A 57671-nucleotide genomic window follows, 5' to 3' on the forward strand; every position below is an offset into this window, starting at 1 on the left:
GTGTTGCTGGAATGTTTCACATTTGTAAAAATCGTAACGTTTCGTAACGCAACCGGGTTTACAGCCGGTTCCATGGGGCGCACCCATGCCCCGCCTTGTGGTTCCGCAGGGTCGCACTGGTCACAGCAGGCAGACAAATCTGCCGCTCCAGATAAGGGACTGGAAATTTGAAGAACGCATCGATTGCCGCATTCTTGCGGGCCGGAGTCGCGCCCGTCATTCTCGCCACCGCGCTGTTCCAGGCGCCCCTCAATGCTCAGGATAATGCGCCCCAGGCCGATGACGGCGCGAACGACACGATCGTCGTGACCGGCTCGCTGCTGCGCCGCATCGACAAGGAAACCATTTCGCCGATCACCACCGTGTCGTCGGAAGATCTGGCGATCCGCGGCATCACCACGGTCCAGCAGGGTATCCAGAATCTGTCGGCCAATAACGGCCCGGCACTGACCAACGGCTTCTCGGCCAATGGCGCCTTTGCCGGTGGTGCCTCGGCGGTCTCGCTGCGCGGCCTGTCGACCTCCTCGACGCTGGTGCTGTTCGACGGCCTGCGCGCCGCTTATTATCCGCTGGCCGATGACGGCACGCGCAACTTCGTCGATCTCAACACCATCCCCGACGCCATCGTCGATCGGGTCGAAGTGGTGAAGGACGGCGCGTCCGCCACCTATGGCGCCGACGCGGTTGCCGGCGTGGTCAACATCATCACCAAGCGCGAAGTGAAGGGCCTGCACCTTCAGGCCGAAGCCGGTGTCGCCGAAAAGGGCTATGGCGCCAACCAGCGTCTGTCGGCCACCTATGGCTATGGCGACCTCGCCGAGCAGGGCTTCAATGCCTATGTCAGCGCCCATTATCTCAAGAGCGCTGCGGTCTATAACAAGGACCTGGGCTATCCCTATAACAGCGACGACCTGTCGGGCATCTGTCATGACGGCGTCTGCGGTCCCAACAACATGGCCAATGGCGTCGACCCCAGCATCGGCTTCACCGGCCTGTCGACCGCGACCAATGTCTTCATGGTCCGTCCGTTCGATGCCGCTACCGGCGCCGGTGCTGGCCGTTACGAGCTGCTGAACGCCGCTGCCGGCTGTGGCAGCCTCAACCCCTACACGCTGACCGACGCGGAATATGCGGCCAATGCAACTGCGCCGCATACCGTTTGCCAGCAGGACATCACCCACGACTACAGCCAGGTTCTGCCGGAACAGCAGCGCTGGGGCATTTCCGGCCGCTTCACCAAGATCGTCGGGGAGAGTGGCGAAGCCTATCTCGAACTCAACTATGAGAACAGCAAGTCCTCCTATACCGGCCTTGCCTCGATCATCCGCGCCAATGCGCCGGCCGGTATCGACTATTCGGCCTATTCGACCTCGACCGGCGCCGGCCTGCTGCGCCTGCCGGTCTATGTCTGCGCCCGCGGCACCGCCAGCTGCGACGCCAGCAACGGCACGCTGAACCCGAACAACCCCTATGCCGCCCAGGGCCAGGAAGCCGCCATCATCGGCCGCCTGCCGACCAGCACCGAATATAATGAATCGGTCAGCCAGGTCTTCCGCGCCGCTGCCGGAATCAAGGGCGATTTCGGCAACGACTGGCATTATCAGGTCGATGGCACCGCCATGGTCTCGAAGCTGAAGACCACGGCCAAGGGCTATGTCTATATCCAGCATCTGCTCGATGTGATCGCGGACGGTTCGTATAATTTCATGAACCCGTCGGCGACCTCGCAGGAGACGCTCGACTATCTGACCCCGACCCAGATCAACCACAGCAAGACCCAGCTTTATCAGGGCACGGCCAGCATTTTGAAGGACGTGTTCGACCTGCCGGGTGGTCCGCTGCAGGTCGCGGTCGGCATCGCCGCCCGCTATGAATCGCTCAACAATCCCAGCGGCAACCCCGACTATGATGGTCAGACGGAGCGCTATTTTCGCCTGAACGCCTTCGGCGCCAAGGGCCATCGCGATGTCGAATCCGCCTATTTCGAACTGGGCGCACCGATTGTCGAGCAGCTCGAACTGACGGCGGCGGGTCGCTACGACCATTATTCGACCGGCCAGGACAATTTCTCGCCCAAGTTCGGCGCGAAGTTCAAGCCGATCCGCGAACTGATGTTCCGTGGCACCTTCTCGAAGGGTTTCCGCATCCCCAGCTTCGCGGAAATGGGCGCCCTGCCGACCACCGGCTATGTCACCCAGTCGATCGGTTCGATGCCGCAGGAATTCATCGACCAGCATCTGAACGCGGCCGGCACCGGTCCCAACACCTATCTGACCAACTATTCGATCGGTCAGACGACGGTAGGAAACCCGAACCTGAAGGCGGAAAAGTCGCGTAACATCACGCTTGGTGCGACCTTCCAGCCGCTCAACAATGTGTCGTTCAGCGTCGACTATTATAATATCAAGAAGACCGGCGCGATCACCTCGGTGAACTTCTCGAACGCGATCGCCAACTATTACGCCACCGGGGAAACCTCCTATGATGGCGTGACGGTGATCCCGGACGAAGTCGATCAGGAACATACCGGTTCGCAGCGCCGTATCGCCTTCGTGCAGGGCAGCTTCATCAACGCCAACACGATCAAGACGTCGGGTATCGATTTCAACGCGATGGGCAAGTTCCGCCTGAGCGACAACATCACCTTCTCGACCTCGATCGATGCGACCTATGTCATCAAGCTGAACACCGAATATCCCGACGGGACGGTTGAACATTATGTCGACACGCTCGGCAACTTCAACCTGACGGCCGGTTCGGGCACGCAGCAGTGGCGTGGTAGCTGGCAGAATACGCTGGACTTCGGCAAGGCTTCGCTCAGCGCGACCGCCTATTACACCGATGGCTATGATTATTCGGCCGAGGATCAGGGTGGCGTTGCCGGCGACTGCAGCCTGGTGCCCACCAACTATGATGGTGAAGCCTATCAGGGTTGTCGCGTGAAGTCGTTCATCAGCGTCGACATGACGGGCACGATCAAGGTCAACGACCAGTTCGAGCTTTATGCCAACGTCATGAACGTCTTCAACAACAAGCCGCCGATCGATGCGACCACCTATGGCGCCTATCTCTACAACCCGGTGGTTGGCGAGTCGGCGATCCTGGGTCGCTCCTTCCGCATCGGCGCGAAGGCAAGCTTCTAAGCCAGATAATATAAAAGGGCGGCCCTCCCTTGCGGGGCCGCCCTCCTTTCAGGACCAACTGGCGCGCGGCGCGCCTGACTTAGCCGACACTGGGTCTCCGTGCGCCGTCGCCGTCTTCACCCCATCGCCGACCGGAACCAGCCGGTCACCGACGTCCGGGCCGCACCCGCCGAAGGCGCGACATAGCTGACGCTGTGCAATTGCGGCACGCGGAACAGATCGAGCCTGTTGAAGGCCGGAACCCGGCCGGAAAAGCCGCCATCGGCACCATGGAACATCAGCAAGCCGCCCCATTCGGTCCGCCATCCCTCGGTCAGGCCAAAGACATAGGCGGCATGCCGGTTCTTCTCCGCGACCCCATCATCATGGCCGGTCAGGAAATCGCCACTGACATAGCGGGTCGCCTGCCCGTCGGCGAAGCCGATCGCCTCGCTGCCGGTGATCGCCCGGACCAGCGCCAGCACTTCCGGCCCCGCCATGAAGCGGACGAACGCATCGAGCAGATGTGGCGACTGCCGACGCGCCTGCTCCTCGTCAGGCACGCGAATGCTGCCATAGCGGAACTGGAAGCCATGCCGGGCCGCTTCATGCACCGCCTGGTTCAGGGCGCCCCATTGCTGCGGCGTCATCGATTGCGCTGTCGGGCGATCGATCTCGAACAATTTCTCGTCCGAATTGAGGATGATCCGCCAATCCTCGCGTGCGTCCAGATGCGCGGCCAGCGCGCGGGCCGCCGCATCGGTCAGGAAGGGACCGATGCGGGCATGCCCGTCGCGCTGATAGTCGGATCGCAGCCGGTCGATGTCGATCCCATCGGCCAGCGCGAAATCCGCCTCCTTTGTCGTCATGCGACGCTGAGCTTCAGCGCGCCGTCGCCATCTTCCACCGTCACCGTCGATCCGTCCGGCACTTCGCCGCGCAGGATCAGGTCGGCCAGCGGATCCTGCAGGTAACGCTGCACCGCCCGCTTCAATGGTCGCGCGCCATAGACCGGATCATAGCCGACCCGGCCCAGCCAGGCGCGCGCACCGTCGGTCAGGTCCAGCACCACCTTGCGGTCCTTCAGCAGCTTCTGCACCCGCGCCACCTGGATATCGACGATCGGCGCCATATGGCCGGCCCCCAGACGATGGAACAGGATGATCTCGTCCAGACGGTTGAGGAATTCGGGGCGGAAATGGCTGCGCACCATCTCCATCACCTGGTCCTCGACCTTCTCGACCGGCTCGTCGTCGGGCTGGGCGGCGATATATTGGCTGCCCAGGTTCGACGTCAGCACGATGATCGTGTTGGTGAAGTCGACGGTGCGGCCCTGGCCATCGGTCAGGCGGCCATCGTCCAGCACCTGCAGCAGCACGTTGAACACGTCGCCATGCGCCTTCTCGACCTCGTCGAACAGCACGACCTGATAGGGCCGGCGCCGCACTGCTTCGGTCAGCACGCCGCCTTCCTCATAACCGACATAGCCCGGAGGCGCGCCGATCAGCCGGGCAACGCTGTGCTTCTCCATGAACTCGCTCATGTCGATGCGCACCATCGCGCTCTCGTCGTCGAACAGGAAACCGGCCAGCGCCTTGGTCAGCTCGGTCTTGCCGACGCCCGTGGGGCCAAGGAACAGGAAGCTGCCCAGCGGTCGGTTCGGATCCTGCAGACCCGCCCGGCTGCGGCGCACGGCGGTTGCGACCGCGCGCACGGCATCGGCCTGGCCGATCACCCGCTTGCCCAGCTCGGCTTCCATCGCCAGCAGCTTCTCGCGCTCGCCTTCCATCATCCGGTCGACGGGAATGCCGGTCCAGCGCGACACGACGCTGGCAATATCCTCGGCCGTCACTTCCTCGCGCAGCATCGCGCCCTTGGACGCGCCCTGGGCCTCGGCCAACTGCTTTTCCAGCTGCGGGATGGTGCCATATTGCAGCTCGCCGGCCTTGCCATAGTCGCCGCCGCGCTGCGCCTGTTCCAGCTGGAGCCGCGCCGCGTCGAGCTGCTCCTTCAGCTTGGCCTCGCTGGCGATCTTGTCCTTCTCCGCCTGCCAGCGCGTCGTCAGCTCGGCCGACTGCTGCTCCAGATTGGCGAGGTCGGTCTCCAGATTGGCCAGCCGGTCCTTCGACGCCTGGTCGCTTTCCTTCTTCAGCGCCTCGCGCTCGATCTGCAGCTGCATGATCCGGCGGTCGAGATTCTCGATTTCCTCGGGCTTGCTCTCCACCTCCATGCGGATGCGGCTCGCGGCCTCGTCCATCAGGTCGATCGCCTTGTCGGGCAGGAAACGGTCGGTGATATAGCGGTTGGACAGGGTCGCCGCCGCCACGATCGCGCCGTCGGCGATGCGCACGCCATGATGCGCCTCATATTTGTCCTTGATGCCGCGCAGGATCGAAATCGTGTCCTCGACCGTCGGCTCGCCGACGAACACCGGCTGGAACCGCCGCTGCAATGCCGGGTCCTTCTCGACATATTTGCGATACTCGTCGAGCGTTGTCGCGCCGATGCAGTGCAGCTCGCCGCGCGCCAGCGCCGGCTTCAGCAGATTGCCGGCATCCATCGCGCCCTCGGATTTGCCCGCGCCGATCAGCGTGTGCATCTCGTCGATGAACAGGATGATCTGGCCGTCCGCGCCCTTCACCTCGTCGAGCACGCCCTTGAGGCGCTCCTCGAACTCGCCGCGATATTTGGCGCCGGCGATCAGGCTGCCCATGTCGAGCGCCATCAAGGTGCGGTCCTTGAGCGTATCGGGCACGTCGCCATGGGCGATGCGCAGCGCCAGCCCTTCCGCGATCGCGGTCTTGCCGACGCCCGGCTCGCCGATCAGCACCGGGTTGTTCTTGGTGCGGCGCGCCAGGATCTGGATGGTGCGGCGAATTTCCTCGTCGCGGCCGATCACGGGGTCGAGCTTGCCCGCCTTGGCCGCATCGGTCAGGTCGCGCGCGAACTTCTTCAGCGCATCATAACGGTCTTCGGCGCCCGCCGTATCGGCGGTGCGGCCGCCGCGCAACTGGTTGATCGCGCCGTTCAGCGCCTCGGCGCGCACGCCGGCGGTCGCCAACGCCTTGCCCGCCGTCGTGGTGGTCGCCAGCGTCAGCGCCAGCAGCAGCCGTTCGACCGTGACGAAGCTGTCGCCCGCCTTCTGCGCCACCTGCTCGGCGGAATCGAGCACGCGCACGGCATCATTGTCGAGGCCCGGCGTCTGCTGCGCGCCGCTGCCCGATACCGCCGGCACCTTGGCCAGCGCGGCATCGGTCTCGCGCAGCGCGGTCGCGGCATCGCCGCCCGCCGCCTTGATCAGGCCGGACGCCATGCCCTGCTCATCTTCCAGCAGCGCCTTCAACAGATGTTCGGGGCTGATCCGCTGGTGGTTCATGCGGATCGCAACGGTCTGCGCCGACTGGAGGAAACCCTTGGCGCGGTCGGTGAATTTTTCGAGGTTCATTAGCATCCCCTTCAAGGCATTGCTGGCGATGTAATGTTGCAAAAATGACACACAAGGGGCGCGGGCAAAAAATCCGCGCCCCGTGCATATTTATCTTACTGCTTGGGCGCCTTGGCCGCCTCCGGTGCGAACAGATCGCCGAAGAAGTCCGCCTTGTACCATTGGGGCGGGGTGTCGCTATCGGTCATAACCCGTGCAATGCGATAATTTGCCTCGGCAAAGCGGGCGCCCGCGTCCCAGTCGATCTTCTGCGTCATGTCGTCACCGGGATGGTGATAGGCGCCGCTCAGAAATTCGCCCCAGGCCTTCTCGCCGCCATTGGCATAGCCGGTCGCCAGGAAGACCGCAGGCACGCCCTGCTTCACGAACATATAATGGTCCGACCGCACGAAGATGGTTTCCTGCGGCATCGGATCGGCGGCCAGTTTGATCCCCATCGGCGCAACCGCCTTGGCGACGATCGGCCCCAGCGTCGAATGGTCGGCGCCGAACGCGATCACGTCGGTGAAGGGATAGAGCAGCAGCGGCATGTCGAGGTCGACATTGCCGACGATCTGCTTGCCCGGCACGGTGGGATGGCGGGCATAATAGTCCGCGCCCAGCAGGCCCTTCTCCTCGCCGGTGGAGGCCAGGAAGACGATCGATCGGCGCGGCTTGTTGGGCGACTGGGCCATCGCGCGCGCCACTTCCAGCATGGTCGCGATACCGGCGCCATTGTCCAGCGCGCCATTGTTGATGCGGTCGGTGTCGGGCTTGTCGCCCGGCTTGGCGGGGCTGATGCCGATATGGTCGAGATGCGCCGACAGGACGACATATTCTTGCCTAAGCTTGGGGTCGCTGCCGGGCAGGATGGCGACGACATTGGGGCTGGTCACCCGCTCGCTGACGCTTTCGACCTGGATCTGGGCAGTCGACTTGAGCGCAAAGCCCTTGGGCTTGCCGCCCGCCTTGTCGGCTTGCTTGCGGATCGCCGCGATGCTGGTCGGCGCGCCGGCGAACACGGCCTGCGCCGCGGCATCGTCCAGGCTGGCGCCGACCCGGATGCCGGGGGCGGCGTCGAACGGCACGCCCTCGGGCGAGACCCAGGTGAAGTCGGGCTCATCGGCGAACTGGACCATGCGGTTCCAGGGGCGGGCCTTCATCGACTGGAGGGTGCCGATCGAGAGCATGCCGATCGCGCCATGCGCCTCGGCAATCTTGCCCTTGGTGGCGGACAGGTGCGCGCCTTCCTCGCTAGGCAATCCCTTGGGATAGCCGCGCAGGGTGACGACGATCTTCCCCTTCACGTCCAGTCCGGCATAGTCGTTGAGGCCGAGCCGCGCATTTTCCAGGCCATAGCCCACGAACACCAGCGGCGCCGACACGTCCAGCTTGGGCTCGGCCGCGTTCATGCCGATGAGGACATCGCCGGCATGGGTGAAGCGCTTGCTGCCGGCCGGGCCGGTGACGGTCAGCGTGCCCGGCGTCTTGGCGCGCTCGGTCTTCTGGAAGCCGATGCGCTGCAGCCAGCTTCCATTGTCGCCGGCGGGCTTGAGGCCGAGGCCATCGAACTGGCTGGCGACATAGCGGGCGGCAATTTCATGGCCTTCGCTGCCGGTGTCTCGGCCCTTCAGCAGATCGTCGGCCAGGAATTCGACATGGGCGCGCACCGCTGCGGCCGAAAAGGTCGGGGTGTCCGATGCCGCTGGGGCAGTGGTCTGGGCAGGCAGGGCGGCGGGCAGCACAAGGGCGGCGGTGGCGGCCAGCAGGGCCAGGCGTTTCATGGGATCGGGGACTTTCCGTCTCTATGGATGATGGCGTGCAGACTTGCCGCTGCGCCCCGTCGCTGTCCAGCCTCCGCTTGTCGATATCATGCGTATTGCGCCGCTATCACGCCCCGCTATGCTGCGCGCCATCGCGGCGGAGTTCGTTCCGGCCGCATCGACTGCCCTCCTGTCCTAGAGGCCTTCATGATCCTTACCCGCATGTCCCGCCGGCTTCCCCTGATGCTCGGCCTGTCCGCGCTTGCGCTCGCGCCGCTTGGTTCCGCCGCGCAGGCCGCGCCGGCCACCGCAGCCGCCGCGCCCGCGCCGCTCTCCAGCCTCGTTTCGGCGGTGGACATCCCCTATCAGGAATTTCGCCTGCCCAACGGTCTGCGGGTCATCGTCCATACCGATCGCAAGGCGCCGATCGTCGCCGTCTCGGTCTGGTACCATGTCGGTTCGCGCTTCGAGCCCGCCGGCAAGACCGGCTTTGCCCATCTGTTCGAACATCTGATGTTCTACGGCTCGGAAAATGCCGACGGTCCCTTCTTCGGCCGTCTGGAAGATATCGGCGCCACCGACTGGAACGGCACGACCTGGTTCGACCGCACCAATTATTTCGAAACGGTGCCGACCGGCGCGCTCGATCGCGCGCTGTTCCTGGAATCCGACCGCATGGGCCATCTGCTCGGCGCCGTGACCCAGACCAAGCTCGATGCCCAGCGCGGCGTCGTCCAGAATGAAAAGCGTATGGGCGAGAACGAGCCCTATGGCCTGGTCGAATATGCCCAGCTCGCCGGCATGCTGCCCGAAGGCCATCCCTATCGCCACTCGACCATCGGCTCGATGGCGGATCTGAACGCGGCCAGCCTGGCCGACGTCCAGAGCTGGTTCAAGACTCACTACGGCCCCAACAATGCCACGCTGGTGCTGGCCGGCGACATCGACGTGCCGACCGCCAGGGCGAAGGTCGAAAAATGGTTCGGCAACATCGCCTCCGGCCCGGCGCCGCAGGATGTTGATGCAACCGTGCCGACGCTCGACAAGGATGTGGAAAAGGTGATGCACGACAATGTCGCTGCCACCCGCCTCTACCGCAACTGGATCGTCCCCGGCGTCAATTCGCCCGACCTGCAGCAGCTCGACCTTGCCCTCTCGGTGTTCGGTGGCCTCGGCTCCTCGCGCCTCGACAATATCCTGGTCCGCGACGAGAAGGTGGCGGTCGCGGTCAAGGCCAGCATCCAGCCGTTCGAGAAGTTGTCGATGGTCGAAATCACCGTCGACGTGAAGCCGGGCCAGGATCCGGTCGCCGTGGGCAAGCGGCTCGATGCGCTGCTCGCCGACTATCTCGCCAAGGGGCCGAGCGCGGACGAGGTGCTGCGCGCCGCGACCCAGCAGCTCTCCGGCACGATCGGTGGTCTCGAAAAGGTCGGCGGCTTCTCCGGCAAGGCGGTGACCCTGGCCGAAGGCGCGGTCTATTCCAATGATCCCGGCAAATATAAGAAAGATCTCGCCATCTATGCCGCCGCGACGCCCGCCAGCGTCTCGGCCGCCGCGCGCAAATGGCTGGGCCGCCCGGTCTTCCGCCTGACCGTGTCGCCGGGCGAACGCTCGGCCGAGGATAATGCGCTCGCCGGCAATGCGCCCTCGGGCAGCGCCACCATGCATCCCGCGCATTTCCGCGATCCCAATGGCCCCGCGCCCAAGGCCGGCACGCCGCCGCCGCCGACCAAGGTGGCCGAACCGCCGATCGAGCCGGTCAAGGATCTGGTCTTCCCGCCGGTCGAGCGCGCGAAGCTGTCCAACGGCGTGTCGGTCGTCTTCTCGCGCCGCGCCACCGTGCCGGTGGTGAAGGTCTCGGTCGCCTTCGATGCGGGCAATGCCGCCGACAACCGGCAGAAGCTCGGCACCGCCGCGCTCACCACCGCCCTGCTCGACGAAGGCACCACCAGCCGCAACTCGGTGCAGATTTCGGAGGAGCAGGAACGTCTGGGCGCCGGCATCAGCGCGGCCAACAGCATGGATGCCACCAATGTCGGCCTCTATGCGCTCAAGCCCAATCTCGACGCCTCGCTCGGCCTGCTCGCCGACATCATCCGCAACCCGGCCTTCGATCCCAAGGAAGTGGAGCGGTTGCGCAGCCAGATGCTGACCCGCATCGCCGCGGAAAAGACCCAGCCCATGGCCATCGCCCAGCGCATGCTGCCGCCGATGCTCTATGGCCAGGCCCATCCCTATGGCATTCCCTTCACCGGCTCGGGCACCGAAAGCGGCGTCAAGGCGGTGACGCGCGCCGATCTGGTCGCCTTCCATGACACATGGATGCGCCCGGACAATGCGACCATCTTCGCCACCGGCGACACGACGCTGGCCGAACTGCTGCCGCTGCTCGAAAAGCGCTTCGGCGACTGGAAGGCGCCGGCCATTGCCAAGGGCGCCAAGCTGTTCCGCATGGACCGCATGATGCGTCCGTCGCGCATCGTCCTCATCGACAAGCCGCAAAGCCCGCAGTCGATGATCCTCGCCGGCCAGCTCACCAACAAGTCGGGCACCGACAATCCGGTCACCCTCATCACCGCGAACGAGGTGTTGGGCGGCAGCACGACCTCGCGCCTGACCATGGACCTGCGGGAGGCGAAGGGCTGGGCCTATGGCGCGGGGACCGGCATGCCCGGCGTCAAGGAAACCATCCCGCTGCTGGTCTATGCCCCGGTCCAGACCGACAAGACCGGCGAATCGATCATCGCCGCGCGCCAGGACATCAAGGATTTCCTGACCAGCAAGGGCACGACCCAGGCGGAGCGCGACCAGACGATCAACGGCCAGATCCTGTCGCTGCCCGGCAGCTTCGAAACCTCGTCCGACCTGCTCTCGGCGATGATGCGCAACAATCTGCTCGGCCGGCCTGACGACTATTACGCCACCCTGCCGGCAACCTATCGCGCCATCACCGCGGCGCAGATGGATCAGGCCGCGCGCGAGGCGATCAACCCCGATCGGCTGATCTGGGTCGTGGTCGGCGATGCGAAATTGGTGAAGCCCCAGCTTGACGCGGTCGGCCTGCCGGTGGAAATGGGCACATTGGCTGATTGACGCTAACGTAAAGGAGAAGTGAGATGGCTGCAGTGGATGGTGCCTATGATTGCGTGGCTAAGACCCCGCTGGGCGAACAGACCGGCGTGTTCACCGTGATCAGCACGGGCGACCGTTTCAACGGCACCTTTGCCGGCATGATGGGCTCGCTCGACGTCAAGGATGGCGTGGTTGCCGGCAACAAGCTGAGCTGGAAGATGGAAATGACCATCCCCATGCCGATGACGCTGGAATGCGAAGCCGAAATCACCGGCGAAAGCCTGACCGGCACGATGCAGCTCGGCGCCTTTGGTGCCGCGCCCTTCACCGGCACGCGTCGCGCATAATCCCGATCGGCTGCGGCCCGGTTCATGCCGGGTCGCAGCCGACATTACCAAAAATTCATGGCCGACCCGTTGCACTATAAAATTAGTTAGCTATCTAAGCGTTCGTGAATCGGACCGAACTTCAGCGCGCCCTGGCGCATAATATGCCGCAGATCGCGCGCTTGTGGCGCCAGCTTGCCGATTCCACCCTGGCCGAATTCGGCGTTTCCAATTCTGCCGGCTGGTGTCTTCTCTATCTCGACCGGCTGGGCGCCGACGTGCGCCAGATCGAACTGGCCGACGTACTGGGCATCACCCAGCCGTCGCTGGTCCGCACCCTCGACCATCTTCAGGCCGCCGCCCTGATCGAGCGCACCCCCAATCCGGAGGATCGCCGGTCCAACTGCCTGTCGCTCACCACCTCCGGCCGCGACCTTGTCGGCCGCATCGAAACGCGGCTCAGCAACATGCGCAACGACCTGCTCGATGGTGTGCCAGAGGCGGATATCGAGACGGCGGTCAATCTGTTAGAACTGCTGCGACGCCGTATCGGGGAGCGCCGGGGCCAGTCATGAAAAAGGCCGCTTTGTCAGCCTGGAGCGAGCGCGTCGGCGTTCCCGCCGCGCTATTCTCGCTCAAATGTTTCCTGGCGGCGATGCTGGCCCTTTATGTGGCGCTCAGCATTGGCCTGGAACGTCCCTATTGGGCCTTCCTCACCTCCTATATCGTCGCCCAGCCGCTCGCCGGCGCGGTGATTTCCAAGGCGATCTTCCGCGCCATCGGCACCATCGTCGGCGCCGCCTTCTCGGTCGCGATCGTCCCGCCCCTGGTCAATTCGCCCGAACTCCTGACCCTCGCCATGGCCGCCTGGCTGGCGCTCTGTGTCTTCGTCTCGCTGCTCGATCGCACGCCGCGTTCCTACATGTTCGTGCTGGCCGGCTACAGCGCCTGCCTGATCGTCTTCCCCGACGTCGACTCGCCCCAGACCATCTTCACCGTCGCCACCCTGCGCGTGCAGGAAATCTGGATCGGCATCGCCTGCGGCAGCATCGTCCATGGCGTCGTCCTGCCCGGTTCGATCACCGGCAACCTCTTCGCCCGCGTCGAAGCCATGCTGCGCGACGCCGAACGCTGGTCGCGCGACGCGATCGCGACCGATCCGGTGCCCGGCCTTGATGCCGAACGCCGCCGCCTGGCGCAGGACGTCACCGAACTGCATCAGATGTCGATCCATCTGCCCTTCGACATCAGCCGCCTCGCGCCGCGCGTCCGCACCGTGCGCGCGATGCAGGACCAGCTCTCGCTGCTGCTGCCGCTCGGCGCTGCGGTGGAGGATCGGCTGGCCATGCTGAAACAGGCCAATGGCGGCATCGTCCCGGCCCAGGTCGAAAAGCTGATCGCCGATGCGCGCGACTGGCTCGATCATCCCGGCACCGACAGTGCGACCCGCGCCGCCGGCGCCCAGGCGCTGATCGACCGCTGCGCTGCGCTGGAACCGACAGCCGACAGCCATATGGACTGGGCCGGCATGATGCGGCTCAGCCTCTATTCCCGCCTCGGCACGCTGATCGCCGTGCATCGCGACTGCCGCGACCTGTTCGACCAGATGCTGACCCACAGCCGCAGCCCGGTGACGCCGCGCGTCGCCGAACTGCTGGAGGGACGCCGCAACCGCGAACTGCATCGCGACTATGCCGGGGCCGCGCGCGGCGCCTTCGCCGCCTTCATGACGGTGACGATCGGCTGTGCCTTGTGGATCGGCAGCGGCTGGCATGATGGCGGCAGCGCGGTGATGCTGGCCGGCGTCTTCCTCGCCCTCTTCTCCGCATCGGACAATCCGCTCGCCCCGCTCAAGGGCTTCATGATCGGCACGATCATCGCCACCTTCCTTGGTGCTCTCTATGGCTATGCCATCATGCCCCGGCTCGACGGCTTCGCCATGCTCGCCCTGGCCTATGCGCCGCCGCTGCTGGTGCTGGGCGCTATGATGGCCTCGCCGCGCTGGATGGGCATTGCGCTGCCGACGTTGCTCGGCCTCGGCAGTCCGGTGCTGCTCTCCAGTGCCTATGTCAGCGCCTTCGCCTCCTATGTGAACGGTTCGGTGGCACAGCTGGTCGGCATCTGGTTCGCGATCATCATGGCCGGCCTGCTGCAATCGGCCGGGGTGGAGCGCGCCGTGCGCCGCACCGTGCGTGCCGGCTGGGCGGATATCGCGACCCGCGCCAACCTCATGACCCAGCCCGACGTGCGCGGCTGGATCAACCGCATGCTCGATCGTATCGCGCTGCTCGCCCCGCGCCTCGCCGCCATCCGCACCGACAGCGGCAAGCCGCTCTATGACGCGCTGCGCGACCTACGCACCGGTGTCGCCATCGGCGAATTGCGTCAGCTCCGCGTCGATCTTCCCTTTGACGAAGGCGCCCCGCTCGGCCGGGTGCTGGGCGGCGTGGCCGACCATTATCGCCGGCTCGACCCCGATGCGCCGGCCGCGGCCGACCCAGCCCTGCTCAATGACATCGACAGCGCCATTGGCGACCTTGCCGCCAATCCCGCCCCCTCGGTCCGCCGCGATGCGATCCTGGCGCTGGTCAGCCTGCGCCGTAATCTCTTCGCCGACAGCGCCGGCTATCGCATGTCTCCTATGACCGGAGTTCCCGCATGACCGGCGAATTGTCCATCGACGGGGTCTTCTTCCCCACGCTGCTGGCGCTGGCGCTGGCCGCGCTGATCCTCACCTATGGCCTCACCCGCCTGATCGCGGCGTTCGGCCTCTACCGCTTTCTTGCCTATCGGGCCCTCGTCGACCTCAGCCTGTTCGTGCTGACGCTCGGGGGCCTGTCCATTCTCGTTCCGATGCTGGGAATCCGCCTATGAACCGCCTGACCGGGACGCTGATCCGCAGCGCCGCCACCATCATCATCGTCATCCTCGCCGTCATCGTCGCGGTGTGGATGTGGAACCATTATGAGCGCAGCCCCTGGACCCGCGACGGCCGCGTGCGCGCCGACGTGGTGCGCGTGACCCCCGATATCGGTGGCCTCGTCACCTCGGTCGCGGTGCGCGACAATCAGCAGGTGAAGGCGGGCGACCTGCTCTTCGTCATCGACACGCCGCGCTATGCGCTGGCGCTGGAACAGGCGGAGGCGCAGATCGCCAGCGCCCAGGCCACGCTCGGCCAGGCCCGGCGAGAGGCGACCCGCGATCTGGCGCTGGGCGATCTCGTCGCCAAGGAAAGCCATGAACAGAATGTCGCCCGCGTCGCCACGGCGCAGGCCGCGCTGGCCGAGGCGCGCAGCGCGCGCGATGCCGCCGCCTTGAACCTCAAGCGCACCCAGGTCCGTGCCTCGGTCAACGGCGTCGTCACCAATCTCGATCTGCATCCCGGCGACTATCTGGGCGCCGGCACCCAGGCGATGGCACTGATCGACAGCGACAGCCTGCGGGTCGAGGGCTATTTCGAGGAAACCAAGCTGCCTCTGGTCTGCATCGGCGCGCCCGTCACCGTCCGCCTGATGGGCGAGAAGCAGGATCTGCACGGCAAGGTCGAAAGCATCGCCTATGGCATCAATGACTCGACCCGCAGTGACTCCGGCAACCTCCTGCCCACGGTGGAGCCGACCTTCTCCTGGGTCCGCCTCGCCCAGCGCATCCCGGTCCGGGTGAAGCTCACCAATGTCCCGGCCAATATCACGCTGATCTCCGGCCGCACCGCCACGGTCACGGTCGAACCGGCGAAGAAGGATGCCAAGCCGGGAAGCTGCCGCCATGCGTAAGGGCTTTGCTGCATCCTTGATGGCACTGGCGCTCAGCGCCTGCGCCACCGCCGGGCCGGACTATCATCCGCCCGAACATTCGGCCGCGACCGCGCCGGGCGCGCAGGGTAATTTCCAGTCGGCGCAGGGTGCGGGCTTCAGCAATGCCGACCTGCCCGACCATTGGTGGAAACTCTATAATGATCCCCGGCTCGACGCGCTGATTGCCGAGGCGCTGACCGCCAATACCGACCTGCGCGTCGCCGACGCCAATCTCACCGCGGCGCAGGCCGTGCTGCGCGAGACCGAGGCGGGGCGCCAGATCAGCACCACGATCAGCGGCGGCGAAACGCTGGCGCGTCCCTCGGGCGTGACCCAGCATCTGCCCGGCTCGGTCAGCTATGATTTCGGCCTCAGCGCCTCCTATCCGCTCGACCTCAACGGCCGCATCCGCCGCGCGATCGAATCGAGCGGTGCCAATGTCGAGGCGGTGACCGCCGCGCGCGACTATGTCCGCGTCAGCGTCGCCGCCGCCACGGCCAAGGCCTATGCCCAGGTCTGCGCCGCCAATTATGCGCTCGGCGTCAATCGCCGGGTCGTCTCGCTCCAGCGCGATACGCTCAATGCCACTCAGCGCCTGTTCAAGGGCGGTCGCGGCACCGCCTTCGACGTCAGCCGCGCCCAGGCGGCCGTGGACCAGAGCGAGGCGACACTGCCGGTCTATGAAGCACAGCGCCAGAGCGGCCTCTATCTGCTCGCCACCCTGCTCGGCCGTCCGCCGGCCGATTATCCCAGGGACGTGGAAAGCTGCGCCACTCTGCCGTCGCTTGGCGCGCCGCTGCCGGTGGGCGATGGCACCGCGCTGATCCGTCGCCGCCCCGACATCCGCCAGGCCGAACGCATGATCGCCTCCGACACCGCGACTTTGGGCGTCGCCATGGCCGATCTCTATCCGCAGGTCAGCATCGGCGGCTCGGTCGGCCTGTCCGGCCCGCTCAAGGATTTCGGCTCCGGCTCCGCCTTCGGCTTCAGCCTCGGCCCGCTCATCAGCTGGACCTTCCCCAATCGCCCGGTGGTCCGCGCTCGGATTGCCCAGGCCGATGCCCAGGTGCAGGCCGATCTCGCCAGCTTCGACGGCAGCGTGCTGGAAGCGCTGCGCCAGACCGAAACCGCGCTCGAAACCTATCGCCGCGATGCGGAAAAGGCCGCCGCGCTCGATCGGGCCCGCGACAGCGCCAATGTCTCGGCGGGGCAGGCGAACAAGCTGTTCCGCTTCGGCCGCAGCGATTTCCTCGACCTGCTCGATACCCAGCGCAGCCTCGCCAGCGCCGAATCCTCGGCCGCGGCCGCCCGCGTCCAGCTGGTGCAGGACCAGATCGCCATCTTCCTGGCGCTGGGCGGCGGCTGGACCTCAGACGATGTCGGCAACCAGAGCGCGGGGAACGCGCAGCAATGATCCGTGGCGCGCGCCGGCCGGCATGGTCAGGCGCGCGCTGACGTCGGTCCACGTCACCATGTCGCGCGTCATCGCCGCGCCCCAGCGCCCCTCCTTGTAGACGTCATAATAGCAGAGCAGCGCATCGCCGACCTGTGCGCTCATCGGCCCTTCGACCCAGCCGGGCGAGAAGGGCGGCGACAGGGGGCCGAACGGCCCGGTCGGGCTGTCCGCCTTCGCCACCTGCAGCCATTTGTGCGGCGGCTGCACCGTCTCGTCCTTGACGATCAGATAGAGGCCGCCGCCCGGCGCCTGCGCGAACGTTCCGTCGATCACGCTGAACCCCGGATCATAAAGCGGCGCGGGCGCGCTGAACGTCTCGAAATCGCTTGTGCTGACCGACCAGAGACGGTGGTTGTAGCCCGATTCCGATGTCCCCGCCGTCTCGGTGAAACGGCCCTCCACCGTGCTCGACCAGAACAGGATGTGGCGCCCGGTCGCCGGATCGCGCACCGCCTCGGGCGCCCAGCAATTGCGGGTGCCCGGCACGTCCTGCATCACCGGAATGGCGCGCTGCTCCGACCAGTGGACCAGATCGCGGCTGGTCGCATGGCCGATCGTCACTCCTTCCCAGGCGGTGGTCCACAGCAGATGATAGACGCCCTTGTCCGCGAACAGATAGGGGTCGCGCATCAGCTTCTTCTCGCCCACCTGCGGCACCAGCAGGCTGCGCCCGTCCGCCAGCGTGCGAAAAGCAAAGCCATCCTCGCTCACCGCCAGTTTGAGGCCGTCGGCCTCGCCCTTGCCGGTGGTGAAATAGGCGAAGACCAGCAGGTCATCGGCGCGCGCTGCCGACCGGGTGGCACACCCTGCCAGCGCCAATGCGCCCAGCCCCAATGTGAAGTCGCGCCGTCTCATCAGCGATAATCCTTGGCCATTTGCGGGTAGAGGTCGAGTAGCTCATTGGCGACATAGTCGCCGCCATGGCCCATTGGCCCGGTGGGTTCGGGTTTCGGCACGGCCGGCTGCTGCGATGCCAGCCCGCCCGGCGCCTCGGCCCCATTCAGCCCCTGGCTGATCAGGTCGGGCTTGGCGCCTTCGCCGGCATTATGCCCATCCTGGTCGAAAATCGCCTCCTGGTGCCGGATCGGCTCCCAGATGAACGTGCCCCAACCATGCTTGCCGGGCAGGGCATGGACCAGATCGTTGATATAGCGCTTGCGGCTCGAATATTCGGCGACCAGCAGCCCCTTGTCGGGATAGCGCTTTACGAACTCGCTGAAGGTCGTGGCCCAGTCGCCCTGCGCCCGCTGCTGGTAGCAGGAAAAGCCGATCACATCGAAATCCACCTGCCGCGCGATCAGCGCATCGGTCCATTCGCGCACGATCGGCCAGTGCCGGCCCAGATGATTATGCACCTGGATCGCGACGTCCGGCTCGGCCCGGCGCGCACCGGCGATCCCGGCGCGCAGCAATGCGGCAAAGCCGTCGAATCCGCCAACCTCGCCGACTTTGGCATGATTGGCGTCGGTCACCGGATTGCCGGTCGACGTCGACAGCTTCACCCGGCCATAAGGCCACAACATGCCAAAGGTCGTTTCATTGCCAATCACCGCCATGTCGACCGGCGCGCCGCCCGCGCGCATCGCCACCAGCGTGTCGTGCGTATGTGCCTCGACCGCCTTGGCCAGCGCCGGCAGGTCATAACCGGCCCAGGCCGCCGGCACCGCCTGATGCTCCGGATCGGCCCATGTATCGCTATAATGGAAACTCAGCACCAGCCCCATGCCGGCGTCGCGCACCCGCTTGCCCAGCTTCACCGTCTGGGCCAGGCCAGCCCAGGCCTTGTCCGGCTCCCGCTTCGAATAGCCCTTGGCCGGATCGACGAAGATGCGCAGCCGGATCGCGTTGAACCCGGCATCGCGCAGGATCAGGATCGGGTCTTTCTGCACGTCGCCCACGAAATAGCGCGCCCCCGCCGCCTCATCCTCGGGCACCCAGCTTATGTCAGCGCCGATCAGATAGGGGCCGGGCCGCGCGCCATTCTTGCTTACCTTGGCAAGCGCCGGCCGGGCCAGCAGGGGCAGGGTGGCAAGGCCGAATGTGCCGCGGCGCGTGAAACGGGTCATGCCTTCACCTCCATGCGATATTCCGGAACGATGCGCAGTGTCTCCAGCGTGGCGACCTGCGCGCCCGCCGGCAGCTTGGCCCGCGCGGCATCATCCAGATAGATGGTCGCGTCGGCGCGCAGCGGCATCACCGTCAGCGTCCAGGGTCGCCCCAGCCGCGCGGCAAAGCGCTTGAGCCCGATCCGCCAGACCCGCCCGTCCCAATAGGCATCGTCCAGCATGTCGGGGCCATCGAACAGCCGACCGATATCGCCGCGCCAGTCGATCTCCAGGAAAGCGTCGCCGCCTTCGGGCAACGCATCCTTGGGGATGGTGAAGCTAAAGGCCGCCGCCGCCTTGTGCGCCTCGGGCAGGGGCTGCATCGCCGCCTTGGCCGGCCCGCCAATCTCGATCGGCGGCGCCGTGCCGGCCTCGCGCGTCTGGGTGAAGGGCAGGGGCGCGATGGCTGTCGCTTTCGCCGTCATCATCGCCGCCTTGCCGGGCAATATCTGCCAGGCGAAACGCGCCTCGCCGCGCTGGCGCAGTTCCAGCCCGTCCGGCCCGAACAGCGCATCCGCCGCGCTCAGCACCACGCGCCGCTCGCCACCGATCTCGCCGACCCAGATGCGCTTTGCCGCCTCCCGGTCGATCAGCAGCAGCCGCACCGATCGCCCGTCCGCGCCCGTCACCCGCACCGGCCGCGTCGCGGATGGCGGCACCTGGACGATCACCCGCTCGCCCTCGCTGCGCGCTGGCGCATCGACCTTGGTGCCCGCCGGGAAAGCCAGCTCCACCGGGCCGGGCAGGCAGGCCGCCATCACATGGATCGGCCCGTCCCTGTCGGCGATGCGCGTCACCGGCTGGGCCGTCGCCCAGTCGAGCCGCACCCCGTCCAGATCCATGCCGATCGGCCAGAAGAAATTGTCGCCTGGCGCGATCGTCACCGGCCGGCTCGGCAGGCGGACCGGGCCGCCGGCCAAAGTCACATTGAACTGCGTGCCGGGATGCGCCGCCGTGCCATATTGGCGGACATGATTGTTGACGAACAGGAAGCCGGTGTCGCCCTTCGCCCGCACCGCCCAGCGCAGCGTCTTCAGGTCATCCTTGTCGGCCGGCAGCATGGCCGGCGCATGCACCGTCATCGGCGCCAGCGTCTCGCCATAGGCGGCCAGGAAATAATGGAGCGGGCGCAGCGCCGCGCTCACCGGATTGACCTCGCCATATTGGCCGATCGGCGCCTGGAAATCATAGGCGATCGCCGGGCAGTCATTATAACCGCCCGACCGCTGCGTCTCCTCCAGCATGCGCCCGTTCGCCATCGGGTTGGCGCCGCCATGGAACATATAATAGCCCAGCAGATTGACGCCCGACCCGACCTGCGTCGTCACTGCCGCCGCCACGTCGGCCGGCTGCAGCAACGGCCGCCGCCGATACATGACCGGCACGCCGCCGCCATATTCCGCGCCCAGGAAGGGCGTATCTTCCATGTCGCTGTCGGCATCGCCGCGCCGCCCGCCGCGCGTCTGCGCGCCCAGGTCGCCGCTCACCCGGCTGTCGAACCGGAACAGGTAATTTTCCTTGGGCGGCAGTTTCACCGTCTTCGCCGACCAGGGTTCGTCGGGATAGCCGCCATGCACCGGCACCACCTCGCCCTTGGGATAGACGGTCTGGTCCCATCCGGTCACGGTATAGAGCGGCACGTCGAAGCCGATCCGCACTGCCAGCGCCTTCAGCGCTGCGATATGCTCCCGGCCCTGTCCGGGACCAGCCAGATTATATTCATTCTCGACCTGCATGCCGATAATCGGCCCGCCATCCTTCCACATCAGTCCGTTCAGCTGATCGTGCAGCCCGCGCCAGAAGCGCTCGACCTGCGCCATATAGGCGGGGTCGTTGCTGCGCGTGCGGGTGCTGCCGGCGATCCAGTCGGGGATGCCGCCGAAGCGCGCCTCGGCATGGCCCCAGGGGCCGGGCCGCAGGAAGAAGAGCAGGCCATGTTTCTGGCAGAGCCGCACGAAGCGCCCGATATCCCGATCGCCGGTCCAGTCGAGTGTGCCGGGCGCCAGTTCGACATGGTTCCACAGCACATAGGATGCGACGATGCCGACGCCGGCCGCCTTCATCTTCAGCAATTCCTCTTCCCAATATTCGCTCGGGAAGCGGGTGAAGTGAAATTCGCCCATCACCGGCAGCCAGGGCCGGTCGTCGCGGGTCAGATAGAGATTGGTGATGCCGATCCGCCCCTGCGGCCCGGCGCCGGTCCCCATATGGAGATGCCCGGATTTGAGCGGCAGGCCCGGCTTGCGCGCATCCAGACTATTGGCCGTCTGGGCCAGGGCGTCAGCGGGAAGGGCGAGGCCCAGGCCGGCAAGGCCGGTGGCAGTCAGCGCCGTGCGCCGGTCGATATCGGACATCCGTCCTCCTGTGATGAAACGGGAGGCTGAGCCCTCCTCTTGGATCGGGGTTGTCCTGCGCCCGCCTGCTGGCAGGCGCAGGACGGGATATCAGCGAGCCAGCCAGCCGCCATCGACGGCGAGGACATGGCCATGGATATAGTTTGCCGCCGGCGAAGCGAGGAACACGGCGGCGCCGCCAATGTCGCTGGGGTCGCCCCAGCGGCCGGCCGGGATGCGTTCCTGGATCTGGCGGTTGCGGGTCTCGTCGGCCTGCAGCGCGGCGGTGTTGTTGGTCGCGATATAGCCCGGCGCGATCGCGTTGACGTTGACGCCCCTGGCCGCCCACTCGTTCGCCAGCAGCTTGGTGAGGCCGGCAACGCCGCTCTTGGACGCGGTGTAGCTCGGCACGCGGATGCCGCCCTGGAAGGACAGCAAGGAGGCGATGTTGACGATCTTGCCGCTGCCCTGTGCCAGCATGTGCCGCCCGGCCGCCTGCGCCAGGAAGAAGGTGGACTTCAAATTGGTGTCGATCACCGCGTCCCAGTCTTCCTCGGTGAAGTCGACGCTGTCGGCGCGGCGGATGATGCCGGCATTGTTGATCAGGATGTCGAGCCCGCCCAGCTTCTCGATCGTCTCGTCGACGACGCGCTGCACCGGCTCGATGCTGGAAAGATCGGCCGAAACGATCTCCGCCTTGCGGCCGAGTGCCCGGACCTTCTCGACGGTCTCTTCCGCCGGGGTGCGGCCGACCGCCGCAATATCGGCGCCGGCCGCCGCGAGCGACAGCGCGATCGCCTGGCCGATGCCGGTATTGGCGCCGGTGACGATGGCGACCTTGCCGCCAAGATCGAAGATAGTGCTCATATAAGCTCCAAATCCCCCTCCCGCTTGCGGGAGGGGTTAGGGGAGGGTTTTGGAGATTGGCGTCGTAGACATGCCCTCCCCCGTCCCCTCCCTGAAGGGAGGGGGGCTCAGGCCAGCTGGCAGATGTCCAGCACGTTCATGTCGGTATAGTCCTGATTCTCGCCGGCCATCGCCCAGATGAAGGCATAGGCCTTGGTGCCCGAACCCATATGGACCGACCAGGGCGGCGAGATCACGGCTTCCTCGTTTGCCATGACGATGTGACGCATCGCATCGCCCTCGCCCATATAGTGGAAGACGCGGTCGGCATCGCCATCCAGCTCGAAATAGAAGTAGATTTCGCTGCGGCGCTCATGGATGTGCGGGGGCATGGTGTTCCACACCGAACCGGGCTTGAGCACGGTCAGGCCCATGACCAGCTGCGCGCTGTCGCAGATGCCGGGGATGACGAGCTGGAAGATGGTGCGCTCGTTGGATTCCTCCAGGCTGCCACGCTCCAGCGCATTGGCGTCGGCGATGCCGAGCTTGCGCGTGGTGAACGCCTTGTGGGCCGGGCAGGAGGCGAGATAGAAACGCGCGCCGGCGCCGGCGAACTCCACATCCTTGGCGCCCATCGTCACATAGAGGCAATCCTTGTTGCCGAGCGTGAAGACTTCGCCGTCGACGGTCACGGTGCCTTCCACGCCCGAGACATTGACGATCGCCAGCTCGCGCCGCTCCAGGAAGGGATGGCCCGCCGCCGAAGCCGGCTCGGTCTGCGCCGGCAGCTTCACCGGTGCGTCAGCCACCGCCACGCCGCCGATCACGAAACGCTCGGCATGGGTATAGTTCAGCACGCATTCGCCGTCACGGAACAGCCCGCCGATCAGATAGCGATCCCGCAGCTCCTCGTTCGACACGCACTCCATCATGTCGGGGTGGGTCGCATAGTAGGTCTTGTCGAACATCGGGAATCTCCATCTAAACTTTGGCCAAGCTTATAACGGCGCAGGCGGCGAATGTAAGCCTGTTTTCCCGGAATGTGGACTATTGTTCCGACATATGAGGGAAATCGCCGCGCAGCAGGATGACATGCAGGAAGCGGGGACCATGGGCGCCGCGCACATAGGTGCCCTCGATATCGGTCGTCCCTGACACGCCGGTGATCCAGTAATGGGCGCGCGGTTGCGGCCCGGCCAGCGGCGCTTCCTCCAGCCAGGGGGCGATGTCGGCCACGCGCAGCAGCACCAAATGATGCAGCGTCAGGAAATTGGGCAGCATCGGCGCCTGCGGGCTGGTCTCGAACACCAGCGACCCGGTCTCGGCAATGCCCTTGCGCGCAATCGCCAGCGTCGCTGCCTCATCGGGTGCGGCATCCTGATGCAGGGCAAAGCCGCTCCAGTCGCAGCCCGACAGGCGCGGGTCGGGCGGCAGACACAGCGCGCGCGCCTCGCCCTGCGCATCCAGATAGCGCGCGACGGCGGCGGGCAGCTCGGATATTGTTTCGATAACGTCATGACTGGCGCTGACGCTGGGCAGGGCCAGCCGCGCCACAAACTCCGCCTCGACATGGGCGACATCGACCGCCGGTCGCTCCGGCGTGCCGATCAGCGCCGCAGCCTCCGCCGCTATGTCAACTTCGCTGTCATCTTTCAGCCGACCAAGGATGGCCTCGCGCGCATTCATCGGCCGTTTTCCTTGCGATATTGGTCCATGAAGGTCTGCGCCGCAGGCTTGGGCATATCGCGATAGCGGGTCCAGCCGCCCGCCAGCGGCAGTGAACGGATCCAGCCCTTGCTGCTCAGCAGCCGCATCGCCCGCACCGCCAGGCCGGTGCCGATCCGATAGAGGCGTGGCCGGGTTGCAACCCAGGCCCATAGCCCCAGCCCCGCGCGCAGCGATTGCGGCTCCAGCCCTTCGCGCCAGCTCTTCTCGCGCCAGCCGCGCAGCAGCGTCGGCAGCGGGATGCGCACCGGGCATACTTCCTGGCACTTGCCGTTCATGGTGCAGGCATTGGGCAGATCGCGGCTCTGCTTCAGCCCGTCCAGCACCGGGGTCAGCACCGCGCCCATCGGCCCCGGATAGGTGCCGCCATAGGCATGGCCGCCAATCTGCCGGAACACCACGCAATGGTTCATGCAGGCGCCACAGCGGATGCAGCGCAGCATCTCGGCCAGCCCTTCCTCGCGCATCCGGGTGCGGCCATTGTCGACCAGCACGATATGCATTTCCTCCGGTCCGTCCCGGTCGCCGGGGCGCCTGGGGCCGGTGTAGAAGGTCGTATATTGGGTCAGCGCCGCGCCGGTCGCCGACCGCGCCAGCATCCGCAGCATATGCACGGCATGGGGCATGCTCGGCACGATCTTCTCGATCCCGGCGGTCACGATATGGACGCGCGGCGGGACCAGGGACAGTTCGGCATTGCCCTCATTGGTGACGGTGCAGATTGCGCCCGTGTCGGCGATCAGGAAATTGGCGCCGGAAATGCCAACATCCGCGCCCAGCATCTGCGTGCGCAGCTCGCGCCGCGCGCTTTCCGCCATCGCGGCGATCGTCTCTTCCTCATGCGGCGTGCGATGCTTGGCCTTGAACAGGGCGGACACCTGCTCGCGGGTCTTGTGCATCGCCGGCCAGATGATGTGCGAAGGCCGCTCGTCGGCCAGCTGGATGATATGTTCGGCAAGGTCGGTCTCGACCCGGCCAATCCCGGCCTCGGCCAGCGCATGGGGCAGGCCGATCTCCTCGCCCAGCATCGACTTGGAGCGGGCGACGCTCTTGGCCTTCGCCGCCTTGCACAGGGCGATGACGATGTCGCAGGCCTCGTCGGCGGTGCGCGCCCAATGGACCTTCGCCCCGGCGGCGATGGCGTTCGCCTCGAACTGCTCCAGATAATGGCCCAGATGGGCGACCACATGGTCCTTGATCGCCGCTGCGCGGGTGCGCGCTGCCTGGAAATCGGGAAAGGCGTCGACCGCGACCGCGCGCTTGGCCTCGGCCGTGCCCGCCGTCCGCTCGACCGCGACCTTCAGGATGCGGTCGGCCAGCGCCGCGTCGGCCCGCGCCTTGAAACTGGTCGCTTCGGCCGGTGCGCCGCTCATGCCTCTTCCCCGATCGCCGGGCCGTCGCCCATGCCGGCAATCAGCTCGATCGCATGGAAGGCGCGCACCTTGCTGCCCTGCCTATTGAGCTTGCCCGCCATGTTCATCAAGCAACCCAGGTCGCCGGCCAGCAGCAGGTCGGCACCGGTCGCCTCGATCGCGTCCGCCTTCTCGCCGACGATCGCGTTGGAGATGGCGGGATATTTGACGCAGAAGGTGCCGCCAAAGCCGCAACAGGTTTCCTCGCCCGCCAGCGGCGTCAGCTCCAGCCCTGCGATGGGTTTCAGCAACCGGCGCGGCTGCGCCTTGACGCCCAGCTCGCGCAGCCCCGAGCAACTGTCATGATAGGTCGCCTTGGCATCCACCTGCACGCCCTCGGGCTTCCACCCGCATTGCTCGTCCAGATAGGCCATGATCTCCCATGTCCTGGCCGCGACCGCCTGCGCGCGCGGCAGCCACTCTGGATCATGCTCGAACAGCTCGGGATAATGGCAACGGATCGTGCCGCCGCACGACCCCGACGGCACCACCACCGCCTCATAGGGTTCCAGCGCGACGATGGTCTGCTTGGCCAGCGCGATCGCATGATCGGTATCGCCGCTGTTGAGCGCCGGCTGGCCGCAACAGGTCTGGCCTTCGGGCACGACCACGTCGCAGCCCGCCGCCTCCAGCGCGCGGATCGCGGCAAAGCCGATGCGCGGACGCATCATGTCGACCAGGCAGGTGACGAACAGGGCAACCTTGCGCTGGGTCACACGCCATGCCTTTTGGCAAAGGCCAGGAACAGGTCGGGCCAGGGTGCGGCCGACTGGGCCTGCGCCGTAATGCCGAAGCCATGGCCGCCATTTTCGAACAAATGGCATTCGGTCGGAATCTTCTGCGCCCGCAGCGCCGCCAGCATGGCGATGCTGTTGTCGACCGGCACTGCCGGATCGTCGATCGCATGGGCCAGGAACACCGGCGGCGTCTGCGCGCTCACATCCTGGTCCAGCGAATAGGCGCGCATCCGCTCGGGCGACGGATTCTCGCCCAGCAATTGCGTGCGCGATCCCTTGTGGACGAAAGGCCCCTCCATCTGGATCACCGGATACATATAGGCGGCGACGGCGGCCTTGATCGGCTCGCGATCGGCGGCATCGACCGGCTTGTAGCTTTCCACCGGCGCCCGGCTGGTCAGCCAGGCGGCCAGATGCCCGCCGGCCGAAAAGCCTATCACGCCGACCCGGTTGGCGTCGAACTTCTCCTTGGCGGCCAGGCTGCGCACCAGCCGCAGCGCGCGCTGCGCATCCTGCAGCGGCGCCTCCGCTCCTGCCGCCCAGCCATCGGCCGGCAGGCGATAGAGCAGCACGAAGCAGACATAGCCCGCCTCGGCAAAGCGGCGCGCGATCGAATAGCCCTCATGGCCGATCGCCACCCGGCTGTAACCGCCGCCGGGGATCAGCATGATCGCGGCGCCATTGGGCTTTGCCGGCCGCAACAGGGTCAGGGTCGGGGTGACGATATGGGCGAACACGCCATCGTCCGGCCCGCTGTCGGGCCGGCGCAGCGTTTCCACTTCCTTCACCGTCACATGCTCGCTGCCCGGCGCCTTGCCCGGCCAGATCGGAAAGCGGACGAACCCCTGGGGCAGCGGAAAGCTCTGCGCCAGTGCCTCGCCCATCGGCGCAAGCGCGGCGGCAACGGCGGCGCCGGTCAACAGGCCGCGGCGGTCAAGCATGGTCATTGGCATTCGGTCCTTCCCAGCGGCGTGGTCCGGCTGAGCGCCGGCCGGCTCGCCAGCACCTTGGCCGAAATCGGCAGGTTCAGCGCCTTGAGGCCGCCGGCGACCAGATCGGCGACATTGCGCGCGCCCAGTTCGCTGAAATGGGTATCGTCGTCGATCCCCTTGGGGAAGCCGGGCATCTTGTCCTCCGCCTTGTAATGGAGGAAATAGGTCTTCGCCTTGTCCGGTCCGGCCCGGTCGACCCAGGCGCGCGATAGCGCCTCCAGATCGATGATCGGCACATGCGCGCTCGCGGCCAGTTCGCGCATCACCGCGGAATATTCGGCGAAGTCGGCCTTCGCCTTGCCGTCGGCGCCAAAGCTGCGCCGCGTCACCGGCGTCACCAGAACCGGCGTGCCGCCCGCGCCGCGCACGTCCCAGATGAAGCGCAGCAGATTGTTGCGATAGTCGGTCTGCGCCGGCGCCCAGCGCTGCGGCTTGGCGCGATAGGCGTCATTATGGCCGAACTGGATCAGCACCGTGTCGCCGGGCATCAGTTCGCTCATCAATTTCGTCCAGCGCCCTTCCTCGATGAAGGTGCGGGTCGACCGCCCGCCCATCGCATGGTTGGACACCCGCACCTCGGGCGACAGGCCGCAGCCCAGCATCATGCCCCAGCCGGTCTGGGGATAATTGCCCTTCTTGTAATTGGCCGCGGTCGAATCGCTGGCGATCAGGATCGTGTCGCCCGGCTGCGTCGCCAGCGCCGGCAGGGGCGTGGCCAGCAGGGCGAGGGCGGCGGCGGCTTTGGTGACGATCCTCATCGGCATGTCCTGTTTCCTGAATACCGTCATCCCCGCTTTCGCGGGAATGACGGCGCTCAATATCTTATTGCAGGTTCACATACATGCCGCCGTCGACCAGCAGCGCCGCGCCGGTGACATAGGCGGCCATGTCCGACGCCAGGAAGACGATCGGCCCGGCCAGGTCTTCGGGCGCGCCGAGGCGGCCGAGCGGCGTGCGCTTTTCCATATATTCGCGCTTCTCGACATCGGCCAGGTCATCCTTGTTGATCTCGGTCAGGATGGTGCCGGGCAGCACGCTGTTGCAGCGGATGCCATATTTGCCGAGCGCAATCGCCGTGGACTGCATCAGCGAATGCACGCCGGCCTTGGTCGGGGTGTAGTGCGTCTGAAATTCGCCGCCGACCAGCGCCGAGATGGAGGAGACGGCGACGATCGATCCGCCATGGCCCTGCTTCACCATCTGCTGGGCGGCCGCCTGCACCATGAAATAGGCGCCATGCAGATTGACCTTGAAGGTGCGCTCCACCACGTCGACCGGCATGTCGAGGAAGCCGTGGAACGGGCAGATGCCGGCATTGCTGACCATCACGTCGACCTTGCCGAACGCCTCGACCGCCTTGGCGACGAAGTCCTGCGCGGTCTGCGGATCGGCGACATCGCCCTTCACCGCGATCGCGCGCTGGCCCAGCGCCTCGATCTCGGCGACGCAGCTCGCGGCCGGGCCGTCGCTATGGGCATAGTTGATGACGACGTCGGCGCCATGCTGGGCGGCGCCGATGGCGGCCGCCCGGCCGATGCCGGTCGATGCGCCGGTGACGAGGACGGTCTTGCCTTCAAGCAGCTTCATGCGAGCATTTCCTTGGATTAGCGCCGCACAGGGCGGCGGGGGGATTTGACGCCGGGGGTCCAGCCCAGATCGGCGCTGACCTTCTGCGCGGCGGCGCGGACCTCGTCGCTCAGCGATGCCATGCGCTCATCGTCCATATATTGGGCGGCGCTCGACAGGCTGATGGCGGCGACGATCGCGCCCGACGCATCGCGGATCGGCGCGGCGACGCAGCGTATCTGGTCCTCATTCTCTTCCAGGTCGAACGCGCGCCCGGCCGCGACATAGCCGCGCATCCGTTCCAGCCATGTCGCCGGATCGGCATCATGGGTGCCGTTCTCCCGCTCGCTTTCCAGCAGCCGGGTCCAACCCGCCTCCGGGTCGTCCAGCATCAGCGCCTTGCCAAGGCCCGTCGATGTCAGCGGATGGCGATCGCCGATGCGGCTTGAAATCTCGACCCGGCGGCGGCCGGGGATCTTGTCCAGATAGAGCGCCTGGTCGCCGTCCAGCCGGCCCAGATGCACCACATCCTCGCTCGCGGCGGCCAGCGCTTCCAGATGGGGGCGGGCAATCTGCACCACGTCGGCCTGGCTCTGCGCCAGGAAGCCGAGCTGCAGCAGCTTGGGGCCAAGCTGATAGCCCTCGCGCGGCAGGAAGGTCAGGAAGCCGCGCTCGACCAGCGCATTGGCCAGGCGATGGGTGGTGGAGCGCGTCAGGCCCATGCGCTCGGACAGGTCGGCGAGCTTCACCGGCCCGTCGATCACCTGGTCGAGCAGGTCCAGCCCGCGCTGAAGGGTCTGCGACCCCTGCGTCTTCGACTTTTCCTCTCGCGGACCCGATTCCGGGTTTGACGTATTTTGTCTCATCTACTAACACTCTATCCCACAAAATGAGAAAAACAAGGGTGTAGGAGAGGCCGGACGCGATTCTTCCCCTCAATTGCCCCACGTTGTGCGCATTTTGTCCATATGGTGGAAGTGTTATTGCCCATCCCCTTGCGATGGGTCTGGCCCAAGGGAGTTTCAGCGTGCCCATCGTGACGTTGCCGAAGATCAAGCATGTCCGCGCCTTCACCGTGCGCGGCGGCGGTGCCGATTATCATGACCAGGGCGAAGGCCACTGGATCGACGATCACATCGCGACGCCGATGTCGAAATATCCCGAATATCGCCAGTCGCGGCAGAGCTTCGGCATCAATGTGCTCGGCACCTTGGTGGTGGAGATCGAAGCGGAAGACGGCACCGTCGGTTTCGCCGTGACGACCGGTGGCGAGCCTGCCGCCTATATCGTCGAAAAGCATCTCGCCCGCTTCCTCGAAGGCCGGTCGCCGACCGATTATGAGAAGATCTGGGACCAGATGTATTTCTCGACCCAATATTATGGCCGCAAGGGCCTGGTCATCAACGCCATCTCCGGCGTCGACCTCGCGCTCTGGGATCTGCTCGGCAAGCTGCGCCAGGAACCGGTCTATCATCTGCTCGGCGGCGCGGTCCGCGACGAACTGCAATTCTACGCCACCGGCGCGCGCCCGGACAAGGCGAAGGAATTCGGCTTCATCGGCGGCAAGATGGCGCTGCACCACGGCCCGGCCGAGGGTGTCGAGGGCCTCAAGAAGAATATCGCCGAACTGGCCGACATGCGCTCGAAGGTCGGCGACGATTTCTGGCTGATGTGGGACTGCTGGATGGCGCTCGACGTCGACTATGCCACCCGCCTCGCCATCGCCGCGCATGAGCTGGGCCTCAAGTGGATCGAGGAAGCGATCAGCCCGGACGATTATTGGGGTTACCAGCAGCTCAAGCGCAACGTGCCCAAGGGCATGCTGGTCACCACCGGCGAGCATGAAGCGACCCGCTGGGGCTTCCGCATGCTGATGGAAATGGATTGCTGCGACATCATCCAGCCCGATGTCGGCTGGTGCGGCGGCGTGACCGAACTGCTCAAGATCAGCGCGCTCGCCGACGCCCATGGCAAGATGGTCGTGCCGCATGGCTCGTCGGTCTACAGCTATCATTTCGTCATCACCCGCCACAACTCGCCCTTCGCCGAGTTCCTGATGATGCATCCGGGGCCGACGGAGGTGGTGCCGATGTTCCACCCGCAATTGCTGGGCGAACCGGTGCCGGAAAATGGCCGCATGAAGGTGACCGCGCTCGACAAGCCGGGCTTCGGCGTCGACCTCAACCCCGACATCGCGATGCACCGCCCCTACACCCACTGATCGCCTGAACAGAGAAAGACTGATCCCATGAAATTTGTTCGTTTCGGCCAGCGTGGCCAGGAAAAGCCCGGCGTGATCGATGCCGAAGGCAAGATCCGTGACCTCTCCGGCGTCGTCGCCGACCTGACGATCGAGAGCCTCGCCGCCGCCAAGGGCGTCGACATCGCATCGCTCCCCGTCGTCGATGGCGACCCGCGCTATGGTGTGCCGGTCAAGGGCATCGGCAAGATCGTCGCCATCGGCCTCAACTATGAGGACCATGCGATCGAATCCAACCTGCCGATCCCGACCGAGCCGATGATGTTCATGAAGGCGCTGTCGTCGCTCAATGGCCCCAATGACGAAGTGATGCTGCCCAAGGGCGCGACCCATGGCGACTGGGAAGTCGAACTGGGCGTCGTCATCGGCGAAACCTGCCGCTTCGTGTCGGAAGAAGATGCGCTGTCGAAGGTTGCGGGCTATGTCCTCGTCAACGACGTGTCGGAACGCTTCAACCAGAAGCAGCGCGGCACCCAGTGGAGCAAGGGCAAGGGCCATGACACCTTCTGCCCGGTCGGCCCCTGGCTGGTGACCGCCGACGAAATCGGCAACCCGCAGGATCTCGACATGTATCTCGACGTCAATGGCGATCGGATGCAGACCGGCAATACGAAGACGATGATCTTCAACGTCGCCCAGCTCATCTCCTATGTCAGCGAATATATCACCCTCTACCCCGGTGACCTGATGATCACCGGCACCCCTCCGGGCGTGGGCGAGGGCAAGAAGCCCGAAGCCGTCTACCTCAAGGCCGGCGACGTCATGGAACTGGGCATCGCCAAGCTCGGCAGCCAGAAGCAGAATGTCGTGGAATGGCGCCACCTTGGCGACGAGGTGCTCGGATGAGCGTCTTTGCCGGACGCTATGAAGGTCGCTGCGCCATCGTCACCGGTGGCGCTTCGGGCCTGGGCAAGCTGGTTGCCAAGCGCATCGTCGAAGAAGGCGGCAAGGTGGTCCTGTGGGATCTGAATGCCGACGCCCTCGCCGCTGCTAGTCAGGAAGTCGGCGCGACCCATGTGGTTGCGCTCGACGTCTCCGATCAGGCTGCCGTCGCCGCCGCCGCCAAGGCCAGCGCGGATGCGCTCGGCAAGATCGACGTCCTCGTCTGCTCGGCCGGCATCACCGGCGCGACCGCCACGGTGTGGGACTATCCGGTCGACAGCTGGCAGCGGGTGATCGACATCAACCTGAACGGCCTCTTCTACTGCAACCGTGAAGTCGTGCCCTTCATGCTCGAAAACGGCTATGGCCGGATCGTCAATCTTGCCTCTGTCGCAGGCAAGGAAGGCAATCCCAACGCCAGCGCCTATTCGGCCAGCAAGGCCGGCGTCATCGGCCTCACCAAGAGCATCGGCAAGGAACTGGCGGGCAAGGGCGTGATCGCCAATGCGCTGACCCCAGCCACCTTCGAAAGCCCGATCCTGGAACAGCTGCCGCAGAGCCAGGTCGACTATATGCGCTCGAAGATCCCGATGGGCCGCCTTGGCCTGGTCGAGGAATCGGCCGCCATGGTCTGCTTCATGGCCAGCGAGGAATGCAGCTTCACCACGGCGTCGACCTTCGACACCTCGGGCGGCCGCACCACCTTCTGATCCAAGCCTATCCGCGGCGCGACCGGCCATTCAAGAGCCCGGCGCGCCGCGATTTATGCCAGTCTCCCCCGTTCGCCCTGAGCCTGTCGAAGGGCAGGCTGAGCGAAGTCGAAGCCTTCGCTACGCTCAGCCCGAACGGAAAAGAGGCTGCTGAACTGTTCATGGGAGAGGACGCATGATCCCCTTTGTCGATGCCCATATCCATCTGTGGGATCTCAATCATATCCGCTATGACTGGCTGAGCCCGCCCTTTTCGGACGATGGCCCCAACGGTAGCGTCGAGCCGATCGCCCATGACTATGGCGTCGCCCAATATCGCGAAGACCTTGCCCGCTGGAACGTCATCGGCGCGGTCCATGTCGATGCCGGCGCCGCGGCGGAAAGCGCGCTGCGCGAGACCCAGTGGCTCGACACGCTCGCCGCCGTGGATGGGCTCCCCACCGGCTTCGTCGCTTTCGCCGCCCTCAATGACCCGGATGTCGATGCGCTGCTGGCCGCCCAGGCCGCCCATCCCCGCGTCAGGGGCATCCGCCACATCGTCAACTGGCATGCCGATCCCCAGCGCACCTATGGCCCGGTCGACCTCACCGTCGATCCGCAATGGCAGGCGGGCTATGGCCTGCTCGCAAAGCATGGCCTCTCCTTCGACCTGCAATGCTATCCGGGACAGATGCCGGGCCTCGTCCCGCTGATCGAGCGGCATCCCGACATCCCGGTCATCATCAACCATATGGGCATGCCGGTGCTGACCGATCCGGATGGCCTCAACGACTGGCGCCGGGGCATGAAGGCGCTCGCCGCACTGCCCCATGTCGCGGTCAAGCTGTCGGGCATGGGCTTCATCCGCCGCGACTGGACCATGGCGGGCATCGCGCCGCTGGTGCATGAGGCGATCGACATGTTCGGCGTCGATCGTTGCGCCTTTGCCAGCGACACGCCGACCGACAAGCTGTTCGGCCCGATCGACCGTTATATGGAATCCTATCACGCTATCGTGTCGGATTTCCCCGAAGCCGATCGCCGCGCCATGTTCGCCGGCAACGCCAATCGCCTCTATCGTCTGGGACTTGCGCTATGACCCCCAATCCCCTGCTCGGCGTTCTCTTCCACTGGCTCGGCGGCTTCGCCTCGGCCAGCTTCTATGTCCCCTTCCGCGGCGTGAAGCGCTGGAACTGGGAGATTTTCTGGCTCACCGGCGGCATCTTCTCCTGGGTGATCGCGCCCTGGTTCTTCGCCTCGGTCCAGACCAACGACCTGATGGGCGTGATGGCGCAGGTGCCCTCATCCGTCGTCGGCTGGTGCATCTTCTTCGGCTTTCTCTGGGGCTTTGGTGGCCTCACCTATGGCCTCACCATGCGCTATCTCGGCCTCTCGCTCGGCATGGCGGTGGTGCTGGGCCTCTGCACCGTCTTCGGCACGCTGATCCCCCCGATCTTCGACGGCAGCTTCATGACGGAGATTGCCGGTACCCTGCATGGCCAGATCGTCCTGCTGGGCCTGGCCGTCACCGTGCTCGGCATCGTCGTCGTCGCCCGTGCCGGCGCCCGCAAGGATGCGGCGCTCTCGACAGAGCAGAAAGCGGCCGTCGTCGCCGAGTTCGATTTCAAGAAAGGCATCGCCGTCGCCATCTTCTCCGGCATCATGTCGAGCTGCTTCGCCTTCGGCCTCGCCGCCGGTGAACCGGTCAAGGCGCTGTCGGCCGCCGCCGGCACCGGCCCCTTGAGGACCGGCCTGCCCACCCTCTGCCTCGTCATGTTCGGCGGCCTCATCACCAACGCGCTCTGGTGCGGCTGGCTGATCGCCAGGAACAAGTCGGCGGGCCAGTGGGCCGGCGCACCCGACGCCAGCGGCCAGCGCCCCAAGCTGCTGCCCAATTTCCTGCTCTGCGCGGTGGCGGGCACGGCCTGGTATTTCCAGTTCTTCTTCTACACCATGGGTGAAAGCCAGATGGGGCGCTTCGGCTTCTCCAGCTGGACGCTGCACATGGCCTCGATCATCATCTTCGGCACCTGCTGGGGCTTTGCCTTCCGCGAATGGAAGGACGCCGCGCCGGCGGTGCGCCGCACGGTGTGGAGCGGGGTCGGCCTGCTGATCTTCGCCACCCTCATCATCGGCTATGGCAACAGGCTGGCGAGCTGATGCGCCGCTGGCTCGGCGCCCTGCTGCTGACGCTCGCCACCCCTCTGGCGGCGGCCGACGCGCCGCTGCTGACCTCGCATCTGCGCATCCATGATCCCTTCGTCGTGGCGGAGCAGGGGAGCCGAACCTACTGGCTCTTCTCGAAGAATGACCCGGCCGTCACCGGCGATCCGCGCATCGGCATCATGGCCTATGCCAGCAGCGATCTCGCCCATTGGCAGAAGCCCAAGCTGGTCTTCGCCCTGCCGAAGGACAGCTGGGCCGATGACGGCGGCTGGGCGCCCGAGGTCCATCGCTGGAAGGGGCGCTATTATCTCTTCGCCACCTTCCACAATGACAAGGCGGCAATCCCGGCCAGCGGCAAGCGCCCCAATTATCGCCGCGCCACCTTGCTGGCGGTGTCGGACCGGATCGATGGTCCTTACCAACTTATCCACAAGGGTGAGCCGGTCACTACGCCCAATGACATGACGCTCGACGGCAGCCTCTTTGTCGACCCGGCCGGCAAGCCCTGGATGGTCTATGCCCATGAATGGCTGCAGATGGGCGTCGGCACGATGGAGGCGCTACCGCTGAAGGACGATCTCTCGCCCACCGGCAAGCCGCAATTGTTGTTTCGCGCCAATGACGCCGACTGGGTGATCGGCCAGAAACAGCCCGAAGGGGACATGGGCTATGTCACCGACGGCCCCGAACTCTATCGCACCAAAAACGGCACCCTGCTGATGCTCTGGTCCAGCTGGGGGAAGGGCGGTTATGTCCAGGCGCAGGCCCGCTCCACATCCGGCACGCTCGCCGGCCCCTGGGAACAGCTTGGCCCACTCATCATGCAGGACAGCGGCCATGGCATGCTGTTCCACAGCTTCGATGGCAAGCTGATGCTGGTCCTCCACCGCCCGTTCAAGCGGGCGATCGCCAAATTCTACGAAATGCGCGACGCCGGCGATCGGCTGGAGGTCGTGCGCGAGGCCGTGGACCTGGATGGCGAAGCCTATCCCACCCATGGCTGCCCGATGGGAGTGTCCGATGCTCGCTGCTGATCTGGTCTGGCCGCTGCGCGACGCGCCAAGCGGCGCCTTCGCCCTGGAAGACGCCAATGCCCCGCCCGAACAGGCGGTCGTCACCGCCGTCGATCGCCCGGTGCTGCTCGGCTATGCGCCCGACAGGCCCAATGGCCGCGCCATGCTCATCCTGGGCGGCGGCGGCTATGTCGCGCTGATGGCGGGGCGGGAAGGGGTGCAGGTCGCGCGCTGGCTGACATCGCTCGGCTATCATGCCTTCGTCCTCATCCACCGCTTGCCCCATGCCGGCACCGGCCCGTCCGCGCCGCTCGACGATGCGCTCGCCGCGATGCGGATGATCCGCGCGTCCGATCTGGCGCCTGATGGCGTCGGCGTCGTCGGCCTCTCCTCGGGCGGCCATCTCGCCGCCTGCCTCGCCGCGCATTATCCGGCGGACTGGGGCGATGTCGCGCCACAGCGGCCCGACGTCATGGTCATCGGCTATGCGCCCATCTCGACCAATGCCAAAGGGCGCACCATCGTCGCCGACAAGCCGCCACTGCCGCCCGCGGAAAAGCAGGCGCTCTACGACGCGCTCCAGCCCGACGCGCAACTATTGCCCGGCCCGCCGCCGGCCTTCATCGTCTATGCCGGCAATGATCCGGTGGTGCCGGTCGAAAACGCCCATCGCCTCAGCCGCGCCTGGCAGGATGCGGGCGGCAGCGCGGAACTGCACATCTTCGCCGACGCCCCCCATGGCTTCGCGCTCGATACGCCGGATCAGCCCGTCTCGCTCTGGCCGCGCCTGTGCGAAGCCTGGCTCAGACAGGTCGGCTTCCTGTAAACTTCGCTGTCACCTTGCGGCTATTCTAATGCCGTGAGGGCACGGCATCCGACTGGCGCCGGATGAGCTGATAATCCAGCTTCACCCGGCCCAGCGCCTCTTCGCCGGCGCCATCGTCCTGGCTGCTGAAATGAGCGCCCAGCAGGCCGATCGCCTCGCGCGCCATGTCGCGGATCGGCTGGCGGATCGTCGTCAGCGCCGGCCAGATCGCGCTCGCCAGCGGCGTGTCGTCGAAACCGCAGATGGTGATGTCGCCCGGCACGTTGATCCGCCGCTGATGCGCCACCGTGATCGCCGCCGCCGCCATATCGTCATTGCAGGCAAAGATGGCGCTGGGTGGCGTATCGAGGCTCAGCAACTGCTCGGCCGCGTCCAGCCCCGATCGATAGGAAAAGTCGCCCGGCACGATCCAGCGCTCGTCCAGCCTTATCCCCCGGTCGGCCAGGCAGTCGCGAAAACCCTGCAGACGCCGGGCGCTGGCGCGGTGGCGGATATTGCCGGAGATGAAGCCGATCTGCCGATGGCCCAGGTCGATGAGGTGCCGGGTCAGGTCATAGGCGGCATGGCGGTCGTCGGTCCCCACCGCCAGCATGCCGGGCACATCGCCATCGGGCGCGATGCCGACCACGGCGATGTCACGCGCCTGCAACGCCTCGACCAGTTCGGCCCAGTCGCACAGCGGCGGCGGCAGGATGACGCCGGCGACATGCGCCTTCGACACCTGATCGACGATCTCCTTGGCAAAGGCGCCGGGCGCGCATTGCTCGACCACCAGATGCAGATGACGCTGCGGTGCCTCGCCGAGCGCGCCGAGCAGCAACTCGCCCAGATAGGCCGATGTCGTCGAATTGCTGTGCAGCAACGCCACCCGCCGGTCGGCGCTGCCCACCAGCGCGCGCGCCGACGCATTGGGCACATAGCCCAAATCCTTGACCGCCTGCTCGACCGCCTGTTGCGACTTGGCGCTGACCAGCGCCTTGCCGTTGATCGCGCGCGACGCGGTCATCATAGACACGCCGGCACGGGCGGCGACCTCGCGGATCGTGGGCGGCTTCTTCTTCGCGGCTTTCTGCATCACCTGACGTCCTAGCCGGTTTTCCCGACAAGGAAAATCGCGGCGATCAGGGCTTTAGTCGTATATGCGCCGGCGCATCGCGATCGACGCTGACGATCCCGTCCTTCTCGGTCAGTTCGGCGATCTGCAGCACCGACCGCCGTTTCCAGTCGGGATTGGCCTTCGCTTCATCCTCGCCCTCCTGATGGACGAAATAGATGATATAGGCGCGGTCGCCCGACACGATGATATCGGGATGCTGGCCCTTGGCCCGGTCGGTCGGTGCCTTGCCGGGCGTCGCCAATATATAGTCCGGCTGGCGCGTCCAGTGCGTCCCGTCGTCGGAGCGCATCACCAGCAGCCCCTTCCACGCGTCGGAGATCAGCCAATATTTGCCCTTCCAGCGAAACGCCTTGGGGCCTTCGCCCGGCGTGTCGGTCAGCCGGTCCTTGACGCTCCAGTGAATGAGGTCGCTGCTGTCGGCGGTGCGGATCGCCTTGTTCATCCGCTCGTCATTGAAGAACAGCCGATAGCCGCCGCCCGGTAACGCCAATACGCTGGCATCGATCACCCGGTCGGAGCCGAGGTCGAGCCGCTCACCACAGGTCCAGCTCTTGAGGTCCGGGCTGGTCAGATGGACGATGAAGCGCGGCGCATTCCAGTCGCGATAGACGCCCGGCACCACCGTCAGCCACATATGCCACTGGCCTTCCAGCCACTGCACTTCGGGCGCCCACAGCGTCTCGCCGGTGCAACTGGTCGGGATCGTCGCGGTGCCGCTGTAGCGCCACTTCGCGCCATCCTTCGACCGCGCCGTGCCGATCGCCGTGCCATGGACCCAGCGGACATCCTTGGCGTCCTCCATGGGCAGGTCGGCGCGGCGATTGGTGTAGAACATCACCCATTCGCCGCTCTTGCGATCATAGACGGTCGACGCATCGGCCGCGCCATCATGTACCGGATCGCGCAGCAGCGGCTTGGGCGCCACCGGCCCGCTCGCGGCGGCGGCCATCAACAGCAGCGACGCGATCATTTGAACAGCCTCAGGTCGAATGCATCGGCCATGACGCGGAAGCCTTCGTCATTGGGGTGCAGCGCGTCGCCGACATCATAGGGTTTGGCCATGCGCGACGGATCGGCCGGATCGGCCACCGCCCTGGCCAGATCGACGAAGCCGTCGGCCTCCTTGGTCGTGCGGATCCAGTCATTGACGGCGATACGCACCGCATCGCCCTCCGCGCTCCAATAGCCCGCGCCCTTATAGGGCAGGATGGTTGCCAAAATGACCTTGATATTGCGGTCATGCGCTCGCGCGATCATCTGGCGATAGGCGCCGATGACGGTCTGCGGCGTCAGCATCGGGCGCTTGTCGCGCGCCGCCCCGCCCAGGTCATTCACCCCTTCCAGGATGACGACATGGGTGACGCCCGGCACCGCCAGCACATCGCTGTCGAACCGGGCCAGTGCATTATAGCCATCCGCCTCGCTCAGCAGCCGGTTGGCGCTGATCCCGGCATTGGCGACGCCGACGCTCTTGCGACCCGCCTTCTGCAGCCGCTCGGCCAGCAGGTCGGGCCAGCGCCGGTTGCTGTCGGGGGTGGCGCGCACGCCGTCGGTGATGGAATCGCCCAGCGTCACGATCGCCGTGCCGCGCTTGGCATTGTCGACCTCGACCGCGGAAATCACCACGCGCGGCCCGATGACGGTCGGGCTGGTCAGCGTCTGCGCACCCGTCTGGTCGCCCGGCGCGGTCCAGGTCGTCGCCGCCGAATAGCTGTGGACGGTCGCATCCGCCGCGCCCTGCGGCAAATGGATGGAAATGCTGATCCGGGTCAGCGGCTTGACCGCCAGGTCGATCGGATCGCTCAGCAATGGCGCGCGCGCGGGAATGGTCGCACCCTGCGCCTGGTTGAAGGTCACGACATGGTCGCTGCCCGGCACGATCGCGCCATTCTCGCCGGCCAGCGCGACATGCACGCTGCCCACCAGCAGCGGACTGACCGACATCTCGTTCGACAGGCGGATGCGGATGCGCTGCCCGCCGCTCGACAGGCGCACCACCTGGCGGACGGTGCGGTCATTGAGGTCGGGATGCTTCTCGGGCGGGGCACGGTTGACCAAGGGCGCCGCCATCCAGCTGCGCGACCAATATTGGGCCTGCGCCGGCGATGCGGCGACCATCGCCAGCAGCGCCGCATCCAACAGCATCCTCTTGCCCATGTCCCTCTCCCTTATTGTCCGACCGGCCCTTATTGCGCGACCGGGTTGCGGCCCCACAGCTGGTCATAGCGCCAGCCCGACAGATCCTCGACCACTTCGGCCGCGACCGGCGACGTCGGCGTGCGCGCACCGCTGCGCAGATGCTCGATCTCGCGCATCAATATGTCGTGCGTCGCCGGGCTCAGGCGGAACTTGGTCGAAACCCAGATGCCCAGCCCCAGGCAGCCGACCGTGCCCACGCCCAGCAGCAGCGCCATGGTCAGGATCGCGCCATGGCTCTGTTCCGCCGCGCCCGACACGAAGCCGCCGGCCTGCATGATGAAGCCCACGCCCGCGACAGCGGCGGCCTGCGTCGCCTTGCGGACGAAGGTCATGACCCCGGCAAAGCTGCCTTCGCGGCGCTGGCCGGTCACGATCTCGTCGACATCGGCCATATAGTTGTAGGTCGCCCAGGGGATATAGTTGAGCGCGCCGCGGCCCAGGCCGCACAGGATGATCGGCAGCCAGATCCACGGGCTGGTCGCCGGCACGCCCGCAAACCACAGGCCGATCAGCGTCAGGCAGCCGACGGCGAAGTCGGCGGCGGCGACCTGATAGGCCTTGGCCGGCGACGCGCGCAGCGCCAGGTTGATGGCGATGATCACGGCCACGAACTGGACGATATACATGGTGCCCAGCAGGCCCGATGCGATCGCCGTCGATCCGGCCAGCGCGAAGATCACGAAGAAGGTGAAGGCCGCGTTGAAGATGTCCTGGCTGATATAGCCACCCAGATACATGCCCAGATGCAGGCGGAAGGCGCGGATGCGCATGGTCGAAAACAGGTTGCGGTAGAGCGCCTTCAGCGCCTGTCCCGGCCCGCCCGCGCCGACCGGACGCTGGCCGATCGCCTCGGCCGATCCGGGCAGATGCCGTTCCCAGCTGAACAGATAGAGCAGCCCCGCCGTGACCATGAACAGGGCGGCAAAGATAATGCCCATGTAGAAGAAGGTGTCGGCGCTGTCGCGGCCCAGCGCGTTGATCAGCCACAGCGGCAGGAAGCCGGCCAGGATTGCCGATGCCTGACCGAACAATATGCGAGACCCGGCGAACTTTGCCTTGGTGCGATAGTCGGTCGACATTTCTGCGGCGAGGGTCTCGAACGGAATGATCTCCATCGCATAGACCAGCTCGAACAGCACATAGCTGACCAGATAATACCAGAAGCCCTGACCCGGCAGCCACATCAATGCAAAGCTCGGCAACAGCGGAATCGCCGCCAGGATGAAGAAGCGACGGCGGCCGAACTTGCGGCCCAGCCAAGTGCCGCCGAAATGGTCGGAAATATAGCCGATCATCGGCGAGGCGAAGGCGTCCAGGATGCGCGCGACGGCAAATATGGTCGCTGCCTGCCCGGCGCTAAGGCCACAGAATTGCGTGTAGAAGATCAGCACCCAGCCGGAAATGACCGCCATCGATCCCGCGCCCAGCACGTCGTTGGAGCCATAGGCGAGGTAATTTTGCAGGCGGACGGGACGCGCGGTGGATGGGGCAGTCTCGGGCAATTCAGGTCCTCCGCCTAGGGCAATGATCGGCGCTTGGGCTCTTGTTCTGACGCGCGCGGGCATATGAGATATATGCCACATAGTGAACGGCTATCACACGATATGAGACTAATGCAAGCCGTTCTCGGCCTTTTCTGCGGTCGCCGGCACGAAGCGGATTGCCTCGATCAGCACGCCGGGATCGGCGCGCTCCAGCGTCACCACATGGCGCCCGCCGCTCAATCGTTGCGTTAACGTCATGGTCGCGCGATTGTCCAGCACCCCCATCGCCCAGTCGCGACTGCCGGTCTCGCGCCGACTCTCCAGTGCCTGTGTCACGCCATCGATGCCGATGGCCAGGTGCAGCGCATCGCCATCCCGGTTGGCATAGGTCGGCAGGATATCCACAAGCACGGTCCATTCGCCCAGCGGCAGGTCGATCGTCGCGCGGCTGGCTTCTTTCTTCCCGCTTGGCGCCAGCATCGCGCCATGGCGACCCAGCCCCTCCACGCGCGACCATCCGGCGAATCGGTCCGGCGTCAGCAGCGGCAGGGCAGGGGCGGCTGGCTGCGCCTTCGCCGGTCCGGCCGGCGACGCCGGCGCATCGACCGGCGGCAGGATCACCGGCGTCTGGCGATAGCTGCGCCATTGCCCGTCCGCCGGCTCCACCGCCATGATTCCGCGCCATTTTCCGCCCGCCAGTTCGCGGTTATAATAGGTCGTCAGCCTGTCAATTTCGCTGTCTGCTTCATGCGCGATCCTGCCGCGCCGCGTCGCCTCGGCAAGGTCGCTGTCGCGCAGCCGGTCATGCGCCTCGGCGGAAAAGAAACGCCGGTTGGCCGCCGCCGATGCCCGCACCGGATAGGCCAGCAATTCGTAGAAAGCGTCGCGCCGCTCGGCCGGGATCGCCGGCTCGACCTTTGCCAGCCCCGTCTCCATCGCCGCGAACGCCGCCAGCCGTTCATCCGCCTCGCCGATCGTCAGCGGGCTTTGCCGATACTTATCCACAGGCAGATTCCATTGCAGATGCTCGGGCCGCCGGGCGAAATTCAGCTGGTGATAATCGCGCAATATCTCCGCAATGGCGGGTGCCTGCGCGGCAGCGACATTCTCCGCCGCCCAGTCTTCCACAAACTTATCCACAGGCTTTGCTCGCACTTTATCCACAGCCCAGGCGAGGCTCAGAAAATAGTCGGTGGCCAGCTCCGCCGGCTTCAAGTCGCCGACATTGGCGACCCAGACCTGCCGCGCGCCGGCATCCCAGGCACGCCCCATTTCCTCCCGGATCAGCGCCGGTGGGGTTGTGGATAACCATAGGTAGGAGAGCGGCGCACCCAGATAGGAGAGGTGATAATAGACGCCCGACCCACCCTTGCGCGCCCGCTCGGCGGCATCCGGGAAGTGGCGGATATAGCCGAAATTATCGTCCGGCCACATCAGCGTCACATCGTCCGGCACCTTGAGGCCCGCGCGATAGACGTCCAGCACTTCCTTATAGGGCGTGAAGACCTGCGGGGCGTCCGCCGCACCGGCCCTGGCCAGCATCGCCCGCTGGTCGGCAAAGATGCGCTCCAGCGTGGCGCGCCGCTCTTCGACCGTCTTGGGGCCCACCATGCCACTGTCATGGATGCCGCGCATCCCCAGTGTCCAGATGTTCTCATAGCGGGCGTTGCTGCGCACCCGCGCATCCCAATAGCGCCGCACCCCGTCGGGGTTCTTGAGATAATCGAAATCCTCGGCCGGCGCGGTCCATTCGCCGACATTGTTGCGCAGCATCGGCTCGGCATGGCTCGACCCCATGATGATGGCATAGCGATCGGCCAGTGCTGCGTTGGCCGGGTCGGCATTGAAGGGCGTCGTCACCTTGTGCATCGCGGGCCACAGCAGATTGGCCTTCAGCCGCAGCAGCAGCTCGAAGACCTGTGCATAAGTCTTAGGCCCCAGCGGCTTCTCGTCCGGCGCATGTGTGCCCGCCGCCCAGGGCACCAGCCCCCAATCCTCGTCATTCAGGAAGATACCGCGATATTTGATCGAAGGCGGCCCGAACCGCCGGGCATCCTTCGCCACATAGAGCGCGTCGCGATGCAGCGGCGTCACATCCGCCCACCAGTGCCAGGGCGACACGCCGATCGCGCGCGACAGTTCATAGGCGCCATAGGCGGTGCCACGCCGGTCGCTGCCAATGATCAGCAGCGCGCGCGCCACGCCGGGTGCAGGCCGCTCGACCGGCAGGATCAGGAAACTCTCCCACGCGCCCTTCAGCTTCGCGACATCGATCCGCTTGTCCGCCACCAGCCGGTCGATCGCTTCGCTATGCCCCAGCGTGCCGATCCAGACCTGTGCCGCGCCGCCCTCCGTGGCCCCGGTGACCCGGCCAATATCCTGCTTCAGATCCTCGGCGGCGATTCCTACCACGGCGTCGTCGGCCGGGTCGGTGACGATCCGCGCCGCCTGTCCCTGCGCCACCAGCGGGAAATCTCCCCGCTGCGCCACCGACCGCACCCAGTCCGCCGCCTGCGCCGGCGTCGCGCCGAGCAGCAGCAGCGCCAGCCACCAGCGCATCAGAAACGCACCATGCCGACCGTGTCGATCCGCCGGTCCGGCAGGTCGCGGATCGCGCTGCTGCGAAAGCCGGTCACATGCTCCAGCTGGAAGGCACCCGCGCCGCCCGGCATCTTCAGATAGGATCCGTCAAACCCCTCGACATGTTTCAGCCAGAAGGCCGGACGCGCGTCCGCTGCCCGCGTCCGCACCTCGACATGGCTCAGGTCCAGATTGCGGGCATGACGGATGAAGAAGCCGCTCGCCGGCAACGGCCCGAACCGATCGGGATCGGGATAATCCTCTTCCTTCGCCGGTGGATCGATCGCCGCCATCGCCGCGTCGCCGCCGCCCGGCTGGTCGATGAAGATATTGCTGATCTGGACGTCCTCGACCGGATGACCGGCCACCCCCGCGATGATCGACGGCAGCATCGATCCGCTCTGGCAGGTGATATTGTCGATCAGCACCCGCCGCATCGATCCCACCGCCGCGCCGGCCGGCCCGCGCATCCGCCGGCCCAGTCGCAGGAACAGGGCCGGGCTGTGACAGCCGCGCATGGCGATGTTGCTGATCGTCACATCCTCCATCACCGCGCCGTCCACCGTTTCCAGCGCCAGCCCCCAGCATTGGTCGAACACGCAATTGCTGATCGTGATATTCTTGAACCCGCCATTGCTTTCGGTGCCGCACTTGATCCGGCCCAGCAGCCAGGTGTCGCGATTGCGCGCGAGCGGCCGGAACGTCCCGTCCAGCAGCGTGCCGACGACATAGGAGCCACTGACATGGCAGTTGGTGATGGTCACATTCTCGGTCGCACGGGGATAGCCCAGCGCATAGCTGGACTTGGGCACGATCGCATCGTCATAGGGGGTGTTGAGCGTGCAGTTGCTCACCCGCACATTGCGGCAGCAGTCGATGTCGAAGCCGTCGCGGTTGGTGTCGACGGTGAGGTTGTCGATCAGCAGATTGTCGACCCCGGTAGCCAGCAGGGCGAAATGCCCGCCCTCCAGAATGGAAAAGTCCCGCAGCGCGACATTGCGACAGTTCTTGAGCGCGATTGCCTTGTTGCCGACGCCGGGCAGTTCGGCGGCCGGCCGATCCGTATCGGGATGCCCCCGGCTCAGCCCCTTGCCCCAGATCAGCCCGTCGCCGCAGATCGCGATATCATGCAGCCCCTCGCCATGGATCAGGCTGTTGCGCCAGTGATTATGGCCATAATCCTGATAGGGCGCGATCGCCGGATCCTGCGGCTCGGCCGCGTCATAGCCGCCGCTGGCGAGGCCCGTCAGCGGCACTGATGCGGCCAGCAGGGTGGCGCCCCGGTCCAGCCACAGGGTGATGTTGCTCTTCAGGTGTATGGTATAGCAGGCATAGCGGCCGGGGGGCACATAGACGGTCCCGCCGCCGCGCTCTGCGGCAAAGGCGATCGCCCGGTCGATCGCGGGGCTGTCGATATGGCTACCATCGCCCTTCGCGCCGAAATCGCGGACATTCACTATGCCCTGCAGCAGGGCGCGGCCGAAGGCGGGAAGTGCCGCCAGCATGGATATGCCGGCGGCACCTTTCAGCAGGAAACGGCGATCGATCGGTCCTTCCATTTACCCCTCGATCCCCGTTTCCCGTGACTCAGATATAGGTGCGCAGGAACTCGCCGAGTGCGCACATGGCCAGGCTCTGGCCATAGGGCATGGAGGTGAGCGCGATGTCCTTGTAGAATTGCATCGTGTCGCCCATCGCCGTGCCGAAGCTCACCTGCTGCAGCTCGCCGGTCTCGTCGATGTTCGCCAGCACGCCGCGCACCGCCTTGATGCCGACTGCTTCATAATGACGGGGCAGATAGCCCTTACGCACGGCCTTCAATATGCCATAGGCAAAGCCGGCGGTGGCCGATGCTTCCAGATAGCTGGTCGGATCGACGATCAGCGTGTGCCACAGGCCGGTCTCGGCGTCCTGCGTCTGCGCCAACGTCTTCACCTGGGCGGCCAGCGTGTCGATCAGGAAGGTGCGGAAGAAATCGCCTTCCTTCAGGTCCAGGATCTCGATGATCTCGGGGATGGCGATCGTCACCCAGCAATTGCCGCGCGCCCACAGCGCTTCGGCGAAATTGTGGCGGCCGTTGAAATCCCAGCCGTGGAACCACAGGCCGGTCTTCTTGTCGAACAGATATTTGATATGGACCAGAAACTGGCGCTTGGCTTCCTCGACATAGGCCGGGCGACCCAGCAGCAGGCCGATCTTGGCCAGCGGCAGCACCGACATCATCAGCGTGTCGTCCCACATCTCGCCGGGATTCACGTCATTATAGACGATGTGCTGGAACCCGCCTTCCTCGGTCTTGGGCAGGCCATCGGCCGCCATCAGCCATTCGGCCCAGACGTCCAGATAGGGGATGTAGCGCGGATCGGGCTCATATTCATACAGATAGGCCAGCGTGATGAACGGGGCCATCGTGTTGATATTCTTGGTCGGCGTGCCTTCGGCAAAGCGATCCTCGAACCACTGCTTGATGATGCCCAGCGCCTTCTGGTCGCCGGTCTGCTCGAAATAGCGCCACATGCCGAACAGGCCGACGCCATGGGTCCATTCCCATCCGGCCCAGCCCTTGGTGTCGATGATGCGACCATCTTCCAGATGGAGCAGGAATTCGCCTGTCTCGTCCTTGATATTGACGAGATTGTCCATCAGCCGGTCGATGGATTCGACGACCTGCTGGCGCGGTACATCATGGGTGAGAGCGGCCACTTACTTGGTCTCCTTGAGGTCTGAAGGTGCGTTTGGCGCGGTCACCATCTGCACCGGCAGACCGCCTTTCACATTGCGTAGGGTGACGAGGCGCACGGCTTCGAGCGCATCGCCCGGCTGACCGTCGGATGTGACGGCCAGCGCGACATGGTTCTGGCCCCTGTGGTTCAGGATGCCTTCGGGAATGGGGAAGGTCCGCTGCGGCCCGACATGGGCGATGAACTGCCCCATGTTCCAGCCGTTGACGAAGACCAGCACACGGTAACGGACCGGCGAACGCGGCTTGCTGGCGTCGCCGAAGCTGAGGCCAATGGTCGCGTCCTGCCCCTTGGGCACGCTGAGGGCAAAGCTGGTGCGATACCAGCTCGTCCCGGCCGCCGCCTGGGTCGCGGGCACGCTGGCCTTGGCCCATGCGCTGTCGTTGAAGCCGGGCAGGTGCCAGCCCATCCGCTCGCCATAAAGGCCGCCATTATTGGCCGGACCACGGGCGACATCGGGCAGATCCTCGCCGCCCTGCTTGCCCTGGATCTTCCAGTTGATCGGCACCGCGAAGCTGCGCCCGCTCGGGCCGCCCTCCAGCGATGCGGACACCAGGCCGCGCGCTTCCTTGTGGAAATCGTCGCTGTCCAGATCCCAATTATGGCCATTGTTGCGGACCATGACGGAAAGGACATGCTCGCCCGCCGCCTGCGCCTCCGCCGGCAGGGCGAAGCGGGCCGTGCCGGTGGTGATCGGCCGCGGCAGGCCGCCGGGCGTCTCGCCTTCGCCCAGGAACTTGCCGTCGACCCAGGCCTGCACCAGCCCCGAACCGCCCGCGCCATAATAAAGCGACAGCGCCTTGGCATCGGGCGACCCGGTGAAGCGACCGCGATACCAGACATCGCCATCATGGAAGCCATAGGCGTCCATCAGCATATTGGGCTGGCCATCGGGCTTGGCGGTGGTGCTGGCATAGGATCGGTTGTCGATCGCCTGCCAGTTGCTGTCGTCGAAACCGGGCTGCGCCTCGGGCGAACCCTGCGCCATGCGCCAGTCGTTGAGCGCCGGCAGCGCGACGTCGGCCGGGCCGGCGAGCGGCTGGACCGCGGCGATGCTGCCGTTGGCCGTCGCCTTCGTCGTCACCTTCGCGCCGTTCCAGCTGACCGAGCGGACCGCCCTGGGCGCCCAGATTTCGAGCGGGCTGGCGGCAGCCGTGTCACCGGTCAGCACCAACGAACCGCCCCTGGCGACAGCGCTGCGCACCAGCGCCGGCCCGCGCACCAGCATGTTCTGCTCGCGCCAGTAACGCGCACCCTCTGCCTCGTCGGCCAGGATCAGGGTCAGCGGCGGACGCCCGCCCCCCTCGATCCGCACCACGGCGCGGCCCTGATGATCGTAATCCAGCTTCAGGTCGCCCTTGGCGGCATCGAACGCGCTGCGCGCCTGGCCTTCCAGCACCGTCACCTTGGGCGCGGATGCATAGCGCAGCACCGTCTCGCCCGGCTCGCCGGCGCGGCCATAGAGCAGGATCAGGTCACTGCCGTCGATCTGCTGCGCCGACTGGAGTTCGGAACTGGAATAGACCAGCCGCTGCCCGCCCAGCGTCACGCCCGCGACCAGCCATTTGGCATCAAAGCCATTAAGCTGCATCGGCACGGTATAGCGGCCATCGGGCAGGTCGGCGGTGAAGCTGAAAGCGTCGCTCGTCTGCCCGTTGGACGGCTTGTGCGTCACCATCAGGAAGCGCGCGTCCGTCTCCGGGCTCTTGTTATGATAGACCTGGATATTGGGCGAGCTGATCTCCGGGGTCCCGGCCGGGATCATGCCGGCCATGTCGGGGACGGAGGCGATCAGGCCGCCCAACTGCTTCATCTCCAGCGCCTTCTCGCGGATTTCGCGCGGCTCGGAAATGGCGGAGCCATAATCATAGCTGCTGAACACCACCGGCGCGGGCAGCCAGCCCCAGCTGGTGCCGCCATAGCCCATGTAGAAGCTCTGGATGCCGATGCCATTGGCGAGGTTCGTGCCATAGAAGACGCGCTGGAACCGCTTGCCACGCTGGATCGCGTTGCACTCATAGCCGCCGTTCGATCCCCAATAGTCGAACCAGCCGCCACCGAATTCGGCCAGGAATCCGGGCGTGTCGGGTGAAGCGGAGGCGCCGCCCTTGGCGCCGCCGGGACCATAATAGCCCCAGTCGGGCGCGGCTGATCCGCGCGTCGGCTTGCCGTCCACGGTGCAGGTGCCGCCGGGATAGCCGTCGAACGCATACATGTCGTTGGGGCCGTGGACGACCTTCTCCACCTTGCTGCTCTCGGGTGCCCAATAGCCGTTGCGGCCCTGGTCATTGTGGAACAGCGGCACGGTGATGCCGTCGGCCCGTGCCTTGGCATAGAGATGATCCATATAGCGCCGCTGCGCCGGCGTGGTCATCGCCAGCTCATTTTCGATCTGGTGCAGGATCACGCCATATTTGCGGCCGGGATCATTGTTGATCTGGTGCTTGGCGATGATCGCGTTGACCTTCGTCAGCCACTCGTCGGCCGCCGCCATATAATCGGGGTCATCGGTGCGGGCGCGGGCGCGCTGGTTGACCAGCCAGCCGGGAAAGCCGCCGCGCGACAGTTCCGCATTCACATAGGGACCGGCGCGGGTGATGACGTAGAGGCCTTCCTCTTCCGCCATCGTCAGCAGCCGATCGATGTCGCGGATACCACTAAAGTCGTACACGCCCTTTTTCGGGCTGTGGAAACCCCAGTCGAAATAGACGGCGACGCTGTTGAAGCCGCTCGCCTTCATCTTCTGGAGGATATCGCGCCACAGATCGGGCGAAGGCAGGCGGAAATGGTGGAATTCCGACGACCAGATCACCATCCGCTTACCGTCGATCATCAGCGATCGCGCATCATAGGACACGCGGCCGAAGGTCTTGACCGGCGCGGAGAGATTGGCGGTCGGCTTGGCCTGCTGCGCGAGCGCAGGCGTGGCCAGCATGGTGCCAAGGGCGAGGGCGGCGATGAAGCTACGCATGGATGTCAGCCTGTCCCTGCACTCAATCCATGTGGAACAGCAGCGACAGCGGCCATTCCTTGGGCTGGTTGCTCGGCTGCACCTCCATCAGCGGCGCCATATAGTCCCACCAGCGTTTCATCACCGGATGGTCGGGCAGGCTGTCGCGGCTATTGTCCTCGCGCAGCTTCAGCACCGCGAACAGGCTCAACGTCTCTTCGTCCAGGAAGATCGAATAATCGTAGATGCCCGACTCGGTCAGCAGCGCCGACAATTCGGGCCAGATCTCGTCATGGCGCTTGCGATATTCCGCGACCACGCCGGGCTTGAGCTGCATCTTGAAGGCGTGGACGGACATCGGCTCTCCCCTGTGAACCATATTATGGAACTCGAAACCGATATTTGGGTAACATCGTCCCACATGTTCGTCAAATGCTAAGAATGGGTGGGACGATGTCCGGCTCAGCGCGCCAGGATCGGGCTGTTGCGGATCGTCAGGCCCGTCACATCATCGAACAGCGCCGGTGGCCGCGCGTCGGGCGTCGCCGTCTCGGCGGTAAAACGCTCGATCGTCAGCCGCTCGGCATGGCGCGCCCATAGTGCCCAACTGGGCAGCACGCCGAACATGCTGGGTTCGGGATAGGCATCGGCCAGTTCGGCGGGCCTGTGCGCCGCATCCTGCGCCGTGCCGCCACCCTGATAGACCAGATGCACGTCGCGCAGCGTCACGTCGCGCACCGGATGGCCGGGCAGGCCGGCAATGCTTGCGGCAAATCTGTGGTCGATCCCGCGTGCATCCACCTCGCTGATTTCCACGCCGCTGATCGCGCCGATGCCGGTGCCGTCCGGCCCGCGCCGCCGATCGCCGATGCGCAGGAAGATCGGCGCGGTCGTCACCTCGCGCATGGTCAGCCGCCGCGCGACGATATTCTCCATCACCCCGCCATCGACCGTCTCCAGCGCCAGCCCGCGGCAACGGGTGAAGCGGCAATCCTCGATCCGGATATTGCGATATCCGCCATTGCTCTCGGTGCCGAGCTTGATCCGGCCGGTGACCCGGTCCTGGTCGGGCGCGATCTGCTGCGTGGTGCGCTTCGTGCCATCCAGCATCGATCCCATGTCATAACCGGACACGTCGCAGTCGCGGATCAGGATATTCTCCGATGCGATCGCGCGGCCCAGCGCATAGCTGCTCTTGACGACGATGCCGTCATCATTGGGCGAATTGACCCGGCAGCGTTCCACCACCACGTCGCGCACGCAATCGAGGTCGATACCGTCGCGTTCGGTGTCGATCGCCAGATTGTCGATGCGCAATTGCTGGGTGCCGGTCGCGATGATCGCGAAATGCCCGCCCTTCAGGATCGAAAAGCCGTTCAAATGAATGTCGCGGCCGTTCTTCAGCGCGATCGCCTTGTTGCCCAAACCGTTCATCTTGGCGGCATCGGGCTCCAACTCGGCAATCTGCGCGTCGCTCATACCGCGCATCGACAGCGGCCGTTCGCCCGCCTGCTTCTTCCAGCGCGCGCCCGGTCCGTCGCGGGTCAGGCCCAGGCCATGGATCATGCCGGGGCCAAGAATCGCAACCTCGACCAGATCCTCGCCCCAGATCAGGCTGTTGTGCCAATGGCTATGGCCGAAATCCTGGTAAAGCTGGTCGATCCCCGTCTCGGGCAAATCATAGCGCCCGGCATGGCGCGCCGGATCGGCCGCCTCGATCACCGCGCCTTCGCCGATGACCAGGGTGACATGGCTTTTCAGCCGGATCGAGAAGCAGAGATAGCGGCCGCGCGGCAGCAGCACCGTGCCGCCACCCGCCTGCGACGCGGCCAGGATCGCCGCATTGATCGCATCGCTGTCGATCGCGATGCCGTCGCCCCGCGCACCATGATCGCGCACGTCGAACCGCCGCGCCGCATGACCGGCAAAGGGGAAGGCGGTGCCGGGCGTCAGCAGCGCACTAGCGGCAAGGCCCAGGCTCATCTCGCGCCGGCTCATCCGCAACATGGCTCAGTTACCTGCCGGACGCACATCGCTATGCGCCCGGCTCGGCACGATCGCCACCTGCGGGGCGCTCGGCGGTTGGGCCGGCATAAAGGGTGCGGCGGCGATATGCGGCGCCAGTTCGGGAATCTGCGTCCTGATCCGCTCGGCCACCGCGCTCGCCAGCAGCCAGGCGCCATAATTATTATGATGGGTCTTGTCCTTGCCGCCATCATTGAAGGCGGTGGGTGCGACCTGCGGCCCCAGCGCTTCGTAGATGGCACGGCTGTCGGCATTGAGGTCGATCAGCGGCACCCGTTCCTCGGCCGCCAACTTGCGCACCGCATCGGCATAGCTGCCCAGCGTATCCTTGATATGGCCGCTCTCGTCGAAATTGCGCCGTTCCGGCGACGTCACCAGCGCCGCATGGGCGCCGCGCCGCCGCACCTCGGCGATATAGGCGCGCAGATAGGCGGGATAGGTGGTGGCCGCATCGGCATAGGTTTGCGGCCATTCCTGCTTCTGGTCATTATGGCCGAACTGGATGAACAGCCAGTCACCCGGCTTCACCGCCGACAGCAGCTTGTCGAAGCGCAGGTCGGTGAGGAAGGATTTGAGCGTTGCGCCCGACTTGGCATGGTTGGCGACCGCGATGCTGCCGTCCAGCATTACGGGGAGCATCTGGCCCCAGCTCGCCGCCGGTTCGGCCGCCTGATCGGTCACGGTCGAATCGCCAGCGAGGAAAATCGTGGGCGCGCTCACCGGCTCGATCGTCACCGAAGCGACCTGCGGCTTGCCCAGAAATTCCAGCGTCAGCCGGTCGTCCCACGTATATTCGCGCGCATCGCCCGCAGTGATCCGCACGGCCGTTCCGCCCGGTGCATTGGCGGGCGGCGGCGGCAGGGCAGGGCTGCGGACATTGACCAGGAACTGCCGTTCGACGAACTGGCCCTTCCTGGTCGCGACATTGCGCAGCATCAGCCGCCGCGCCTCCGCCTTGACCGTGGTTTCGCCAGCCGCCTTGCGGTCGCCCAGCTTCAGCGTCACCCGATAGGTGCCGTCGGGCACTGCCACCGAAAACAGGAAGTCATCTGCGGTGCTGCCCGGTTCCATGCCATGGCCGCCGGCCTGATAGGGCGTCTGCCGTGTGGCGCTGCTCGACGACAGGTCGAAGGACTGCGGCGCGGCGATGGAGGATCCTGCCATCAGGATCAGGGCAAGGCTGGTGCTGAGCGGCATGACGCAAACATCCTGAACGAGACAAATAGGGGAGCGCGCCAAGACGCGCTCCCCCAAGAAAACCGCCCGTGCAGAGGCGGAAGCAGGAATCCGGTCGCGATCACGATGGGATCGGTCTCATAAATTGATAGCATGATCCATATATAGGGAAAAAATTCCGGTCAATCCCTCCCTGCATCCAATGCGATCAGCGTCATGGTGATCCACATCGTGGAACTTACGATCATATTATGATTTTTATGGAAATGTCGTGAAATATAATATAGTGTGACACAAAATTTCACATAGTGGGAATGCTGGCGAGGGCCGGCACATTGGGGAGGAAGTCATGATCGAGCATTACAGCCGTATTGCGTCCGCGCGCCGTTCGTCGGTGATCGCGCTGGCCGTCGCCATGATGGCGGGCGCGCCGGCCTTTGCGCAGGACCAGGCGCCGCAGGCACAGCCCGACCAGGAAAATGCCGACATCGTCGTCACCGGTTTCCGCGCCTCGCTCAACAGTGCGCTCAGCATGAAGCGGCAGGAAGCCGCCGCGATCGACTCGATCGTCGCCGAAGATATCGGCAAGTTCCCCGACTCCAACCTTGCCGAATCGATGCAGCGCGTGCCGGGCATCGCGCTCCAGCGCGGCGACGGCGGCGAAGGCCGCAACATCTCGGTCCGCGGCCTTGGCCCGGCCTTCACCCGCACCCGCATCAACGGCATGGAAGGCACGTCGCAGACCGGTTCGTCGGACATTTACGGCGCCGGCAACAATGGCCGCAGCTTCGACTTCAACGTCTTCCCGACCGAAATCTTCTCGGCCCTGTCGGTGCGCAAGACCCCCTCGGCCGATGTCGAGGAAGGCTCGCTCGGCGCGACGGTCGATCTGAGCGCGCCCAAGCCGATGGAGCAGAAGGAGGATTTCGTCCTCTCGATGACCGCGCGCGGCGTCTATAACGAACTGTCCAAGGAGGTCGATCCGCGTGCCTCGCTGCTGATATCGAAGAAGTTCGGCGACAGCGGCTTCGGCATCCTCGGTTCGGTCGCTTATCAGAAGCGCCATATCCGCGAAGTCGGCTATTCGGCGGTGGACATCCTGTCGGCCAATACCAATGGCGGCTTCTGCTCGCCGGTCGGCTTCGCGCCGCAGAACCCGGCGGACAATGCCGCCAAGGGCGCCGATGCGCTCAATTGCTCGACCGGCAATCCGCGCACCAGCACCAGTGCCGCCTATCAGGCCATCTATGATCTGCGTCGCGACGACCTGCCCAACACGCCGGGCAGCGGCGCCTTCCTGCCGCGCATTCCGCGCTACCTCAATTCGGAACAGAATCAGGAACGGATCGGCGGGTCGCTGACCCTGCAGTTCAACCCCGACGACGATACCGACATCTCGCTCGACATGCTCTATTCGCGGTTCGAGGTGACCCGGCGCGACAATTATATCGCTGCCATCTCCTTCGCCCGCTCGGCCGCCAATAACGGCCAGCCGATGACCTCCGTGCGCGATATCGAGTTCGACGAGAATGGCTCGCTGGTCCAGGGCGTGTTCGACGGCGTCGACGTCCGTTCCGAAGGGCTGGTCGATCATTTCGTCTCGACCTTCAAGCAGGCCAACCTCAACTTCCGCCGTCGCCTCAACGACAGTCTGGAACTGAGCGGCATCGTCGGCTTCAACCGCTCCATCTGGGACGGCAAGAAGCGTCTCCAGACCTTCATGGACGCGATCGACACCGATGGTTTCTCGATCGACTACAGCAAGGGCGGCACCACCCCGACCTTGGGCTTCGGCATCGACGTCAATGACCCCGCCAGCTTCAACTATGCGCCGGGCCGCGCCGATGGCACCGTGCTGGGCGGCTTCAGCTATCAGGGCAAGCCGTCGAAGAACACCACCGACAACATGACCGCCGACATCAACCTCAAATGGACGGTCAGCGACGCCTTCTCGATCAAGGGCGGCGCGCAATATCGGCGCAGCAATTTCCTCTCGACCTTCCTGCGGCCCTATAATGCCGATACCGTGGTGCGGGCGCTGCCGGCCGGCACGACGCTGGCCGATATCACCACCAACATCACCGGCGTCGGCAAGCTGTGGGGCCATGGCGCCCCGTCCAGCTGGGCGGCGATCGATCCCGACAAATGGGCCGACACCTTCGGCTTCGACGATGTCCGCTATTGCGGCGTGGAATGTGGTGGTGGTCGCAGCCGCGTGCGCGAAGAGGTCATGAGCAGCTATCTCATGGCCAATTTCGATCTCAGCGATGCGATCGGCTTCGGCATTCGCGGTGACGTCGGCGTGCGCTACGTCAAGACCGACATGCTGTCGTCGGGCTATATCGCCGTGGCGCAGGCCAGCTCGCCGACGGGTCTGACCGGCCAGTTCGCCGCCGCCAGCAACAGCTATGACGATTGGCTGCCCTCGGCGAACATCGTCGTCGAACCGGTCGAGAATGTCCTGGTCCGCTTCTCCGGCGCGAAGGTCATGGCCCGTCCGGAACTCGGCCTGCTGACCCCGACCAGCGGCGTCAATCCGGTCACCCGCGTCGGTAATGTCAACAACCCGTTCCTCGACCCGATCCGCGCCAACACCTTCGACGTCGCGGTCGAATGGTATTTCCGCCCCGGCTCGCTGCTCTCGGCCGCCTTCTTCTACAAGGATATCAAGAGCTTCATCCAGAATGTGAACAGCCAGATTCCGTTCAACCAGCTCGGCCTTCCCAACGCCCTGCTGGAAAACAGCAACACCTTGCCGGATGAGCTGTTCACCGTGTCGCAGCCGTTCAACACGCCGGGCGGCAAGCTCAAGGGCATCGAGCTCAATGCCCAGATCCCCTTCACCTTCCTCGACGGCTTCTTCAGCAATTTCGGCGTGCTGGCCAACTACACCCATGTCACGTCGAAGATCGACTATATCCTCGCCAGCGTGAACGGCGTGCCGACCGTGACGACCACGGCGGACCTGGTCGGCCTGTCGCCCAACACCGCGTCGGGCACGCTCTATTATGAGGATGACAAATTCTCGATCCGCACCACCGGCAACTTCCGCGACAAGTTCATCCGCGGCATTCCGGCCTCGCCGGGCAGCGACCTTCAGGGCAATGCCAAGACCTTCTACATGGATGCGTCGGCCAGCTATAATGTCACCGATCGCTTGAAGATCATCGTCGAGGCGCAGAACCTGACCGACGAGCAGAACCGCCTCTATATCGACAGCCAGCGTCAGGACACGCTGTTCGAAACCCGCATCGGTCGCACCTTCACCTTCGGCGTGACCTACCGGATGTAATTTCCCAGTCCTCCCCAACCTCAAAAGGCGCGGTTACCATTGGTGACCGCGCCTATTTTCTTGTTTGGGAGGTCAGGAAACTCAGCGCTGGCCGCTGAAGCCCACCGCGGCGCTGATCTGTTCGGCCGACTTCATCACCTGCTCGGCCAGCGCCGGGCGGACATCGTCGGTCAGATAATGGGCCGCGCTCGCGATCGAGATGGCGACGCAGATCTGCCCCTTGGCATCGCGCACCGGCACCGCGATCGACCGCACGCCATCGCCCAGTTCGCTGTCGTGCAGCACCTCGCCGCGCGCCTTGTGGATGCGCATTTCTGCAATATAGGCGTCGATCTGCTTGCGGCTGGCCTCGCCGCCCTTGGCCTCGACATAGAGCCGTTCCCAGGTCGCTTCATCCTCGTCCAGCAGCAGCGCCTTGCCCAGGCCGGTCTCGGCGACCGGACGACGATCGCCCGGCGCGGTCGCGACGCGCAGCCGCTGGTTGCCGGTCACCCGGTCCAGATGGCGCGACCAGTCGCCCTCGCGCTTGCCCACGAACACGCAGAAGCCGGTCTTTTCCGACAGTAATTCCATGAACGGGCGGGCGACGCGGACATAGTCGATCTGCTCGGTGGCCAGCACGCCCAGCTGCAACAGCTTGGGGCCGAGCGCGAAGCCGTTGCGCGTCACCGCCAGATAGTCGCGCGATTTCAGCGCCTGCACCAGCCGGTGCGCGGTGGTCTTGCTCATGCCCAGCTTGCGGGCCAGATCGGCGGCACGGATCGGCCCGTCGATCACCTCGTCCATGATATCGAGCGCGCGCATCAGCGTCTGCGTGCCCTTAACGCCCTGTTCCTGCTTCTCTTCGCCATCTTGCATATGTTTTTTCGCTTCCTGTTTTCGTCCCATATATAGGGTCGTCCCACATATCGGAAACGAATTTCGCAAAGACGGAACGAAGATCGCGGCTGGCCCAAAAACATAAGGGCCCGCCGATCGAAATCGGCGGGCCCATAGCCGTCAGTCGCGACCCGACGGGGATCAATATTGGACGGTAACGGTCACTGCGCGGCGGTTCTGCGCCCAGCTTGCCTCGTCCGAACCCAGAGCCGCCGGCCGTTCCTTGCCATAGCTCACGGTGTTGATGCGGCTGGGCGAAATGCCCAGCGATGCGAGATAATTTTTGGCCGCATTGGCGCGACGGTCGCCCAGCGCGATATTGTAATCGCGGGTGCCGCGTTCGTCGGCATGGCCTTCGATGGTGATGCGGACATTGGGGTTCTGCTGCAGCCAGGCGGCCTGGCTCTGCAGCGTCGCCTGATCCTCGGCATCGACATCATATTGGTCGAGGCCAAAGAAGATGCGGTCGGACGACACCGACGCGACGAAATCTTCCTGGCTGCCCTTGACCGGGCCGGTCTGGCCAACCGGACCGCCCGGCTGGGTCGTGTCGCTGCCGCCCGGTGCCGGCGGCAGTTCGGCCGGCGGCTTCTTCGAGCAGGCGGCGAGGGCCAGGACGGCGGTTGCCATGAGCAGGGGCCGGGTGATCTTCATCGGGGTCTCCTAAGGATATCGCCAAGCTGCCACCCGGACGGGCAACAGCATGGTTGGTAAAAATC

General features: G+C 65.5%; 44 protein-coding genes. 16 read left to right on the top strand and 28 right to left on the bottom strand.

The window, feature by feature from the left end:
- Positions 1 to 194 precede the first annotated feature (194 nt).
- Positions 195 to 3143: a TonB-dependent receptor domain-containing protein gene (locus BRX37_RS14930; RefSeq protein ID WP_318276699.1), complete on the top strand. Its 2949-nt coding sequence runs from the start codon at positions 195 to 197 to the stop codon at positions 3141 to 3143.
- Positions 3144 to 3259: 116 nt separating this feature from the next.
- On the opposite strand, the gene BRX37_RS14935 is transcribed toward BRX37_RS14930, so the two are convergent.
- From BRX37_RS14935 to BRX37_RS14945, 3 genes are all read right to left on the bottom strand, one after another.
- Complete coding sequence (locus BRX37_RS14935; protein WP_063976677.1) at positions 3260 to 3991, bottom strand: 2OG-Fe(II) oxygenase family protein; 732 nt, start codon at positions 3989 to 3991, stop codon at positions 3260 to 3262.
- Entirely contained in the window at positions 3988 to 6567 is a 2580-nt protein-coding gene (clpB, locus tag BRX37_RS14940; RefSeq protein ID WP_063976678.1) for an ATP-dependent chaperone ClpB, read from the bottom strand. The genes BRX37_RS14935 and clpB overlap by 4 nt, the downstream gene beginning before the upstream one ends.
- Before the next feature lie 95 nt (positions 6568 to 6662).
- On the bottom strand, positions 6663 to 8330 hold the full coding sequence (locus BRX37_RS14945) for a M28 family metallopeptidase (RefSeq protein WP_125987926.1): 1668 nt from the start codon (positions 8328 to 8330) through the stop codon (positions 6663 to 6665).
- Between the two features lie 186 nt (positions 8331 to 8516).
- Between BRX37_RS14945 and BRX37_RS14950 the strand changes: the two genes are divergently transcribed.
- The 7 genes from BRX37_RS14950 (at position 8517) to BRX37_RS14980 (ending at position 16915) form a co-directional block, all read left to right on the top strand.
- Positions 8517 to 11402, top strand: a complete 2886-nt coding sequence (locus BRX37_RS14950; RefSeq protein ID WP_125987928.1) for a M16 family metallopeptidase — start codon at positions 8517 to 8519, stop codon at positions 11400 to 11402.
- A gap of 23 nt (positions 11403 to 11425) precedes the next feature.
- On the top strand, positions 11426 to 11728 hold the full coding sequence (locus tag BRX37_RS14955; protein ID WP_125987930.1) for a hypothetical protein: 303 nt from the start codon (positions 11426 to 11428) through the stop codon (positions 11726 to 11728).
- A 104-nt stretch (positions 11729 to 11832) separates the two neighbouring features.
- Entirely contained in the window at positions 11833 to 12282 is a 450-nt protein-coding gene (locus tag BRX37_RS14960) for a MarR family winged helix-turn-helix transcriptional regulator (protein ID WP_004209326.1), read from the top strand.
- The gene (locus BRX37_RS14965) at positions 12279 to 14369 is read left to right on the top strand and encodes an FUSC family protein (RefSeq protein WP_125987932.1); all 2091 of its coding nucleotides are present in this window, start codon (positions 12279 to 12281) and stop codon (positions 14367 to 14369) included. The genes BRX37_RS14960 and BRX37_RS14965 overlap by 4 nt, the downstream gene beginning before the upstream one ends.
- Entirely contained in the window at positions 14366 to 14581 is a 216-nt protein-coding gene (locus BRX37_RS14970; RefSeq protein WP_004209328.1) for a DUF1656 domain-containing protein, read from the top strand. Before BRX37_RS14965 ends, BRX37_RS14970 begins: the two co-directional genes overlap by 4 nt.
- Positions 14578 to 15480 (top strand): efflux RND transporter periplasmic adaptor subunit, encoded by a 903-nt coding sequence (locus BRX37_RS14975; RefSeq protein ID WP_010337503.1) that lies wholly within the window; start codon positions 14578 to 14580, stop codon positions 15478 to 15480. The genes BRX37_RS14970 and BRX37_RS14975 overlap by 4 nt, the downstream gene beginning before the upstream one ends.
- Positions 15473 to 16915 (top strand): efflux transporter outer membrane subunit, encoded by a 1443-nt coding sequence (locus BRX37_RS14980; RefSeq protein ID WP_125987934.1) that lies wholly within the window; start codon positions 15473 to 15475, stop codon positions 16913 to 16915. Before BRX37_RS14975 ends, BRX37_RS14980 begins: the two co-directional genes overlap by 8 nt.
- Here the strand turns inward: BRX37_RS14980 and BRX37_RS14985 are convergent.
- The 12 genes from BRX37_RS14985 to BRX37_RS15040 all read right to left on the bottom strand — a co-directional run bounded on the left by BRX37_RS14985 (position 16871) and on the right by BRX37_RS15040 (position 29539).
- The gene (locus BRX37_RS14985; RefSeq protein WP_125987936.1) at positions 16871 to 17812 is read right to left on the bottom strand and encodes a glycoside hydrolase family 43 protein; all 942 of its coding nucleotides are present in this window, start codon (positions 17810 to 17812) and stop codon (positions 16871 to 16873) included. The genes BRX37_RS14980 and BRX37_RS14985 overlap by 45 nt on opposite strands.
- On the bottom strand, positions 17812 to 19023 hold the full coding sequence (locus BRX37_RS14990) for a glycosyl hydrolase 53 family protein (protein WP_125987938.1): 1212 nt from the start codon (positions 19021 to 19023) through the stop codon (positions 17812 to 17814). Before BRX37_RS14990 ends, BRX37_RS14985 begins: the two co-directional genes overlap by 1 nt.
- Positions 19020 to 21416, bottom strand: a complete 2397-nt coding sequence (locus BRX37_RS14995) for a beta-galactosidase (RefSeq protein ID WP_125987940.1) — start codon at positions 21414 to 21416, stop codon at positions 19020 to 19022. Before BRX37_RS14995 ends, BRX37_RS14990 begins: the two co-directional genes overlap by 4 nt.
- A gap of 90 nt (positions 21417 to 21506) precedes the next feature.
- Positions 21507 to 22262, bottom strand: a complete 756-nt coding sequence (gene kduD / locus BRX37_RS15000; protein ID WP_037508047.1) for a 2-dehydro-3-deoxy-D-gluconate 5-dehydrogenase KduD — start codon at positions 22260 to 22262, stop codon at positions 21507 to 21509.
- A gap of 107 nt (positions 22263 to 22369) precedes the next feature.
- Entirely contained in the window at positions 22370 to 23209 is an 840-nt protein-coding gene (gene kduI, locus BRX37_RS15005) for a 5-dehydro-4-deoxy-D-glucuronate isomerase (protein ID WP_063976701.1), read from the bottom strand.
- A 79-nt stretch (positions 23210 to 23288) separates the two neighbouring features.
- Positions 23289 to 23927 (bottom strand): LutC/YkgG family protein, encoded by a 639-nt coding sequence (locus BRX37_RS15010; protein WP_125987942.1) that lies wholly within the window; start codon positions 23925 to 23927, stop codon positions 23289 to 23291.
- Entirely contained in the window at positions 23924 to 25339 is a 1416-nt protein-coding gene (locus BRX37_RS15015) for a lactate utilization protein B (RefSeq protein WP_125987944.1), read from the bottom strand. Before BRX37_RS15015 ends, BRX37_RS15010 begins: the two co-directional genes overlap by 4 nt.
- Positions 25336 to 26094 (bottom strand): (Fe-S)-binding protein, encoded by a 759-nt coding sequence (locus BRX37_RS15020; protein ID WP_125987946.1) that lies wholly within the window; start codon positions 26092 to 26094, stop codon positions 25336 to 25338. The genes BRX37_RS15015 and BRX37_RS15020 overlap by 4 nt, the downstream gene beginning before the upstream one ends.
- The gene (locus BRX37_RS15025) at positions 26091 to 27062 is read right to left on the bottom strand and encodes an alpha/beta hydrolase (protein WP_125987948.1); all 972 of its coding nucleotides are present in this window, start codon (positions 27060 to 27062) and stop codon (positions 26091 to 26093) included. The genes BRX37_RS15020 and BRX37_RS15025 overlap by 4 nt, the downstream gene beginning before the upstream one ends.
- Positions 27059 to 27865, bottom strand: coding sequence for a rhamnogalacturonan acetylesterase (locus tag BRX37_RS15030; protein ID WP_125987989.1), 807 nt, complete (start codon positions 27863 to 27865; stop codon positions 27059 to 27061). The genes BRX37_RS15025 and BRX37_RS15030 overlap by 4 nt, the downstream gene beginning before the upstream one ends.
- A 64-nt stretch (positions 27866 to 27929) precedes the next feature.
- Positions 27930 to 28694 (bottom strand): L-rhamnose 1-dehydrogenase Lra1, encoded by a 765-nt coding sequence (gene lra1 / locus BRX37_RS15035; protein ID WP_004209342.1) that lies wholly within the window; start codon positions 28692 to 28694, stop codon positions 27930 to 27932.
- 17 nt (positions 28695 to 28711) lie between these two features.
- Positions 28712 to 29539 (bottom strand): IclR family transcriptional regulator, encoded by an 828-nt coding sequence (locus tag BRX37_RS15040; protein ID WP_004209343.1) that lies wholly within the window; start codon positions 29537 to 29539, stop codon positions 28712 to 28714.
- Between the two features lie 134 nt (positions 29540 to 29673).
- Here BRX37_RS15040 and rhmD point away from each other — a divergent pair, with 134 nt between their 5' ends.
- The 7 genes from rhmD to BRX37_RS15075 all read left to right on the top strand — a co-directional run bounded on the left by rhmD (position 29674) and on the right by BRX37_RS15075 (position 36509).
- Positions 29674 to 30894 carry an L-rhamnonate dehydratase gene (gene rhmD / locus BRX37_RS15045; protein ID WP_125987950.1) on the top strand — a complete coding sequence of 407 codons (1221 nt, stop codon included), beginning with the start codon at positions 29674 to 29676 and terminating at the stop codon, positions 30892 to 30894.
- Between the two features lie 27 nt (positions 30895 to 30921).
- Positions 30922 to 31779, top strand: coding sequence for a 2,4-didehydro-3-deoxy-L-rhamnonate hydrolase (locus tag BRX37_RS15050; RefSeq protein WP_017500964.1), 858 nt, complete (start codon positions 30922 to 30924; stop codon positions 31777 to 31779).
- A complete protein-coding gene (locus BRX37_RS15055) occupies positions 31776 to 32525 on the top strand; it encodes an SDR family NAD(P)-dependent oxidoreductase (protein ID WP_037508057.1) in 750 nt (249 codons plus the stop codon). The genes BRX37_RS15050 and BRX37_RS15055 overlap by 4 nt, the downstream gene beginning before the upstream one ends.
- 175 nt (positions 32526 to 32700) lie before the next feature.
- Positions 32701 to 33603, top strand: a complete 903-nt coding sequence (locus tag BRX37_RS15060; RefSeq protein ID WP_125987952.1) for an amidohydrolase family protein — start codon at positions 32701 to 32703, stop codon at positions 33601 to 33603.
- Positions 33600 to 34664 (top strand): L-rhamnose/proton symporter RhaT, encoded by a 1065-nt coding sequence (rhaT, locus tag BRX37_RS15065; RefSeq protein ID WP_125987954.1) that lies wholly within the window; start codon positions 33600 to 33602, stop codon positions 34662 to 34664. Before BRX37_RS15060 ends, rhaT begins: the two co-directional genes overlap by 4 nt.
- Positions 34664 to 35704: a glycoside hydrolase family 43 protein gene (locus BRX37_RS15070; RefSeq protein WP_125987956.1), complete on the top strand. Its 1041-nt coding sequence runs from the start codon at positions 34664 to 34666 to the stop codon at positions 35702 to 35704. Before rhaT ends, BRX37_RS15070 begins: the two co-directional genes overlap by 1 nt.
- Positions 35691 to 36509: an alpha/beta hydrolase gene (locus tag BRX37_RS15075; RefSeq protein WP_125987958.1), complete on the top strand. Its 819-nt coding sequence runs from the start codon at positions 35691 to 35693 to the stop codon at positions 36507 to 36509. The genes BRX37_RS15070 and BRX37_RS15075 overlap by 14 nt, the downstream gene beginning before the upstream one ends.
- Positions 36510 to 36534: 25 nt before the next feature.
- Here the strand turns inward: BRX37_RS15075 and BRX37_RS15080 are convergent, their stop codons facing one another.
- The 11 genes from BRX37_RS15080 to BRX37_RS15130 form a co-directional block, all read right to left on the bottom strand.
- Complete coding sequence (locus BRX37_RS15080; RefSeq protein WP_004209352.1) at positions 36535 to 37584, bottom strand: LacI family DNA-binding transcriptional regulator; 1050 nt, start codon at positions 37582 to 37584, stop codon at positions 36535 to 36537.
- Between the two features lie 46 nt (positions 37585 to 37630).
- Positions 37631 to 38596: a glycoside hydrolase family protein gene (locus tag BRX37_RS15085; protein ID WP_125987959.1), complete on the bottom strand. Its 966-nt coding sequence runs from the start codon at positions 38594 to 38596 to the stop codon at positions 37631 to 37633.
- Positions 38593 to 39783 carry an SGNH/GDSL hydrolase family protein gene (locus tag BRX37_RS15090; RefSeq protein WP_125987961.1) on the bottom strand — a complete coding sequence of 397 codons (1191 nt, stop codon included), beginning with the start codon at positions 39781 to 39783 and terminating at the stop codon, positions 38593 to 38595. The genes BRX37_RS15085 and BRX37_RS15090 overlap by 4 nt, the downstream gene beginning before the upstream one ends.
- A 29-nt stretch (positions 39784 to 39812) precedes the next feature.
- A complete protein-coding gene (locus BRX37_RS15095; RefSeq protein WP_125987963.1) occupies positions 39813 to 41327 on the bottom strand; it encodes an MFS transporter in 1515 nt (504 codons plus the stop codon).
- Positions 41328 to 41435: 108 nt separating this feature from the next.
- The gene (locus BRX37_RS15100; protein ID WP_125987965.1) at positions 41436 to 43868 is read right to left on the bottom strand and encodes a glycosyl hydrolase 115 family protein; all 2433 of its coding nucleotides are present in this window, start codon (positions 43866 to 43868) and stop codon (positions 41436 to 41438) included.
- Complete coding sequence (locus BRX37_RS15105) at positions 43868 to 45448, bottom strand: rhamnogalacturonidase (RefSeq protein WP_125987967.1); 1581 nt, start codon at positions 45446 to 45448, stop codon at positions 43868 to 43870. Before BRX37_RS15105 ends, BRX37_RS15100 begins: the two co-directional genes overlap by 1 nt.
- A gap of 28 nt (positions 45449 to 45476) precedes the next feature.
- Entirely contained in the window at positions 45477 to 46592 is a 1116-nt protein-coding gene (gene bglB, locus BRX37_RS15110) for a beta-galactosidase BglB (protein ID WP_125987969.1), read from the bottom strand.
- Positions 46593 to 49601 carry a glycoside hydrolase family 35 protein gene (locus BRX37_RS15115; RefSeq protein ID WP_125987971.1) on the bottom strand — a complete coding sequence of 1003 codons (3009 nt, stop codon included), beginning with the start codon at positions 49599 to 49601 and terminating at the stop codon, positions 46593 to 46595.
- A 22-nt stretch (positions 49602 to 49623) separates the two neighbouring features.
- On the bottom strand, positions 49624 to 49938 hold the full coding sequence (locus BRX37_RS15120; protein WP_004209361.1) for an L-rhamnose mutarotase: 315 nt from the start codon (positions 49936 to 49938) through the stop codon (positions 49624 to 49626).
- Positions 49939 to 50042: 104 nt separating this feature from the next.
- Complete coding sequence (locus BRX37_RS15125) at positions 50043 to 51578, bottom strand: rhamnogalacturonidase (RefSeq protein WP_125987991.1); 1536 nt, start codon at positions 51576 to 51578, stop codon at positions 50043 to 50045.
- A 12-nt stretch (positions 51579 to 51590) separates the two neighbouring features.
- Positions 51591 to 52802, bottom strand: a complete 1212-nt coding sequence (locus tag BRX37_RS15130) for a rhamnogalacturonan acetylesterase (RefSeq protein WP_125987973.1) — start codon at positions 52800 to 52802, stop codon at positions 51591 to 51593.
- 328 nt (positions 52803 to 53130) lie between these two features.
- Here BRX37_RS15130 and BRX37_RS15135 point away from each other — a divergent pair, with 328 nt between their 5' ends.
- On the top strand, positions 53131 to 56073 hold the full coding sequence (locus tag BRX37_RS15135) for a TonB-dependent receptor (protein WP_125987975.1): 2943 nt from the start codon (positions 53131 to 53133) through the stop codon (positions 56071 to 56073).
- An 81-nt stretch (positions 56074 to 56154) separates the two neighbouring features.
- Here BRX37_RS15135 and BRX37_RS15140 read toward each other — a convergent pair whose 3' ends face one another.
- Complete coding sequence (locus tag BRX37_RS15140) at positions 56155 to 56931, bottom strand: IclR family transcriptional regulator (protein ID WP_125987977.1); 777 nt, start codon at positions 56929 to 56931, stop codon at positions 56155 to 56157.
- A gap of 162 nt (positions 56932 to 57093) precedes the next feature.
- Positions 57094 to 57606: a peptidoglycan-associated lipoprotein Pal gene (gene pal, locus BRX37_RS15145; protein WP_125987979.1), complete on the bottom strand. Its 513-nt coding sequence runs from the start codon at positions 57604 to 57606 to the stop codon at positions 57094 to 57096.
- Positions 57607 to 57671: the final 65 nt, after the last annotated feature.

Origin of the sequence: Sphingomonas sp. S-NIH.Pt3_0716 (assembly GCF_003950715.1) — a bacterium.
In the GTDB taxonomy this organism is placed as follows: Bacteria; Pseudomonadota; Alphaproteobacteria; order Sphingomonadales; family Sphingomonadaceae; genus Sphingobium; species Sphingobium yanoikuyae_A.

Excerpts from the sequence above, each read along its gene's own strand:
- BRX37_RS14935 (WP_063976677.1), bottom strand. The coding sequence starts at position 3,991 with ATGACGACAAAGGAGGCGGATTTCGCGCTGGCCGATGGGATCGACATC.
- clpB (WP_063976678.1), bottom strand. The coding sequence starts at position 6,567 with ATGAACCTCGAAAAATTCACCGACCGCGCCAAGGGTTTCCTCCAGTCG.
- BRX37_RS14945 (WP_125987926.1), bottom strand. The coding sequence starts at position 8,330 with ATGAAACGCCTGGCCCTGCTGGCCGCCACCGCCGCCCTTGTGCTGCCC.
- BRX37_RS14950 (WP_125987928.1), top strand. The coding sequence starts at position 8,517 with ATGATCCTTACCCGCATGTCCCGCCGGCTTCCCCTGATGCTCGGCCTG.
- BRX37_RS14955 (WP_125987930.1), top strand. The coding sequence starts at position 11,426 with ATGGCTGCAGTGGATGGTGCCTATGATTGCGTGGCTAAGACCCCGCTG.
- BRX37_RS14965 (WP_125987932.1), top strand. The coding sequence starts at position 12,279 with ATGAAAAAGGCCGCTTTGTCAGCCTGGAGCGAGCGCGTCGGCGTTCCC.
- BRX37_RS14970 (WP_004209328.1), top strand. The coding sequence starts at position 14,366 with ATGACCGGCGAATTGTCCATCGACGGGGTCTTCTTCCCCACGCTGCTG.
- BRX37_RS14975 (WP_010337503.1), top strand. The coding sequence starts at position 14,578 with ATGAACCGCCTGACCGGGACGCTGATCCGCAGCGCCGCCACCATCATC.
- BRX37_RS14980 (WP_125987934.1), top strand. The coding sequence starts at position 15,473 with ATGCGTAAGGGCTTTGCTGCATCCTTGATGGCACTGGCGCTCAGCGCC.
- BRX37_RS14985 (WP_125987936.1), bottom strand. The coding sequence starts at position 17,812 with ATGAGACGGCGCGACTTCACATTGGGGCTGGGCGCATTGGCGCTGGCA.
- BRX37_RS14990 (WP_125987938.1), bottom strand. The coding sequence starts at position 19,023 with ATGACCCGTTTCACGCGCCGCGGCACATTCGGCCTTGCCACCCTGCCC.
- BRX37_RS14995 (WP_125987940.1), bottom strand. The coding sequence starts at position 21,416 with ATGTCCGATATCGACCGGCGCACGGCGCTGACTGCCACCGGCCTTGCC.
- kduD (WP_037508047.1), bottom strand. The coding sequence starts at position 22,262 with ATGAGCACTATCTTCGATCTTGGCGGCAAGGTCGCCATCGTCACCGGC.
- kduI (WP_063976701.1), bottom strand. The coding sequence starts at position 23,209 with ATGTTCGACAAGACCTACTATGCGACCCACCCCGACATGATGGAGTGC.
- BRX37_RS15010 (WP_125987942.1), bottom strand. The coding sequence starts at position 23,927 with ATGAATGCGCGCGAGGCCATCCTTGGTCGGCTGAAAGATGACAGCGAA.
- BRX37_RS15015 (WP_125987944.1), bottom strand. The coding sequence starts at position 25,339 with ATGAGCGGCGCACCGGCCGAAGCGACCAGTTTCAAGGCGCGGGCCGAC.
- BRX37_RS15025 (WP_125987948.1), bottom strand. The coding sequence starts at position 27,062 with ATGACCATGCTTGACCGCCGCGGCCTGTTGACCGGCGCCGCCGTTGCC.
- BRX37_RS15030 (WP_125987989.1), bottom strand. The coding sequence starts at position 27,865 with ATGAGGATCGTCACCAAAGCCGCCGCCGCCCTCGCCCTGCTGGCCACG.
- lra1 (WP_004209342.1), bottom strand. The coding sequence starts at position 28,694 with ATGAAGCTGCTTGAAGGCAAGACCGTCCTCGTCACCGGCGCATCGACC.
- BRX37_RS15040 (WP_004209343.1), bottom strand. The coding sequence starts at position 29,539 with ATGAGACAAAATACGTCAAACCCGGAATCGGGTCCGCGAGAGGAAAAG.
- rhmD (WP_125987950.1), top strand. The coding sequence starts at position 29,674 with ATGGGTCTGGCCCAAGGGAGTTTCAGCGTGCCCATCGTGACGTTGCCG.
- BRX37_RS15050 (WP_017500964.1), top strand. The coding sequence starts at position 30,922 with ATGAAATTTGTTCGTTTCGGCCAGCGTGGCCAGGAAAAGCCCGGCGTG.
- BRX37_RS15055 (WP_037508057.1), top strand. The coding sequence starts at position 31,776 with ATGAGCGTCTTTGCCGGACGCTATGAAGGTCGCTGCGCCATCGTCACC.
- BRX37_RS15060 (WP_125987952.1), top strand. The coding sequence starts at position 32,701 with ATGATCCCCTTTGTCGATGCCCATATCCATCTGTGGGATCTCAATCAT.
- rhaT (WP_125987954.1), top strand. The coding sequence starts at position 33,600 with ATGACCCCCAATCCCCTGCTCGGCGTTCTCTTCCACTGGCTCGGCGGC.
- BRX37_RS15070 (WP_125987956.1), top strand. The coding sequence starts at position 34,664 with ATGCGCCGCTGGCTCGGCGCCCTGCTGCTGACGCTCGCCACCCCTCTG.
- BRX37_RS15075 (WP_125987958.1), top strand. The coding sequence starts at position 35,691 with ATGCTCGCTGCTGATCTGGTCTGGCCGCTGCGCGACGCGCCAAGCGGC.
- BRX37_RS15080 (WP_004209352.1), bottom strand. The coding sequence starts at position 37,584 with ATGCAGAAAGCCGCGAAGAAGAAGCCGCCCACGATCCGCGAGGTCGCC.
- BRX37_RS15085 (WP_125987959.1), bottom strand. The coding sequence starts at position 38,596 with ATGATCGCGTCGCTGCTGTTGATGGCCGCCGCCGCGAGCGGGCCGGTG.
- BRX37_RS15090 (WP_125987961.1), bottom strand. The coding sequence starts at position 39,783 with ATGGGCAAGAGGATGCTGTTGGATGCGGCGCTGCTGGCGATGGTCGCC.
- BRX37_RS15100 (WP_125987965.1), bottom strand. The coding sequence starts at position 43,868 with ATGCGCTGGTGGCTGGCGCTGCTGCTGCTCGGCGCGACGCCGGCGCAG.
- BRX37_RS15105 (WP_125987967.1), bottom strand. The coding sequence starts at position 45,448 with ATGGAAGGACCGATCGATCGCCGTTTCCTGCTGAAAGGTGCCGCCGGC.
- BRX37_RS15115 (WP_125987971.1), bottom strand. The coding sequence starts at position 49,601 with ATGCGTAGCTTCATCGCCGCCCTCGCCCTTGGCACCATGCTGGCCACG.
- BRX37_RS15120 (WP_004209361.1), bottom strand. The coding sequence starts at position 49,938 with ATGTCCGTCCACGCCTTCAAGATGCAGCTCAAGCCCGGCGTGGTCGCG.
- BRX37_RS15125 (WP_125987991.1), bottom strand. The coding sequence starts at position 51,578 with ATGAGCCGGCGCGAGATGAGCCTGGGCCTTGCCGCTAGTGCGCTGCTG.
- BRX37_RS15130 (WP_125987973.1), bottom strand. The coding sequence starts at position 52,802 with ATGCCGCTCAGCACCAGCCTTGCCCTGATCCTGATGGCAGGATCCTCC.
- BRX37_RS15135 (WP_125987975.1), top strand. The coding sequence starts at position 53,131 with ATGATCGAGCATTACAGCCGTATTGCGTCCGCGCGCCGTTCGTCGGTG.
- BRX37_RS15140 (WP_125987977.1), bottom strand. The coding sequence starts at position 56,931 with ATGCAAGATGGCGAAGAGAAGCAGGAACAGGGCGTTAAGGGCACGCAG.
- pal (WP_125987979.1), bottom strand. The coding sequence starts at position 57,606 with ATGAAGATCACCCGGCCCCTGCTCATGGCAACCGCCGTCCTGGCCCTC.